This is a genomic window from Acinetobacter sp. UBA3106, assembly GCA_002365595.1.
Taxonomy (GTDB): Bacteria; Pseudomonadota; Gammaproteobacteria; order Pseudomonadales; family Moraxellaceae; genus Acinetobacter.
Map to the genome: position 1 here is coordinate 1 of DFAM01000001.1, position 41,944 is coordinate 41,944.

A 41,944-nucleotide genomic window follows, 5' to 3' on the forward strand; every position below is an offset into this window, starting at 1 on the left:
TTGAGGATCAATCTGGTTTTTTTGTTGTTCTGAAGATGAACATGCTGAAATCAGTATGCTTGAAATTAAACTCACCCAAATAAACGGCTTCATCATAAAATTATCCTCATCACTAAAATCCGCCATAGTATGCCTGAAATCTTCAGCTAAATTGATTTTTCATTCATATAACGCCAGTAACGCTTCGGCACATACTGAATGTGGAATTTCATGTTTTGCCGTGCCTGAATATTGACACTCTGGAAATAATCTTTCCACAGCTGGTCATACAGTAATTCTTGCTCATCCAGCTCAATAGTAAAAGATTGACTAAAACCGCTGGCGAGTTTGGTATCCACTTCATGAGCATTCATTTCAATTTGATGCACTTGTTGCAAATCATAATAAATACCGTATTTGCGCTTTTCGTCATAAATCAGCCAGCGTTGATCCTGATAACGGGCTTTAAAATGCCGCTCAATCAGTGGCAAGACATTAAAATCAGGTCGGACCAGACTTAAAAACAAACCATCCTGACATTTTTTAAAACGCACAAAAGCTTCCATACGATGCTTTTCACGTCCCACCTGCTTGGTCCATTGTGCTAAAGCAAGCACATCGGGATGTCCATAATTTTCATCGACTTTATATTGATGCTGGAAAATATACAGACAATAGTTAAACAGGTGCTGATCAGCAGTTTGATTTTCGGATAAAAACGTATAGTAAAAATTGCGCTGACTCTGACTTGATGTTTTTTGCTTTAATCCTTGCCAGACCCGCTGTGCATGCTCTTCATTCGAAACTACCTGAATAAAATCATCAAACAGCCCATTTTGCGCATGTTCATCACGGGTAACATTGACCTGAAACTCTTTAAATTGAAATGCACGAAACACACAGCTTAACAGGCCGGTCATGCTGCCATCAAAACAGTAAGTTGCCATTAAAAACCAAAGCCCAATTGTGGCGATAACTGCTGAGTATATTTCGACTGTCCCGACTGCAAAATCTGGTTACGAATCTGACTCGGCAACTGGTCCTTAATAAATTTTGGCGTATCGGCACAGCGGATAAAATGCTGTGCCCGGTTATATGCCACGCCAATACGTTTTAGTTGATCGATGTGGATGTTCCCAAAGCGTCGTGCCTGTACAATTTTTTTAGCAGAACGCACGCCAATGCCAGGCACGCGCAGAATCATGCGGTAATCTGCCCGGTTCAGATCTACTGGAAATTGCTCAGGATGACGTAAGGCCCAAGCTAATTTTGGATCGACCTCTAAATCTAAATTCGGATGTTTTTCATCGACCAGTTCTGCTGCATCAAAACCATAGAAACGCATCAGCCAGTCACTTTGATAGAGCCGGTTTTCTCTTAATAATGGCGGTGTGGAACCAATCGCCGGTAAGGATTTTTCCTGCTCATTAATCGGGATATAACCCGAGTAATACACCCGTTTCAGTTTAAATTCCTTGTAATGACGATCTGCCATTAAAATAATATCCTGATCGGTTTCACTATGTGCGCCCACGACCATTTGTGTGGTTTGCCCTGCTGGTACAAACTTGGGAACGGAACGAATCAGTTTGCGTTCATCTTTAAACTGAATTAAACGGTCACGCACAATACCCAAATCTTTCTGCACTTCGGCATGGGTTTTCTCGGGAGCGAATTTTTGCAAGCCTGCTTCAGTCGGCATTTCAAGATTAATACTCATCCGGTCGACATACAGACCCGCTTCGGTAATGATTTCCTGAGATGCTCCGGGAATGGTTTTTAAATGAATATAGCCATTAAAATTTTCTTCCAGACGTAATTTTTTCACCACCTGAAGCATTCGCTCCATGGTGTAATCTGCCGACTTGAAAATTCCTGAACTTAAAAACAGACCTTCAATATAATTACGGCGATAAAAATTCATGGTTAAGTCGACAACTTCCTGCACGGTAAAAGCTGCCCGTTTCACGTCATTGGAGCGCCGCGATACACAGTAAGCACAGTCGTAAATACAGACATTGGAAAATAGAATTTTAAGCAAAGATACACAGCGCCCATCTTCGGTATAGCTGTGACAAATTCCGGAACCCGTATTGCCCAAACCTTTATCTTTGTTTTTTCGGTTACTGCCACTGGACGAACACGACACATCATATTTGGCAGCATCGGCTAAAATTTGCAGTTTTTCACGGATACGATCAGACATGGGTAAACAGCGCCAGAAAAATGAATAGGTATTATAAAATTTTTAACTCAGCCAGTATGTGCAGTGGTCTTTTATGCGACATGGTTTGACGTGTTATTTATCATTTCTTTTCCATTGATTTTTAAGTTTAAAAAGCTTTTTTATTTCATAAAAAAATAACGAATATTATTTGCTTAATTTAGAGGGCTTGGGCAAAGTGATATAAATGAGGAGGAACTGAATATGACTTTATTAGAACAACTTGAGATTAAACATCCTATTTTCCTTGCACCGATGGCAGGTGTTTCTACGCCTCAATTGGCGGCTGAGGTGTCCAATCAAGGTGGTTTAGGTTCATTGGGTTTGGGTGCAAGTTCAGTTGAAGCAGCACGTCAGCAGATTTTAGAAACGCAGGCCCTTACTCATAAGCCATTTCAGGTCAATTTCTTTTGCCATCAAAGCACAGCACTCGACAAAAATGTCGCAGATCAGTGGATTGAATATTTAACCCCTCAATTTAAAAAGTATCATGCTACTCCGCCAACCGAATTAAAATGTATTTATCCCAGTTTTTTAGATAATGACGACTATTTAAACCTGGTTTTAGAAACCAAGCCTAAAGCCGTAAGTTTCCACTTCGGCATTCCGCATGCTCAGCAGATTCAAGCTTTAAAAGCGGCTGGCATTATTACCATGGTTTCAGCAACCAATCTGGCTGAAGCTCTGGAAATTGAAGCGGCTGGGATTGATGTTATTATTGCGCAAGGCATTGAAGCCGGCGGACATCGCGGTATTTTTAATGATACCTTTGATAGCGCAGTCAAAACTTCCGATCTGGTGCAATTATTAAAACAATACTGTAGCAAACCTGTGGTAGCTGCTGGCGGGATTATGAATGGCCGGCAAGCCCAGCTATTAATCGAGTTGGGAGCGGAAGCTGTGCAATTAGGAACTGCTTTTGTACAGTGCAAAAGTTCCAATGCTAATACAGCCTATCGGCAAGCCCTGTTTAGCAAACCCATCACTCAAATTACTGCCAGCATTTCCGGGCGCCCTGCCCGCGGTTTAATTAACCATTGGCATACCCAGATTGATCGTCCTGAACGACCTCAGGTCGCTACTTATCCTTATTGTTATGACCTGGGTAAACAGTTGTATGCCGCAGCATCTTCACAGGGCGACCATGGTTTTGGGGCTTTTTGGGCAGGCACAAATGTTGCCCAGATCCGGGAAATGGAAGCTGCAGATTTAATTAACCAGCTGGTTCTGGAAATTAGCCAAGCCTAATCTTCTGAAATAAATCTATAAAAAACCTCTCATCGGAGAGGTTTTTTATAGGGAACAGCTTAACGTGTAGCACGATGCCAAGCATCTTTAGCTGCATATTTGGCTTCTTCCCAGCTAAGGCGAGACTGATCCTTGGTACTTTCCCATTTGCTTCGTAATTCCGGCTCTACATGTTCAAACTCGGTATTACGATCGTATTGAGATCGATTGCCATATCCGACCTGATAAGCACCCCGGTAATCGCGGTCATAGTCTAAATCGTTATAGGTATTTCGAGTTTCATGAAAATAAGGTCTTTCACGATGCTGTTCGCGCCAGTAAGCATCTTCCTCATCGGGATCAGCTTTATCTGCAATGTCATTACCCGCTATTCCGCCAACAATGCCACCGACAAGACCGCCCACCACTGCACCTGGAGGACCACCGACCATACCTAAAGTAGCCCCTATAGCAGCACCGCCTAAAGTACCGGCACTGGTCGCAGCCAGATGATCACCTGCTTCATTCATATCTGGTACACGATGGCTGTCAGTCGCTGGTGAATTCAGCTCAGGACGCGCACTATCATCTGTATGTGGACTAGATCTTAATGATTCACTCTTTAATGCATCACTCCGTTCCGGAGACAGCTCTGTTGTGGCTGGATTAATATCTGGAACTGGCCGCTTGTTATCCACCATTTTCTTTCTCCTTATGTTATTTCTATGATCTATAGATAAATAAGCTTTATAAGTTGAATAAAATATTTTAAAAGTCGGCTTATTCAGCTGATCAAAATTAGCATAGAGCAAATGTCAGTGAGCTATGTTCGATAACTGTCACGATTAAGTGATGAGATGTTGTCGCATGTAATTCTTTGAGTATTGTTATATAAATTACGCAAAATAGTCTTGATAAAGAAAACAACACTGCTCTTTTTTAATTAAATGGCTTTGAAATAAAGAGCAGTGAGTTATTTGAAATAACGAAAATAACAAACGAATAAAAGGCTATTTGGTTTCGAGCAAGTTCACCTGTTCCACCTGCACATCACTCATAATCTGGCCTTGGGCAAGTAACTGATTGAAATAGTCTTCAACCACTTTAAATTGTTCAGCTGTGCTTTCAACTTTATACATATTTTGGCGGAATTCATTGCTTGAACGTAAGCCTTTGGTATACCAGGCAATATGTTTACGTGAAATGCGACAACCTGAATATTCACCATAGAAGTCATAAAGTTCAGATAAATGTCCTAACAAGACATCTTTCACTTCTTGAATATCCGGTGCCACTAACTGCTTACCTGTAGCTAAATAATGGGAAATTTCACGAAAAATCCAGGGACGACCTTGTGCAGCGCGTCCGATCATCACTGCATCAGCTCCGGTATAATCGAGCACATATTTGGCTTTTTCCGGACTATCGATATCCCCATTGGCGATCACGGGAATATTCAACATTTGTTTGACTTCTTTAATCAAACTATAACGTGCGGTATTCAAGTACATATCTTCACGGGTACGACCATGCAACGCTAATGCGGCGATCCCCGCTTCTTCCGCACGTTTTGCCACCCGCAGGATATTTTCATGGCCATTTAAATAACCCAATCGGGTTTTTAAAGTCACCGGTACATCCACAGCAGCCACGACGGTATCTAAAATACGCGCAACCAGATCTTCATCTTTTAATAATGCAGAACCCGCTAATTTATTACAGACTTTTTTGGCAGGGCAACCCATATTGATATCAACAATTTGCGCACCATTCGCCACCTGATAACGCGCCGCTTCTGCCAGCTCACTGGGTTCTGAACCGGCAATCTGCGCGGATATTGGGGCCAGTTCGCCATCAAAATTGGCCCGGTACAGACTTTTCTTGCTCATGCGTAAGGTCTGGTCTGAAGTCATCATTTCACTGACCGCATGCCCTGCACCAAAATATTTACATAGCGTCCGGAAGGGACGATCCGTAACACCTGCCATGGGAGCAACAATTAAATTATTTGACAGTTGATATGGACCAATATACATATAAATTCATCACTTTTTCGACTGACATAGTATACTGCATCTGCTGTATGGGCTCATCCTTTTGGAATATGTTTTCATTATTATGAAAAAAAATCTTTTTATTTCATCTCGTATTAAATCTTTGAGTATTCTTGCTTTGTCACTTAGCTTAGTGGCTTGTGGAGATAACTCCTGGTGGTCAAAAAATCATGAACCCACTTTAGAAGAAGATCAAATCAAGCGTCTTGTTCCGCCACGTGTACATGATCGAAGCTCATGGGCCAAAGATATTTTCGATATTACCGATCAGCTTGGTATTCCCCAGACCAAAGAAAATATTTGCAGTATTGTGGCTGTCGTCGACCAGGAATCTAACTTCGTTGCTGATCCCCAAGTTCCAGGCTTAGGTGAAAAAGCGGTTAAAGAAGTACAAGATCGTATGGATGAAAAATTTAAAGATAAATTAGGTGATTCTATTGGCGGAACCGTTGCAGGCTATTTCCAGCAAGTCTTAAAAAATCAGCCGAGTCCTGAAGACAACTATTTAAGCCAAATGCGCCGGGTAAAAACTGAACGTGAATTGGATGAGTTATATCGTGAAATTTTTGCTTATATGTCTAAACATTATCATGTCAGCGCACTCACAGGCGCAGCCAAACTGGTTGGACAAGACATTGGTGAAAAATTAAATCCGATTACCACTTTAGGTTCAATGCAGGTTCATATTGGCTATGCTAAAGAACATAAACGTCAAGGCGGCAATATTGCCGAATTACGTACCGACTTATACAGTCAATATGGCGGTTTGTATTATGGTATTCACCGTTTAATGATGTACCCTGCCGATTACAATAAAGCGATTTATCGTTTTGCAGATTATAACTCCGGCATGTATTCCAGTCGCAATGCGGCTTTTCAAAGCATGCTGAATGATTTAACGGTAGCAGAACTGGACCTTGATGGTGACCTATTGTTATACAGTAAAGATGGTTCAATCCGTTCTGCAGCGAGTCAGTCTGAACGCGAACTGATTAGCGTGTTTGCCAGCAATAATATTTTAGTGACTCCACGCCAAATTCGTGCAGACTTAAAAAAAGAAAAAGAAAAAGACTTTGAAGATACAGCAACTTATCGTGCTGTAGCAAAGCTTTACCAAGAGAAAACAGGTAAAGAACCCATATATGCTATCATGCCTGAAGTGGTTATTTCTGGTCCTAAGTTAAGCCGCGATTATAATACCAATTGGTTTGCAACTCGCGTCAATGGAAGATACCAATCATGTATGCAACGAGCCAAAAGAATAAAAATTTAGCTCTTTTTGACTTTGATGGAACCCTGTGCACCAAAGACAGTTTCACAGGGTTTATCTTTTACGCTTTATCCAAACGCCATATTGTCAAACAAGGCATTAAAATCCTGCCTTGGATTCAGGCTTATTACCTGAATATCTATCCTGCGCATGCGATGCGTTCCAAATTGTTTCGTGCCATGTTTAGTCATACAGACGTTTTGGAGTTACAGCACATTGCCCAGGAATATGCGACTAATTTAATTTCTCAATTAAATCCGAGCTTGCTGAAACAACTCAAACAGCATCAAGCCTTAGGTGATGATGTCGTTCTGGTATCAGCTTCGGTAGATATTTATCTCAAACCTATCTGTGATTTATTAGATATAGATTTGATTTGTACCCGAACTGAAATAATCGATAATGTCTATACCGGACAATACACCACTCCAGATTGCAGTTCGGAACAGAAAAAGCTACGAATTTTAGAAAACTATCATTTAGATGATTATGACGTGATTTATGCTTATGGAAATAGTCATGAAGATCAAGAAATGTTGGCGATGGCTAATTATGCTTATATGGTCGGTGGTAATGAAACGATTCCCATATTGCCCAAAAAGATACAAAAAATTGCTATTTAAAAGCTAAACACTCTGTTCCGGTTTGTTTTCAGACTATTCAATTAATAAGAATATTCTAATAAAAGTAAAATTAAAATAATGCTTTATAAAAATAAAATTTATATTATTAAAAAAAATCATATTGCGATATTCGCATAATGAACTTATCTAATCCTCCAAAACTGGTCAAAGGCATATATATATATTTGTTTTGGAGAAAACCATTTGTCTTATTGTCCTCATTTTCTTATTAGGCGAGCCGTCAAAGCTGGACACAACAGGAAATTTCGCAGGTCCTGAATGAGACAAAAAAAGGCAACTACATGGACTTAATCAAAATACTTAAGACACATATCCATGAGTAAAAAGCCACTTCAATAGAAGAGGCTTTTTACTGCAACAAGATTATTTCTTGAATGGAAATGCGAATTTAGCAATACGTTTAATGACACTGCCATACTGTTTAACCAAGCTGGCATTATTGTAATTTAAACCATATTTTTCACATACTGCCTGTACTTTAGGCGCCATTTTACGGTAACGGCGTGCTGGAACATCAGGGTATAAATGATGCTCAATTTGGTGGCTTAAGTGACCGGTCAAAATATGGAATGCTTCTGAACCAGTGAGGTTTGATGAACCACGGATCTGGCGCATATACCAGTGTCCGCGACTTTCATTTTCCAGCACTGATTTCGGGAATACTTCAACATCTTTAGTAAAGTGACCACAGAAAATAATACTGAATGTCCAGATGTTACGGATACCGTTCGCTACCAGGTTACCAGTAAATACAGGTAAAGCTGCTGGACCAGCAATCAATGGGAAGAAAACATAATCTTTAAACAATTGTTTGCCAATTTTCTTCTGCATCGGTTGCCATTCTTTTTTAGCCTGTTCCTTAGATTTACGGCCTTTCCATACTTTACCTATTTCCAGATTTTGAATGGCTACGCCCCACTGGAATAACAGGCAAAATGGAATCGCATAAATCGGTTGTAGAAGATAACCTGGCTTCCAGCGTTGTTCCGGGAACAGACGAAGTAAACCATAACCAATATCATCGTCCATACCTTTAATATTGGTATAGGTATGATGCTTATAATTATGAGTTTGACGCCAGTTATCTGCAGTACCCACGATGTCCCACTCATAACTTGGACCATGGAATTTAGGATCATTCATCCAGTCATATTGACCATGCATAACATTATGGCCAAGTTCCATGTTTTCCATGATTTTGGCAAAACCAAGTAAACCGGTACCTAAAACCCAAGCCGGCGGGAACCAGCCAGCAAATAAGCAGGCACGTCCAGCTATTGAAGCATAACGGATGGTTGAATAAACACGGCGGATGTATTTTGCGTCTTTTTCGCCAATATCATCCAGTACTTCTTGTTTGATGGCATCCAGCTCACGAGCCAAATCATCCAATTGAGATTGTGTGAGCTCACCATTTTTAGGATTTTTAAAATATTCTATTTTAACAGGCATATTCATGATATTTGTCTCACTTATAAATCAATGACAAGGTCAGACTGTGCTGAATTGACACAGATTTTTAATAAATTACCAGGTTCTGAATTCTGACCACCGTTCACCAAATTCTTGGTTGAACCTTCAACTTTATTACAGACACATTTATTACAGATGCCCATACGGCAACCATGAGTCGGTTTGATATTTTGCTGTTCAAGACTGGTTAAAATGGACTGCCCTTTAGGAATAGCAACGACTTTATTAGACTTACGTAAAGTGATATTCACAAAACCGATATCAGAATTTTCAACTGGAGACATACTAAAAGCTTCACTTTTGAAACTCTGCGCATGGGCAAACAGCTGCTCTGCTTGTGCTACAAATCCGGATGGACCGCAAGCGTAAACTACACTATTTTCAATATTTTCCAGCAAAGCTAAATGCTTTTGGTTTAAGCGTTCACCAGCATTTTCTTCCTGGGTATAAAAAACCTGAAATGAGAAATTCGGATACTGTTCAGCTAGTTTCTCGAAACGCGCTTTAAAGGCCACATCGGCATATTCTCGTACCCAATACAACAACCGGATGGGTGCCTGAGTCATGCGATCTGTTTTGGAGAGTGCTTTGAGTAAACTTAACATTGGAGTAATGCCACTGCCGGCAGCAAGCAATACCATCGCTTGGGCCTGCTTAGGTAACAGCATATCGCCATAAGGCTGCCCAAATTCAAGAATGTCGCCAACTTGAGCGTGTTCCACCAACCAGGAACTGACTTTACCTTGATCTACTTTTTTAACGCTTAACAATACATGTTGAGCATCAAGCTGAGTCAAGCTATAGCTACGTTCATAACGTACACCGTTCACTTCTACAAAGATTGGATGATGTTGCCCTGCTTGTCCCATTTTAAAATGACGGTTCACCTGAATGGTCAAACTCATCATATTTTGTGCAGAATTTTCTTTTTGCACAATTTTGCCTAACGCTTGATTGATTGACCAAAGCGAATTGAATTTTTGCAACCAGAAATTGGCTGCATGCTGATCAATAACAGTATCAGCAAGAGAACTTAAGGGAGATGTTTTCATTTTTTCTACAACATGCATAGTCAGTACCACGCGATTGAATTTTAATTATTATACACATGTATATATATTTGTATATATATTTGTATTGTTTCTATTCATTTCCCAAGTTGCAATGCAACCGTTATAATGTTTTTGTGTTTCTAATCCATTGAAAAATATGAACCAGTCTTCTATCAAAAAAAATGTTGATGCCCCTGTTGATAAACAGAATTTTGTTCATGAACCGGTGATCGTCCGCACTGTGGGTCGAAAAGCAACAATTACCAAAGAAGAGCTGTTTCAGGCTGCATTGAACTTAATCGGCCCACAAAAAAGTATATCTTCCTTAAGCCTGCGTGAAGTTGCCCGCGAGGCAGGTATTGCTCCCAATAGTTTTTATCGACATTTCAAAGATATAGATGAACTCGCGATTGAATTGATTGATCGTGCGGGGATTGTATTACGTCAAATTTTGCATCAGGCACGCTTAAAGGCCTCTAAGCAAAACAGCATTATTCGCAGTTCAGTTGAAATTTTTATTGAACAATTAGATGCAGATGAGGGAAATTTAAGCTTATTGCTGCGTGAAGCCTATACCGGCTCTGCATCTTATAAATCAGCAGTACAACGTCAGTTAAATTATTTTCAGCAAGAATTGCAGGACGACCTCATTCGCTTAGAACGACTCAATAACAGCAGACTTTCTCACCCGGACATTGCTGCAAAAGCCATTACCCAACTGGTATTTAACATGGGTGCAACAGTGATAGATATCTCTGCGACTGAACGCAAGGAAATTGCCGAACAAACCATGATCATGATTCGTATGATTTTAGAAGGTTCACGCCATCTAGATGAATCAAAAATCCGATAATTTATAATGTTATTGCTGGTGAAGAATCCACCTATGAATTCTTCACTGTGCATTAAATACCTTGCTGTGCTGAAATAATCTTTTTCACCCATTGGGCTGTGCTTTCCGGTTGTTCTAAAGGGAACATATGTCTGCCTTCAACCACGCTAAATTCAATTCCATAGACCTTTTTCATCCCTTGCGGCAAGCCCTGTTTATAAAAATGACTCTGTTGTGCGGTGATTAGATGTACCGGAACTTGAGGTGCTTTACGTGGTGTACGCCACCACCAGGCCGGCACAGTTCTGAAAATTTCTGCTTCTGTAGATTTAGGAATAGTTAAAGTAACTCCGCCCCGTGCTATGTCATCCTTGATCCCACTGCTAAAAAAATCATCAAAACACTCAGCATCAAATTTTTCAAACAAGCGGTTATTACGCAAAGACTGATAGGCTTCCTCCCGACTACTCCAATGATCTTTGCGTTTCAAAGTCATGCCCGCTGGAGTAATGTTATCGACCGCTTTTAACTTCAGTTTTTGCAGGCCTTCGAAAATGGCAGATTTAGGCCCGATCACAAAAGGCGGATCCATGATTATCAGTTGTGAAAATAAATCGGGGCGTTTATATGCCGCCATTAAAGTGAGCAAAGAACCAAATGAGTGACCTAATCCAATCACCTGCTGATCTGGAAATTGCTGTTTAATATCGGCAATAACTTGTGCAACCAGATAATCCCAGGACTTGGTCACTGGATATTTTTGATCCAGACCAATGATCGGGATGGCCTTTAAATTAAAATCTGCTTTGAAACAATTAAAAAATTTTTGATACGTGGCCGAAGGAATGCCATTGGCATGGGTAAAATGAATCGCATTTTTCCTGAATAATTCATCTGCCATATATCCCTGCTCTTGTTTCATTGATCTAATTAACAGGATATTAGCTTAAGGAAAAATTGGCGTAGATGACATCCATAAATGCATGATTCACTGACTTGCAAGTCAATTCAAGGGCTTTGAATAACTGGACAAAACCGGTTGCTTGGTTTGTGATTATTTTTTTGAAACCACCAGAAACTGATTACCTAAAAAGACTGCTCCGCAATTCGTTTTGTCTCCTGCAATCACCACTCCACGTCCTTTCACAATAGTAGACTGTACTGCTGCAATGGCAGATACCACTGTTTTGCATTTCGGACAATAATGTTTCATACCGTGCAAATGCACCGCTATACCATTAATGATAAAAGAAGGATCACATTCGGAGACGATACCGCCGTGTGAAGTTGTAGAACCGAGGGTGATTAAAGATTGAGTCATTGTTATTCTTTTAATACTTTATAATTTTTTTATTTTAGCATGAGTTGAATTTTAAGCTAGATGAGTTGTGGCTCGCTCCTATTTAAGATCAGGCCATAAAAAAGCACCCGTAGGTGCTTTTTTATTTGAGGAAGTAAGTTACAGTTATGGTTTAACTACCACCATCACCTGAATTGCTTCTGGTGTTACCGATAAACCATCCAGCAAGTTCAAGCCTTCTTTCTGGAATTTCTGCAAGCGTGCAATTTCATCTTCACGGATACTTGGATTGAACTGTTTCAAATAGCTCAAACGGTCAATTTCATATTGCCATTTATTACCGTAGACTTCTTTTGCCTGCTGCTTGAAGTTTGGCAATGCCGATTTAGCAATATCCAAAGCTTGCGTATAGCGCGCTTCAATCACTTCACGGCGCGCTTTCACCACCTGACGGCAGCTATTGCCATCTAGATGATGCAGATAAGGTTTCAAAATTTCTGGTGCAATCTTTTCAGATAAATCCTGACCTTTTTCACTCAGCAATACGCGAATCAACTGTTGTGGCAAGCTTGATGGCAGGTTCAATGCCTTCGGTGCAACCACATCTACCTTGAACCAGACTTCCAGCAATACCGAACCTTGTGGCAAGGCTGCTGATTTTAATACCGCAACATTGGTACTACCAAAAGATTGGGTATTAATCATTTCCATCACGCTTTCGGTGAATGGATGTTCAAGGGTCAAATACTGGGCATCTTCACGGACTTGAGCCTGATCACGATAAAAAGTCGCGGTCATGCCTTCTTCATCCAGTGACAAACCTTGTACCTGCATCTGATCGGTTGGCTTGATGATCACGGTACCATTACTTTGCTCATCAAAATCGATATTGGTCGATGCCATAAAGCGTTTCATAAACATTGGCAAGGTGGTATTGTCATCATAGTTTTCAAGTGCCTGCACAATTTCTTGCGCCACGATTGGACGGCAAGAGTTGTATTCAAGCAGACGGTCACGACCTTCCTGCAATTCAGCTTCCAAAGCTTCACGCTGCACACTGACTTCTTCAAGCAAATCTTCAAACTGCTGGCCTAAATCTGCCAATAAACAGTCTTTTAATTTCACAATAAAGTTTTCTTGCAAGGTTTGTGCAGTCGGTGAAATATTGCTGAAAATATTTAAACCTTCGTTGTACCAGCGGAACATACGTTCTTGCGCAGTGCCTAGCAAATAAGGCACATGAATCTGAATCCGGTTTTCCTGACCAATACGGTCCAGACGACCGATACGCTGTTCGAGCACATCCGGATTGGCTGGCAAATCAAACAGAATCAGGTCAGAGGCAAACTGGAAGTTACGACCTTCTGAACCAATTTCAGAACACAGTAAAATCTGCGCACCATAAGAGTCTTCTGCAAAGTAAGCCGCAGCCTGATCGCGTTCAAGCAGACTCATGCCTTCATGGAACATCGCGGTACGAATACCGGCATGTAAACGTAAGACATTTTCCAAGGCTTCAACCACTGGACCACTACGCGCAATCAGCAACACTTTTTTGTGTTTCAATTCGGTACGCAGCATTTCCATCAGCCACATCACACGTGGATCATGCTCCATCCACGCACCATCCAGCTGGGCTTCTTCAGGCCACATTTGCTCACGTAACTTACCATCTTTTGACCAGTTTGCAGGCGCTGGCAAAGGTGCTGGCTGACAGTCACGACCCGGGAAACCCTGAATCGCTTCACGGGTATTACGGAATAAGATACGGCCGGTACCATGACGGTCCAACAATTCGTGAATAGCACGGAAACGTTGTTCCGGCTCATCCTGAATGCTATGCCCCAACAAGCCTTCAATCGCTTTTAAATGCCCCTCTTCCAAAGGCATATCCGACATCAGCACTTCAGCAATTTTAGCTGTTTGGTGATATTGCTCTTCTTCATCGAGGAAGCGATCGAGTGAACTGAAACGCTGGGGATCGAGCAAACGTAAACGGGCAAAATGGCTTTCTACACCGAGTTGTTCCGGTGTTGCCGTAAGCAATAACACACCCGGCGTTTTTTCCGCCAGTTCTTCAACCAGGTCGTAACGGTCATTACCGCCTTCATCTTCACTCCACATCAAATGATGTGCTTCATCGACCACTAAAAGATCGAAACCGGCTTCCAAAGCCTGCTCACGTAAATCTTCGTGATCGACCATCAAGTCAACGCTGGCAATAATGCATTGCTCGGTCAGGAATGGGTTTAAATCTGGATCATGTTCTTTGATCGAAGCGGTACGGGTCAAATCAAACAAAGAGAACTGCAGATTGAAACGGCGACGCATCTCAATCATCCACTGATATTGCAGTGAATCTGGAACCAAAATCAGAATACGTTCTGAGCGTGCTGTTTTAAGTTGCTGGTGAATGATCAGACCCGCTTCAATGGTTTTACCCAAGCCTACTTCATCGGCAAGCAAAACACGTGGTGCAAAACGCTGACCGACTTCATGCGCGATATACAGCTGATGTGGAATCAAGCCGACACGGGCTCCGATCATGCCGCGTAAAGGACTGTTTTTCATATTGGCTTGCATCAGCAAGGCTTCAATTCGCAGGTCGTACCATTCTTTATAGTCGACCTGACTTGCCAGCAAACGGTCAAGCGGTTTAGACAGCTGAATGGTCGCACCAATACGGGTTTCGTTTAAGGATTTACGCTCTTCTGAACCATCTTCCAGACGGCGCACCACGTTGTAACGTACCACGCCATGACGGTCTTCCAGACCCTCAACGGTCCATTTGGCGCCTTCCTGGTCCTGCAACTCATCATTCACGTTGAATACAATACGCGATAAAGGTGCATTGTTACGTGCATAGACACGTGTTTCATCACTTTTTGGGAATAAGATGCTAACCGATCGTTCATCTACGTCTATTAGAACGCCTAAACCGAGTTCTGTTTCCGTATCTGATAACCAACGCTGACCAATAGCAAACTGATGCAATTTTTCCACCTTTATCTAAAAATGAGGACACTAATTTCAAGCCCAAAATCTGGTTGGTATTTGAGCAAAAAACCAGGTCTTTAAGCAATATATTTTGACATAAAGCCCACTAAAAAGTGCGCAAAATCGATGAGGATTAAAAAGTTTTTACTTTAAAAAGGAACCGGAGCATAAAACTCCAACAGTTCTTCTGTTTGTGGATGATAAAAACTTAAACTTTCAGCATGTAAACATAGCCGCGGCATCAACAGTTGCTGCTCAGGAGTCGCATATAAGGTGTCGCCAATAATGGGATGACCTAAATATTGCATATGCACACGCAGCTGATGAGAACGGCCGGTAATCGGGCTCAGTTTGACACGCGTCACCGCCTGTCCCTGAATTTCAAAATGTTCAATCGCCTGCCAATGTGTCAGTGCAGGCTTGTTGTGATTTGGGTCGGCAATATGTAAGGGTGGATGTTCCGGATCGTAAACGACAGGTACATCAACCGTGCCTTCGCCTTCAAGATGGCCTGCCACCACAGCTTGATAGGTTTTGTCGGTTTGGCGTTCCTGAAACTGGCGGGAAATAGTTTTTTGCCCCCATCGGGTCAGGCCAAAGACCAGAATGCCGGAGGTATCACGATCCAGACGATGAATCAGCAAGGTTTTTGGTTCTATTTTTAATAATCGGTTGATAACGCAATCTTGCAAATCTTCGGTTTTACCGGGAACAGTGAGCACACCTGCAGGTTTATGGATGACCATAAAATCTTGATCACGATGTATCAGATGTTCGGTTAGAAAATTACTCAATGTTCAATCCCAGGCTGATCGCGAAAACGAGCCGGCAATAATAGAAAGCTTGGCACAGAATTACAATGCACAATGACGGAATTGGCGACGGTTTTTCCGATTTTAAGTAAAAAAAATTTCAATCACACCTTATGAATGCACTGATTGCAATATAAAACTCACCAGGTCATGCAAAGAAGGATGTGCTAAAACATCTTCATATCGCACATTTGCACCATGCGCACGCCAAACACTGACCAAAGTGACAATGGCGACTGAATCCAGACCGTATTGTTTCAAATCGACATAAGGATCAATTTCAAGTGCATCCATGTTCAGTTGTTCAGCAACAGCCAGCATGATGCCCTTGCTGGAAAGCATATAACTGGACGGCGCGCTTAAATCCCATAGCCGGGTCAAGCTATAGCTATTCATATGATGAAGACCTTGTGCCGAGATATTTTCAATCCACTGGATATGCTGTTCTTGAGCGGACAAGAAAATAGCATCGTCCACTATACAGATTTGCTCAGTCACACTTTGTATATGTGGCAGTATTTGCTTGAGCATAGGTGTGACTTGTCCCGCAAAAATCAGTTGTGGATGTGTGCTTGCATATTCCCCGAGCTGTTGCATGCCCTGCATCAAATCATCGCCGCACAAATCAACAATTGGAATATCAAGTGCTTTGGCTTTATTGCTGATCTGAACCAGATGAGTCATCAGGTCGCTGTCTTGTATGCCTGCCATCATCCTTAAATTTTGTAATCCAACCAGTACTAAGACAGATTCAGCGGATGAAAGCTGCCATTTGGCTTGTGATGGTGCGAGTTGGATTTTTTTGGGCATGGGGTAAAGCATGGGAGATGATTCATCTAATACTTGCAAAGTTACGATATGCTAGCTTAGATTAACTTGCTTGATAAGTTTGAAAGTAGTTAAATTTTTTTTAAATGATGCTATTCACTAACTAAAATATCACTGAAAATATTTAGCTATTATCGATATTATAGTTACTGAAAAAATTAGCATGAACCAATACGGAATGTTTTTTGAAATAATATTTTTAGATACATCAATCGATGGATCAGATTTTGTAAAAGACTTATAGTGTTTTTTAACATATTCAGCTCTTTTTTGATTAAATTTTATAATTGCATTTTCTTCTTCAGCACTAATTTTCTGATCTAACTTACGAAAATGAAAAATAGATTCTTCATAGAATGGTTGAGATGAATAGATCTTCTCAGCAAGATCATCGAGGCTTTTTCTTCCTTTTGCCCTATATTCAAGAATCTCCTTTAAATCTAACTTTATATTCCAAGAATAACTATAATGGCGAAGATCGCATTGCACGTCCAAGAAGAATTCTTGCTGTTTTTCCAATAAATACCATACCCCTTCACGATAATCTAATACTTTCATTTCATCTGGAATATCCGAAATTATCTTAGTTGCAATTTTTAAGAATCCCAAGCAAGCCAAATACTCATTTGTAAAATATAAAGTATCTTCCCGTAAGACTCCTCTTTCAATGAAGCTCAAACACCATTGCTGACTATTTCTGGATTTTTCTAAATGAATTGTTATATCAAAATCGAGTCCATAGCTAATGACCTCATCATTACTTGGATAATATGTCACCATTGGGTAGAGGATATGGTGTAGATCGATTATTTTCATATGTATTTTTTGATTAAAAACTATTTTTTAATTTCTCTAAAACTAACATAATGCACATCACATAAAATTTTAAAATTAATTAATTTTAATTCATTGGCTTATGAATCGATTAAAAGCCCAAATTAAAAATTATTAGGCTTTTATTGATTCTTTTCAATCCACAATTAAGTTTTAATCAAAATTACACTTTAATATTTAATTTTATTAAAAAATATAACTGATTTTAGCCTTTAACCTGCGCCAAAAACTTCTCTATCGCCACTTGTGCAATTTCCGCATCCTGAAAAGACTTTACCCCAGACACACCCATCGCACCCACTAATTGCCCTTCATATATAATCGGCTCACCACCTTCAAGCATCCCAGAAAAAGTTTCCATAGTCAGAAAACCCATTTGACCGCCTTTAATAATATCTTCAAATAACTTGGAAGGACGGCGGCTGATCGCAGAACATTTGGCTTTTTCTAAACATAGATTGGCTGTCATAGGCGATGCTCCATCCATGCGCTTCATTGTCAGCAAATTTCCTGTTTCATCCACAACAGCAATGCTGACATTAAAGTTGTGCTGAATAGCATATTGATGTGCATGATTTAATAAAAACTCGGCATCACTCAGCGTCAGATAATGTTTGGTTTGCATATTCATCCTCAAAAAATTCTTTATAAAAAAGCCCGAACGAATTCGGGCCTAATATTTTGCAAAAATAAAATGCTTAAGCTTTCATTTCCGCAAAGGTTTCTTTTGCAGCTTGAATAGTAAATTCAATATCTTCATCAGAATGCGTAGCTGAAATAAATCCAGCTTCAAAAGCAGATGGCGCAAGGTTCACACCACGGTCTAACATGCCATGGAAGAATTTACGGAAAGCATTAACATCACATTTCAACATTGAATCGAAACTGGTAATGTCTTCTTGATCGGTGAAGTACAAACCAAACATACCGCCCACTTGTTGAGTCTTGAATGGAATACCAGCTTCATCCGCAGCAGCTTGTAACCCGGCAAGCAATTTTTCGAGCTGTGCAGTTAATTTTTCATAAAAACCTTCGGTACGTAAATGCTTGAACATTTCAATACCGGCACGCATCGCCAATGGATTACCTGACAATGTACCTGCTTGATAAACCTTACCTAAAGGCGCGATGCATTCCATCACTTCACGTTTACCACCGAAAGCACCTACCGGTAAGCCTGCACCAATGATTTTACCTAAAGTGGTTAAATCAGGTGTTACGCCATAATGCGCTTGCGCACCACCAAGACCGACACGGAAACCGGTCATCACTTCATCAATGATGAAGATAGAACCATGTTCGTCACATACATCACGAATTGCCTGAAGGAAACCATCAATCGGTTTCACCAGGTTCATATTGCCCGCTACAGGTTCAACAATTACGCCGGCAATTTCAGAACCGAATTTAGCAAAACATTCTTTTAAAGTCGCGATGTCATTGTATGGAAGCGTTAAAGTATGTTTAGCAAAATCAGCAGGCACGCCCGCAGAAGTCGCTTCACCTTCGCCGCTGGTCAACATGCCTGAACCGGCTTTAACTAAAAGCGAGTCTGAGTGGCCGTGGTAGCAGCCTTCAAATTTTACAATCTTGTCACGACCGGTATAACCACGTGCTAAACGAATGGCGGTCATGGTCGCTTCAGTACCTGAGTTGGTCATACGAACCAGTTCAATCGATGGCATGATTTCACAAATGATGTCTGCCAAAGTTGTTTCATGCACGGTTGGTGCACCAAAGCTTAAACCATCAACCGCTGCTTCCTGAACGGCTTTTATGATTTCCGGATGCGCATGACCCAAGATCATCGGCCCCCATGAACCGACATAGTCAACATAGCGTTTACCATCGACATCGTATAAATAGGCACCTTTGGCCTTTTCAATAAATACAGGCGTACCACCCACCCCATTAAACGCACGTACCGGTGAATTCACCCCACCCGGAATATGTTTGCTGGCTTGTTTAAACAATTGTTCTTGCTTTGGAGATAGGCTCATGAATTTACTCAACTCAAAATTAAATCAATCTAAATCTATTTTATTAACGGTTGTCTTGAAAAAGTGCAGACCATTCATCTAAACGCTCAGGAATGGCATTCATTGGACGACCTAATATATCACTAATCACGGCGCAATAATCTGCACCAGCTTCAACCACGATCTTTGAATTTTCAACGGTTAAACCACCAATGGCACAAATAGGTACATTCAGTTGGGTTTTAGCCTGTTTCAAGGTTTCCAGACCAATGTTTCCGGCTTCCGGCTTACTCTCAGTCGCATAAATTGCACCAAATGCCACATAATTTGCGCCTTCAGCAATCGCTTGTTCAGCCAGCTCAAGTGAGTTATTGCAGCTACGCCCGATTAATACATGGTTTGGCAAGCGAGCCACAGCCTCAACGATTGAACCATCATCCTGACCAAGATGAACCCCAACACCGTATTGAACCGCCATTTCAAGATCATCATTAATCACGAAAGGCACGCCATATTCAGCACACATGGCTTTCATATACTCGATTTCGTAAATTTGATCTTCTTTGGCGACTTTTTTACGACGGTATTGCAGTACCGCAACACCACCATTCGCCATTGCACCTTCTAACTTCGCCAATAAAAGTTCTAAAGGATCATCATTGGTAATCAGATATAAACCGCGCATAACAAACTGCCAAAACTAAAACTGCCCTATTATAGGCACATCAACAGCAAGTTTCAGCGCATCCAGCTTAATTGCATAAGGAATAAAACCAATAAATTTGCAAAAAACCAAAAAACATAGTAGTGGTGCATTTTTTCAAAAAAGTGAAAAAAATACCTATTTTAAGTGATAGCTCATGTAGGTATTAATCGGTTTAATAAAGCTACAGAACAACAATAAATAATAATGACAATATAATAATAAAATTTGGAAACTTGATTAGATTCTCTAATCTTTGGTGATCAAACGCGCTTGGGGAAGCGAACTAAAGATTAGAGAATCGCCCTATTTTAGTGTTTCATTACGCTCAGATTGCATCAGGTCTTTTATCCTGATAAATGATTTTCGCCGAATAATAAATCCCCATTTTAAAGTGCGTAGCTTTCAACAAAATTCTGGATATAAAAAAAGCCTAGAGAAGGTCACTCTAGGCTTGGAAAACTTTAACATTCGGACAGTCGGGAAGTAAAAAATCAACTTCTTAAGCGTCTGTGCTATTAATAGAATATTCACTCTATTATTGCAAGTCCACTCAGTGTCAATTTTCATCTTTTTTGAAGTAATTTTTTGCAACTTTGCAGATTTACTTCAATTTACTTCAAAACAGGCTTAATTTAACTAACTTTGAATTTTATCCAGCGAGCGATTTTTTAAACTTAAATCGCCACGCAGCACATCAGAAAACATGCGCCAATCTGAAATAAAACTATACAGCGGTTGTTTAAAACTTGCCGGTTTATTTTTTTCAAATAGAAAATGTCCTACCCATGCACTAGCATAACCCGCCAGCAAACCATAGACCAGATATTTGGGCTTTCTTTTTAAAATAGCGCGACTCAATAAACATACCCCGACAGTACTGCCGAATACATGCAAGCGGCGACTCATGATATTACGATGCTCAGTTAAATAAAACCGATAAAATTCATGATAGTTTTGAAGCGGTAACTGAAATTCCGGTTCTGGATGATGTTCAAATTTGAGCTGAATCGTTGTATTCATGGTCATTCCCTCCCTGTTTTTATTTAAGTTAGCGCATATTTTATCCAAATTAAAGTATCAGCCTGCATCATTTTTTTGATCATTTCCAAAGCAATTACTCAAGAATCCACTCGTCAAGTCTTACATCAAAAATCATTTTCGTTACAATCAGGAGCCTAGAATCAACAATACAATTCCGGCGCTATAAAAGAATAGATTTCATAACGCATGTGTAAGCTATAGATGAGGTGTGGCATTGCTGACATCGCATCAAAAAATTAGGATGAAAGATCATGGTTGAAGTTGAATTAAAATTTCAAATTCCTGAAGCAAGACGTAATGCTTTACTGAAAGCATTAGATCCTAAAAAATCTGAAATTATTCAACTCAAAGCCAAATATTATGACACTTCAGAACGTCTACTTTCCCAGCATGGGGTAGCTTTAAGACAACGCCTTGAAGGCACGCGCTGGATTCAAACCTTAAAAGCGGCTGGTAAAAGTCATTTACATCGTTTTGAGCATAACCATGATCTGGGGGAACATGAAGAGGCACCCCAGCTAGATTTATCTGTTTATGAGCAAGATGCCGAAGCACAGCAAATCTTAAAAAATGCCTTGGGTGATGCAGAGGATCAGCTTAAACTTCAGTTTGAAACTGACATTCAACGTACTTTCCGCGTTATGCAATTTGAAGAAACCGATATTGAAGTCAGTTTAGATGTCGGTGAAGTCCGCACTGAAGCAGCCCAAAAAGAAGTACATGAAGTTGAATTTGAGCTTAAAGCTGGATCTGTCCAGTCACTGCTGGCCTTTAGCTTTGAATGGGTGAAAAAATACCAGCTTTGGCTGGATGTGCGCAGTAAGGCTGAAATCGGTAATCTTTTGGCCATTCAACAACCGGTGAGTCCAGCAAAATCTGCCAAAGAATTTAACTTAAGTAAAAAAGATGCTGCCAATAAAAATTTACGTTTATTGATTGCCCAACAGTTACAACATTTACTGCCGAATATCGCGGCTATTGCTGCGGGCGTTGCCAAGCAAACTCATATTCAGCAGGCACAAATTGCGCTGGATCATTTGCATTTGACCCTGTCGTTATTTAAAGACTGGAATGAGGCGGTTTCAGACAAATGGGCGATGCAAATTGGAGCATTTAAACAACAATTTGATCACTTACAGCATCTGGAACACATGCAGTCAACTTTAGGGGCGTTTTTACAAAATCCGAATACGGCGTCAAATTTAGCCAAAGATATTTTGTATGCCAAAGAAAAGCTGGCCAATCTGGTCCGTTCAACGCAAAACGTGCATCATTATCTGGAATTATTGATGTTTGGCCTGGACCATGAAGAAAGGTCCCAAGCCTATGACTTAAAATGGTTTGCCCAAAATACCCTGCAGAATCAATATAAACAGCTTCAAGAACATCTCCTGGCTGCCGATATTGCCAATTTTGAGAGTCTGGATCAGTTAGCCACTAAAATTCATGAACTGAAATTCAGCTTCCCGATTTTAACTTCAATTTATGATGTCAAGAATCTGCAGAAATACAGCAAAGCCTTGAATGATGCTCAACTTGCAGCCAGTGAATATCAAATTCTGGCTTCATCTGCCGAATATATTCAGCAAACTGAACTGGAAGCCAGTGACTGGTTTGTTTTGGGCTGGTTGACAGCGAAACAGGAAGTCTATGCACAAAACCTGCTTGAAGCGACAGAACAATTCCTGGTGAGCCGTAAATTTATTAAATAACAAATAAACCAGTAAAACCAAACCAACAAAATTAAACCAGCAAAATCAAAGCGTATGCCACGATCTTTTTATGCACACCATGAATCGGTCGACATACGCTTGATCTACTTATCCGCAAAACCCTACTCTTTTTTTGACACTGGCTTACAATAAAAGTTATGACCCGATCGATGATGAAGTGTCAGGAGTTTTAACATGCTTGAAGTAGAATTAAAATTTCAGATCCCCGCCTCACAACAAGAAAAGCTCTATCAGCTCTTCTTGAACAAGAATGCTCGCCTGATTTCTTTATATGCCAAATACTATGACACTCCCGAACGGCATTTGGCTAAAAAAAATATTTCATTACGGCAACGTCTTGAAGATGATCACTGGATACAAACCTTAAAAGCCCCTAGTGATCATTCCTTACAACGTTTTGAATTAGAAAAAGATTTAGGCAAGATCAAAGATCCAACTTTGGATTTAAAAATTTATCAGTCCAATTCGCAAGCAAAACAATTGCTGCAAAATGCTTTGGGCAAACAGGCTAAAAACCTGATTGTGCAATATGAAACAGCAGTCCAACGCCTGGTACACCTGGTTCATTTTAACCGTTCAGAAATTGAAGTCAGTTTGGATCGCGGCGAGATCCATCATAACGATCAAACGGTGCCGATTTATGAAATTGAATTTGAGCTTAAACAAGGTTCCATACAAGACCTGATCAAGTTTATTCATCCTTGGGTGCAGCGCTATCATTTATGGCTAGATGTACGCAGTAAAGCTCAACGCGGAGATTTACTGGCACAGAATTTAAAAAATCCTGCCGCTCAATTTGCAAGCCCGCTTCAACTGGATCAACAGGACTCAACCGATCACGTATTAAAGCAGATCATCAATAATGCCTTGCAGCATCTGTTGCCGAATGCATCAGTCATTGCTACCGCACAGTATGATAGCGAACACGTTCACCAGACGCGTGTGGCCATTCGCCGTTTAAGAAGTGCTTTGCGTGTTTTTGATGACTGGTCAAAAGATATCGATGCTGACTGGCAGGAACAACTGACGCATCTGTTTCGCCAACTCGGTTCAACCCGTGACCGTGATGCCTTGAGTGAAGGACTTTTACCCCAGCTCGAACAGGCCGGTGCACCGTTGGTTCAGCTTCCGGATACACCTGAAGAATCCAGCATTGCCATTGATGAATCTTTACGTTCTTCAGACTTTGTTGAATTGATTCTGAATCTGCTGCGCTTTGTCCATCAGACCAGTACAAAGCAGAAAAAACCGCAATTAAAAAAAGATATCGCAAAAAAACTGCAAAAAATGCATCAACAAATTTGCCAGGATGCCGATCAGTTTCTAGAACTGGATATCCCATCCCGGCATCGCACCCGCAAACGGATGAAACGTTTACGTTATTCGGTAGAATTTGTGGCTTCACTGTATCCGAGCAAGGAAATAAAGCGTTACCTCAAAGATTTAAAACCGGCTCAAGAAAGTTTAGGACAATATAACGATTTGATGGTGGCCGAAGCACTGTTCCAGGATATGGTGAAACGCAAACAAAAACTGTGGTTTGCGCTAGGCTGGATTGCCAGTGAGAAAGAATACATTCTGCAACAGGCACAAGCCCATCTAAAAGATTATGCGAAAACCGACACTTTTTGGTAATGCAAAGCACAGATCAGATTTAAATATTTCCGTAGCTTAACGATATTTGCCAAAAATTTTCCAGGTTCCATTATCCGCCAATGGATCGCTATAACTATCATTGCGCTGTTTACGCGGTTTATCGCGGGCATCGACCAGTTCAAAATGTGGCTCTGTACTGAGTACCATTCCATTCACATAAAACCGTGTGCGTGTATATTCGCTTTGTCCATGCTGAAACACATAAGTGCGCAAGTCGATAAATTCACGATGTGCTACCAAGGCTGCGGTATCATCACTTTCCAACCAGGTACTCATGGCCTGAATCTGCTCGGGTGGATATTTCCCGCATTTTTCGAGCAGGCTGGCAATACCACGAAAAGTTTTCGACTCTTTGGCGCGGGTTTTGTTAATCCGGATGCGATCCACATGAAAATAAAACAGCGGCAAATTCAAATGGCTGGGTAAATGCACTGCATCAATGGTTTCATCCTCCATAAAAGGCTGAAACAGGTCTTGTGCCCTTTCAATTAAACCGGTCCATTGCCGGTAAAATTCATCGACTTCTTTTTTAGACCCATAATAAATGGGCAAGCCTTCTACATTGGCCAGATTTGCTGGCGGCCAAATATTTTGACGTAATAAGGCGATATCACTTTTCAGACTTTGTACGGCAATGGCATCTTGCATTGGAGTATCCATTTTCATGCTTAGGCTATTTTTAGATTAAGCCAAAGGTTTAGTTTCTGCAAGGCTTTGCCTATAATATGCCATTAGATCGTATTTGCAGGAAAAGTTCATGGTTCAAAAGATTGAAGCAACAGATGTAACCGAAGAAGAAGCGTTAAATGCTGCTTTTTTTGAACGTGCTGATGAATTTATTAAACAGGCCAATGAATTTTGTCGTGTTGAAAAAGGTTCCCAAGTAAAACCTGCTGAAATGCGCGGACAAGTCAGTGCTGCCATGTTGTTCGCCACTGCCCGTTTTAATACCTGGGTTGCGGCCAACAATTTTAAAGATGGCAATGAAATGCGTGACGCCAAAGATCAGGTGATGTCTTACATCATGCAGCAGTTCCAGATGATGCTGGAAGACAACTATGACGAATACTGCGAACAGTTTGAAAACTATCTTCGCTTCCGTCATAACGAAGAATTTCATGCCAACAAGCATGACCATGATCATCAGCACTGATCAGAAGTTAAAAAGCCCATTAGGGCCTCTGTTGTCCCCTAGTGGAATTCCAGGTGTTTGATTTGTGGGTGTGGCAAGGATGCCACACATTCCCCATCACGACAGGATGTCGTGTATAGGGAATAAAGACTTTTGCCTACTTTTGGTCTGTCAAAAGTAGGATTCAGCCTACACAAAGTGACTTAAACTTTTAAAGAAAAGATAAGACTGTGAAAAAAACAAAATACAAATAAATATCAATAACTTAAATTCAAAATATCATCATGTCGCTTTGGTGCTGAAATAAAACTCAAATTATGGGACAGCAATGCCATCAGGGCTTTTTTTATGTCCTGAATTTTTGGATAAAAGGTCATTTAAAGCCAAGGCACTTTACAGTATGGTTAAATAACAGAGATTTGCTGAACTAAGGACACACATGCAACAGCTGGATTTTGCAATTATTGACTCGCATATTCACCAATGGGATCCTTATAACACGCCCCATGCAGCGGCTTTGGCGGTTAAATTATTGGGTAAACATCCTTATTTGCTAGATAAATTTGTGCGTTTGGTGAACTCCGATGACCTGATCGAAACCATTGGCTTGACCAATCATGTGACGGCGCCTTATTTGCCGGAAAATTATCTCGAAGATATTGGCCATTATCAGGTAGAACAAGTGGTGCATGTCGAAGCCAGCTGGCATAAAAATAAAGGTAAAGGCGTGATTGGGGAAACCCGTTTTATTGAATCCCTACCTTTTAACGAAGAAACGGTCAAACTCGGTGGCATTGTGGCAACAGCAGATCCGAGGGACAGTAATTTCAAGAAGATTTTGCAATTGCATAAGAAAGCTTCACCGCGCTTTAAAGGTATTCGCAAAATGGCGGCATTGCATGAGGATAAAGAAATCCATGCCTGGACAGATGAACCACATTTATACCGCAATAAAAAGTTTTTAAAAGGTTTTGAAGCCATCGCACAAAACAATTTAACATTTGATGCCTGGGTTTATTCGACTCAACTCAGCGATGTAATTGCCCTAGCCAAACAGTTCCCGGAAACTTCAATTGTGCTTGATCATTTCGGCACACCTGCCGGATTATTTGGAAAAGTCGGCTCAATTACCGGACTGACCAAAACCGCACGTGAAAATATTCTGGTCCGCTGGCAAGACGATATGGCTGAACTTGCCCTGTGTCCAAATGTCTATACCAAAATGTCAGGTTTACTGATGCCGGTATTAGGCCATCAATTTCATAAGCAAGGTCGTCTAGCCAGCAAGCAGGAAATCTATGATCTGGTGCTACCCCTGATCAGTCATGTGCTACAGAATTTTGGCAGTTACCGGGTCATGTTTGCTTCCAATTTCCCTATGGATCGGGTCAGTAGTTCACTACTCAACATCATTGATGCCTTGAGTGATGCAGTAGTGGCGTGTGATCCTAATGCCTTGGAACGAGTGTTTCACCATAATGCGAAGCAGTTTTATCGGCTTTAATCACCTCTCCTAACCCTCTCCTAGAAGGAGAGGGAAAATGGGAAGAAGGATTAAGAATCATGACTTGGTTTGTGGTTTTCCATACTGGTCTGCCATGACTTCCACCAGCTGACCCAGTTTGACATATTTCTTGATCACGGCATCTACATCTGCCTTGGTCAATTTAGCCAAAGCCAGGTCACGTTTTTCACGGAACAGCAAGTCGCGCTGATGTTCCAGTTGCGGCATGAGCATTGCGTGGATATTGCGTTCATCTTCCAAAGCAGTCACCCGTTTTTTCAGAATATTGGCTTTGGCCGCCTCCAGCTCCTGTTCAGTTACTCCTTTAGTGAGTAAATCATTCAGCACTTTATGTACCCCTTGTGAAACTTGTGCTGACTTCGCTGCCGTGTAGTTAGCCTCAATAGTCAATGCACCTGAATCCATCCATTCATCCAGATCAAGATCACTGCCAAAACCATAGACCAGCGCATTTTTCTCACGCAGTTCTTGGGCTAAACGTGAAGAGAGTTGCGAATCACCCAAGATATAACTAAACACCATTAATGCTGGCGCATCGGCATGATTAGAACCCACCGGTAAAGTCAAAATGGCCTGATAATTACCAAATTCACGTTGTTCTGATAAAGCATGGATTTTTTGCGCCTGATAAGCCTGATAATCAGAACTTAGACGTTGATAAGGCAGTTGGGCTTTCCATCCTGAAAATTCATTTTGCAGCAATTTAAGCATGGGCTGAGCTTGATAATCACCGGTGATGGTAATCTGTGCATGATTACTCACAAAAAAGTCCTGATAGAGCTGTTTCACCTGCTCCACGGTTGTCTGTTTAATCTGCTGCTTGGCAAGATCCGGCTCAAAATGGTAACGCAAATCCCCCGGTTGATAGGTTTCAAGCAAGCGGGTCATGGTCAGCGCCGCAACCGTTTCAGGTTCGGTATATGGACGGTCCAGGCTCGACAGACTTTGCGATTTAATCAGGTCAAATTGAGATTGTTCAAATTTTGGTGTTTTCAAAACGTCGAGCATGAATTTGAAATAATCATCAAATTTGTCTTTTTTCGCCACAATCTGAATGGTAATACTATTTGCAGATGCAGTCGCCGTTGCCCCACCACCCGCTTCAATCGATTTGTCTGCAATATCCTGCAAGCTGTGTTGATCTGAGCCACGCAACAATAGATAAGCCATCAAATCCAGCACTTCACCCTTATTGAACAAAGATTTGTCCGTACCAAAGTCTACAGAAATGGTGGCATAGGTTTTATCATCACGGGTAGATGTCGGATATAAAGCATAGGCAATACCATTCTTCAGCTTGCCACGCTGAATTTTCTTTTCAGTATCCAGCAAATACTGTTTCGAGGTTTTGACATATTCCGCTACTTCCTGCTTATAGACACTGCTTTCTTTGAGCGGTTCTTCCTGGGCAGCAGTCTGATCCAGGGTTTTAGGCTGTTCAGCCGCTTGTTGTTGCTGCAAGGCTTTTTTCTGATCTTCCGGAGTCGGCTGGATGTCCCCGGAAATGCGATGTTCTGGCACTAAAAACTGGGTCAGGGTCTGATTGACATCGCCAAGCTTCAGCTGCTTCACATTATTCAGATCGTTAAAGTACTGTGACCAATTACCCTGATAAGCCACATAATAATCACTCAATCGACCACCTAATGCAGTAGCACTACTCAGAATACTGTCTGCCTGATTCTGCATCAGATTTTTCACTCTGTTCAGTTCGGTCTCATCAAAGGGCTTATTTTTTTCAACACCCGTAACCAATTCGGACTGAACTTTTTTTGCATCGTGATTTGGAGCATAAATTGCACCCATAAACACCAGATTGAAATCTTGATCCAGCCAGGTGCTGGATTGAACACCGGTACTTAAACCGGTTTCCACCACGCTCTGATATAAATGTCCACTTGGCTGCATGGTATATAAATAAGGTGCCAGCGCTAAAGCAGATTTGATCTTTTCATTTTTGCCATTCAGGTAAATATTGAATTTGGCCAGATCACTGCCTTTTTTTACCACATAGTTGCGGTTTTTAATCTTTGTAGAATCCAGTGCCGGAACCTTGTTTTGTACAGGAATCTGACGCGCAGCAATTGGGCTGAAGTTTTTATCAATCTGTTTTAACACTTCCGCTTTATCAAATTTACCTGTAATCACCATCACCGCATTATTTGGTGCATACCAGCTGCGGTAAAATTTATTTAGCTCATCCATTTTAATGGACTGTAATTCTTTTAAATCGCCAATCGGTAAACGTCCCAGATACTGGTTGCCATAAGCCGATTTCCACATCTGGTCCATCATCACTGCAAAGGGCTGATCCATACGCACTTCACGTTCACGCTTTACAATGGCAATTTCCGAAGGGACAAACTTTTCTTGCAGCACCAGTTTATCCATACGTTCTGCTTCAAGATGAATCACTTCATTAATGGCATTCTGTTCGGGACGGATCACATTGGTATATTTGGTGGAATAATAGTCGGTACTGGCATTGGTCATTAAGGTGTATTGATCTAGTCGGCGCTGAAATTCTTCACCTTTGATATTCTGTGTACCCTTAAATGCCAGATGTTCGAGCAAATGCGCCAAACCGCTTTTATCTTGCGGATCATTGAGTGAACCGGTCAGATAGACCGTATTCATAAAGACTTTATTTTCTTTGTTATTTTGCGCCAGCACCACGCGAAAACCATTGTCTAACTTATATTCTTCAATCTTCTGCTCAGATTTAACTAAAATTGGTTGTGCCCAGGCAGTTGCACTAAAACCAACAAATAATAATGAGATAGTAAGTTGTTTGAACCGCATGAGCATAATTATTCCAATTTATTCAGTTAGATGAATTTTTCAGCATCACATCTTAGAAAATGGCGATGATGTTGAGTAGTCACTTTTTGCAAGAATTGCTGCTTATTTCAACAGCTTTGTCGTTCATTTATATCTATATGTTAAAGATAGAGCTCTGCCTGCATATATAGCTTTGCATAACCGGAAATTTCAATTCTTTCGTTTTCAAGCAGTTCACAATATAACTTTCCTCCACGTGCAGATGCCTGATAAGCCAAGATGTCTTTTTTGCCCAATTTCTCTGCCCAAAGCGGCGCAATTGCGGTATGAATGGAACCGGTGACCGGATCTTCATCAATACCATTGGCTGGAGCAAAATAACGCGACACACAATCATAGGGTGCAGCAGCTGGAGCCGTGATCGTCAAATCTAGATACGAAAAACCGCCTTCTGCTTCCGACTGCCTCTGTGACCACTGTTTTAATAATGCCAAATCCGGCATTTCATCTATCACATCCTGCGAATTGCTATATTCCACAATATAAGCCTGACGGTTTAAATACACATTGTTAAATGGTTTGCTTAAAATTTGCTTTAAAATTTCAGGATAATGTTCAATTTTTTTCGCACGCTGAATTGGAAAATTCATTTTTACTTTGCCATTAGCCTCCTGGCTTACCACGAAAATACCGAAATCTTTAACATGAAACCGGATAGTGCGCGCCAAAGTATAATCTTTAAACAGCACAAAACTGCTGGCTAAAGTTGCATGCCCGCAAAAGTTCACTTCAGTGGTCGGGGTAAACCAGCGGATTTCATAATTCTCTGCATCTATAACTTTCACAAATGCGGTTTCAGCCAGATTATTTTCCAGTGCAATCTTCTGCATCAGCGCATCATCCAGCCATTGTTCGGTCACAATCACGGCCGCAGGATTACCCATAAACAGCTCTGTCGTGAAGGCATCCAGCTGATACATTTTCATATTTATTCCCCAATTTTATGACTAATCTTTGCCAATGCCTGAATTTCAAAGCAGCATCTTTATAATAGAAATATTTAGTTCATCTCATGTATCTATAAATAAAAGCTTATCGCTACGCGTGCTTTTAAATCTTTTGAAATATCATCTACTTTATGGATAGACATTGCAGCATTGTGTTGCGATCTGCCACTAGAAAAAACCTGATTTTAAGGCTAGTTTATTCATATCTCTTTTATCGCTCTGTATCTTATGAATTTTCAAATCCATATGATTGATGTCAAAAATCAATTACAAAACTATATCTGGTTATTAGAACATATCCCAACCAAGGAAGTAGTGGCAATTGATCCGACTGAAGCAGATCTGGTCGAAACCTTTTGTACTGAAAAAGGTTTAAAACTGAGTCAGATTTGGCTGACGCATTGGCATAAAGACCATACTGGCGGTGTACCTGAGCTTTTACAAAATCGTCATATCCCCGTTTATGGCCCACGGGAAGAATTGAGCAAGGTTCCTTTTATCAGTCATCCTTTGCAACATGATGCACAGATCAGTTTTCACGGTTTAAATATTGAGATTATTGCTGTACCCGGCCATACCTTGGGACATATTGTTTATTTTATTGATGCACTAGATGTGCTTTTCTGTGGCGACACACTGTTTGCCATGGGCTGCGGTCGTGTTTTTGAAGGTACCTATGAGCAAATGTACCATTCACTGAATCGCCTCGCGGCTTTACCGGCACGCACCAAAGTCTACTGTACCCATGAATACACGCTGGCCAATGCCAAGTTTGCTTTACATGTAGAACCGGATAACCTTGCGATTCAGCAGCGTTTTGAACAGGTGGAAGCACAGCGTATGCTGGGTCAATGTACCTTGCCCAGCAGCATTGAGCTGGAACTGGAAACCAATCCATTTTTAAGAGCCGATAGCGTCGAAGAATTCCAGCGCTTGCGGCAATTAAAAGATCAGTTTTAATTTATGTATCATATGAAATATTTATAGAAGCTGATGGTTCTGAGCATAAGCATCCAATTCTGCTTGGGTGACCACTTTGGTGGTATTCATTTCATCGACACGAACCAGCAGCAAACCACCCAAAGCAGGTTGATAACGGCGCGCGCTACCAAAAGGTGTATAGGACACTTTGGATTGCTCTGCGAAAATTAACCAGTCTTCATGACCCAGCATGACAGCAACAGGTTCTGCGCCTTGTTGCTGCATCTGTTGAATTTGCTTGAGTACGTTCTGTTCTATGGTATCGGTAGTCATGGCAATTTAGTCATCATCTTAATCAATATTCAACACCCGCCAGAATTTAAAAAATTCCTCGGTACAGTGCAATATATTTTATCGTTTTTTAAAATCAGAAGCACCGTTATTTTTGGGCGGCAATTGCGTTATTAATCATATGAGATTGATTTATTGCTTCAGCCGAATATTTCTTATTCATCGCAAAAAAAATCACTTATAGATAAAAAATTTAGACCACACGGGAAATTGTGTTTAAATATTTCCGTTTCAAAAGAATTGAATTATTTAGAATTAAATATTTTTAAATCAATTTGATATAAAAACATTTTATTCAATACTAGAGTAATTTTTATTCGCAGTTTAATTATTATTTATTCATTTTTTGCATAAAAAAAATACAAAAAAATTATTTTATAAAAAACCTGCTCAAGCTACCCTTTAAAAAAATAGCTGCATCCCTATTAATTATATAACAGCAGTTCGTATCCAAATATACACAAGGAGTTCTCTCGTGAAAAAAGTTGTTAAGGCAAAAAATTTAATTGCATTTCGTATCTGGTTAGAAAAATTGGGCTATTCGGTAAAATCATTGACGGATAATCGTGGCTTTACCTTTAGCTTTAAAAAAGAATATGGTTTGGTCACTTGTGATTTAGCAGGTAATGCACTTGCCATGCAGCTTGGTGAAGAATTTGAAGATCATTTAAAAGCTTAAAAGACTTTTTTCACTTGTGGATCGAGATAAAAACAATAACGGATTCAAATTTTATTAAAAGCCCAGTTTTGGGCTTTTTATTTATATTTACTTTTGTATAGGCAATAAAAAAAGCAAGGTCATATACCTTGCTTTAATATGGTGGGGACGGAGAGACTCGAACTCTCACACCTTGCGGCGCTGGAACCTAAATCCAGTGCGTCTACCAATTTCGCCACGTCCCCATTCGAGTACCAACTTCGTGCTGGATTTTTTTACAACAAAAAAGAAAGGCTATTGACCTTACTCTAATCTGATGGTGGGGATAGAGAGACTCGAACTCTCACGCCCAGAAGGCGCTGCGACCTGAACACAGTGCGTCTACCAATTCCGCCATATCCCCATCAGGGCACCAACTCAATGCTGGATTTCGTACAACAAAAAAGCAAGGTTATTTACCTTGCCTTAATATGATGGTGGGGACGGAGAGACTCGAACTCTCACACCTTGCGGCGCTGGAACCTAAATCCAGTGCGTCTACCAATTTCGCCACGTCCCCATCAGGGTACCAACTAAGTTGTTGGATTTTTTAAAACTTGGCAGAGGATCAAGGATTCGAACCTTGACGAACGGTTTTGGAGACCGTCATGCTACCATTACACCAATCCTCTGTTACTTAATTATCAAGCTAAGTTGACATTTAAGTGGTGGGGACGGAGAGACTCGAACTCTCACACCTTGCGGCGCTGGAACCTAAATCCAGTGCGTCTACCAATTTCGCCACGTCCCCAATGGCTGTGTATATTATAGAGATCGATTACTCATGACAAGACCTTTTTATGAAAAATCCACTTGTTTGTTTAAATAAAAAACAAAAACTGTTTTTCTGTATTTTTCTTAAACAATTTCAGTGATTAAGGTCTGTTTGATCGTGCAAATATCATTAAATCTCTGTTGTTTTTTCTTGGCTAACATTCCTCTTAAACAAGGCTCAAATAGCGAAAAATGTTGTGGCAGTTCAATATTTAACTGCTGGCAATGTAAATAAGCCCAATCTTGGTAATTTCTGGCACTCAAACGCTGTGCACCGAGCCATTCATACAGAACAATGCCTAAAGCATAAATATCCGTTTGTACGGTTTTATGTGCACCCTGAAAAAGTTCGGGTGCCATATAACGTGGTGTTGCAGTAAGAATTTTCAGCTTTTGCGATGAACTAATTTTTTGCGCCTGTTCAAAATCAATCAAACATGCACGGTTTTGATATTCAACCAAATGCTCCCGTTTTAAATCGCCATGAATCCAGCCCGACCGATGTAATTGATCCACAGCATCTAAAAGCTTTAATAAAGTCTGTTTGATCTGTTGCAATGACATCTCAGCACTATTACCGAGCAATACGTTTGCATCGCTTAGAATTAATGCCGCGTTGCCCGGCTCTTGTAATCCCGTCAGGTGTTTAAGATCGGAAATCACTTGAAACGGCAATAAAAATTCAGGCATGCATTTGGAAGAATTGGCTTGATCTAAAAACTGCTGATAAAAATCCAGTTCATTCAAGAATCCCGCTTCAACGCTGGGATGGATATTGAAAGTCTGGGTTTTTAACCAATAGCGTTGCTGCTGGTATTCAAAGCTATATAAACAACGCCCAAAAGTTAAACTTTTGGGCTTGGTCTTAGACATTAAACAGATGTTAGAAAAATCTACATCCCTAAACTGCAATAAATTCTGCGGTTTTTTGCTCTGGATTATGTTGATAATTTAAAAGCTCCAAACAGTGCTGGATGGTTTTACCGACACGAGCATGCGTTTCAATCGAAGATATTTTCGGCCATGTTGCGCGCTCGCCTTCTCTTTGCAATAACTTGAACAAATATGGACGTGGGTTCTGAAACATATAGCTATAATGGCGTAAGCTATAATCGCCCACGATGTTCAAATCACCATAATAGCCCTGATCAATCACCCCATAACCATGATCGAGCAAACGGCGTACAGGAGGAAGCATTCCGACTCGGCCACGCGCAAAATCCATAATTCCCTTGGTAATGACTTTGCCCTGACGGCGTACAATGCGCTCTGGCCAGCTCATCACATCTCGACGGTAGCGTTCTGCATCACTTTGCATGAAAGGAACAATATGTGGATTCACCTGACTGGCAATGGTGTAATTTAAATTATACAGTCGTGCCATTTTTTCCTGAGGGAAATCACTCCGCACACTGCCATCCACCCAGCGGGTATTGGACATATAAGGTGTCAATTTACCATCGTAACGCTTACTGGTCAGTTTAACTGGCGGAAATAAGATAGGTACAGCACAGGATGCCAGTACTGCACTCCAGACCAGTAAGTCTGGTGAAGTATAGGTATTCATGATGCGTGCTTGCTGCGAGGTATCATATGGGGCTACAGCAACATTAATATGCAGTCCGGAAGTTTTAAAAGCTTCTTCAAAAGTCACATCACCCAAATTTTCTATCAGAAATTTTTTCAGGTATTTTACGTCGGCAAAACCACCATTGCCTTTTAAAATTTCGCCAAATTTACGAAAATGAAAAGCTTCAGTAAAAAAGTTTTCCCCATTTAAAAGACCGGTAATGTCTGAAGGTTTTGAAGTGCCAAGCATGGTGGTCATAATCGCCCCTGCACTCGAACCAGATAATACTTTTGGCATTAAATCCTGTTCAAGCAGCGCTTTACATACCCCAGTATGAAACAATCCCAAGGTTGCCCCACCTGAAAACATGATCGCAGGCTGGCCATAAGCTTTTTTACACTGCTGAAAGAACTCTATTTTTTTTGCCACACACAGACAATTACAGTCGCTCGAAGCAATGTAAGCCAGGCTTTCACTGACTTCTTCCACATAATCTTCAATGATTTTTTTAGTGCCCACATAGGTGGCATTAAAAAGCATGGGATGAGCAATATTTGCAATATCGTAGCTTAAACCTTCACGTAATATGTACATGAGATCTTCGGTACGCTTCTGAAAACGGTAACGTTTTAACCTGCTTAAGCGTTCAGAAATAATTTCAGCATCAAAATAAGGTGAACAGTTATCAAATTTCCATTCTTGAGCACCGGATTCTTCATCTATTTTTAGTGCGATATTTTTCCATTCTTCATAAGTTTCCGCCGTAGCGAGCTGGCTTTTTAATTTTTTTATCCGATAGGCTTGATGTGGATTAATATTTGTCGTGAAATCATTAAATAACATATCTATCCCTCAAACACTTTCATTGTTATTTCCTATCCCTGATCGGGTATCAAATATCATCATATTTGCACAATAAACCAGTAATCCTTCAATCATAATACCCCCTATTTCATTGGCAAACTATGATTATTTGATATACAGTTCCCATGTTAAACGATCTTTATTTTCACTTTATCCGTATAAGCTGAATCATCATGGCAACAATTGATTTACCCGACAATATCTTACAAGTTCTTTCTACTGTACTCCAACAACTACAGCAAAACTTACCTGAACTGAAACACGAAACCAACTTTGAAGCCTCGGCTTATAAGTGGCAAAATCAACAATTAAAAGCCATACAGCAGCCTAAAAAAATCTATCTGGACGATTTAAAAGGGATAGAAAAGCAAAAAGAAAAAGTGATTCAAAATACCCGACAGTTTTTAAAAGGCTTGCCTGCCAACGATGTGTTATTGACTGGCTCACGGGGTACAGGAAAATCTTCAATTGTACGTGCCTTGTTAACGGAATTTGAATCTGAAGGCTTACGTTTAATTGAAATTGAACGTGATGATTTGGCAGATTTGCCGCTTATTCAGAAACTGATTGAAAATCGTCCTGAAAAATTCATTGTCTACTGTGATGATCTGGCCTTTAATGCCGAAGATGAAAACTATCGCAGTTTAAAAAGCGTCCTGGATGGTTCATTACAGTCCGGTTCAAGCAATTTTATTATTTATGCGACCAGTAACCGCCGTCATTTGTTGCCGGAATTTATGCATGAAAATACCCCGGTCACACGTATGGACGTTCCACAATATACCGAGCTGCATCCGCAAGAAGCGATTGAAGAAAAGATTTCGCTGTCTGACCGTTTCGGCATGTGGCTATCGTTCTATCCTATGGATCAAAACCTGTACCTGGAAATTGTAGAGCACTATTTAGCTAAAGCCAAAATGTCATTGGATGAATTGACCAGGGCCGAAGCTTTAAGATGGTGTCAGGCCCGTGGTCAGCGCTCAGGCCGTGCAGCCTATCAGTTCTCTAAACACTGGATTGGGTCGCAGCAGTTAAAATCGCTGTAAACTCTTTCTGATTGGGTCAATATAAATAAAGAAGCTCCGTACTAACGGAGCTTTTTTTATATGCGGTCTTATTTTTTGTCCCCAATAATCGTTGACCAGAGCAGATCGGCAATTTCAGCGCCATTAAAATAGACAGTTGCCTTGAGTGATTCAGGCTGATTTTGTTTCACTTCCACCACCTGGTTATAACTGTCGGTAATTTTTAAAGTTCCTTCAGTCGGCAAGTGTTTATAATTATCTAATACCGTTTCCTGCATCTTAAATGGAGTCGTGGTATCAAAATTAAAACTATAACGGAAATCTGCCAGATAAGGCTGACCGATAATCAGGCCTTTACTGGTTAATGTACGGGTCCCATTACTGCTACTGCCATAATCATCTACCAAGCTATAGCTATAATTTCGTACTTGAAGATACTCTTTACTGCTCGGATTAAAAGTCGTGCCACCCGCAGGTGCAGTCTGCTCTTCTGCAATACGTTGGAACTCCAGCTGGTCAATTTTATAAGTTTCCGATTCACCAGATGGAGTTTTGCTTTTGCTATATACAATGCTGCCTGAAATCAAATAGTCATCTTTTAAATTAAAATCAACATTAGAGCCATAACGCACATTGGTAAAAGTTAGAGTGGTGGTATCGCCATTTACCGACTGAGTAATCGTGGAACCTTTACGATAGGTTTTATCCAGAATCACACAGTTATCTTTATCATCTTTTAATTTTAGCGTTTTTACTACATTGGTCGTGCTTACTTCAGCGCATAACACGTTCGGATATTTGATGCTGTTTATACCCAGGTTATAAATCTGCACAATACGAGCCGTACGCCCATAAGGATAATCAGCAAAAGCTTCTCCAATCATATGACCAAGCGCACTGTTATAATCCGTGTCATTGCTGGTATTACCCGTAATGGAGTCTTTAATTTTATCCAGGATACTCGGGTCTTCAAATGGTACAAACTCATCTGACAGCTCTGGAGAAATTGTCTCGTTAGGCACATTCGGTGGCGTGCTTACCGATGGACTTCCGGAATCGGAACCACTTCCTCCACCTCCACAAGCGCTCAATAAACCCGAGATAAACGCAACTCCAAATAATGTGGTTTTCTTTTTCATGACATTGTATTCCCTAAATTTTATTTACATTTTTATTTAATAAGAAGATTGATATTTACCGTATAAAAAACAAGTCAATGAGACTCCATCACTGTGTCTAATTCTTGTATTGCCTTACCCCATGTAACATTGATTACACAATAGTAATTAAAATCAAAAATTTTTCTGTAATTTTAATGTATATTTCCAACAATTTTTAAAATTTATCAGCCTGTTAATTTTAACCTTCTCACTTTACTCAACCCTAGATTATTCAAGCTTTACGTCTATTTTTGCATTCATATGGCTTAAAATAATATTTATATGATTTGTAACTTTAAGCTTAAAATTTCACCAAAATGATCTAGGCTAGCAAAAGTAGTGCTTCATAGATTTCTGCTTTTCTAATGGAATGAGTAATGAAAAATGATCATCAAAAGAACAATATACCGAGACGAAATTCCAGAGTTTTCTCAAAAAGTTTTGATTATTCTTTAGATTTTAAAAATATAAACTTTCGAAAACGTCCTGAGTTATACCGAATTGGGCGGGGTGAACAAGGTGTGTTATTGGTCGAACCTTACAAGTCAGAAATACTGCCTTTTTGGCAATTTGCAGATCAGGAAAAAGCCAAAAAAAGTAGTGAAAAAATATATGAATTGTTTTTAAGCTATCTCGATGAAAATGATTTTGTTGGTGCAGATATGGCGAGAAAATTTCTGCAAATGGGTTATACGCGTGCGCGACGTTATGCCAATCATAAAGGAGGTAAAAAATATAAAGGGGCTGTTCCTGCAGATAAAAAAGGCTTAAGTGGTGCACATGGACGGGATGTATTACCTTATAGTCCAGAAGACCAAGTGAAGGCTGCCGCTGCGCAAATTTTTAAGCAAAAATGGAATCAAGCCAAGACGCATACCAAGTATCTTGAGTTAAAAGACCAATTTAATCAGTTTATTGAAAAAAAATTTAAACAGTATGATCAAAATTCTATAATTTAGACTTGAGCTGGCGTTTATGCTCAAACATCTTTTTATCTGCTTCGGCAGCTGCTTTAAACAGCCCTTGAGCAGGTTGTCGCATGGCCACACCAATCGCCGCGCCAATCTTTGCCTGTGTTAAAGCTTGTTTAAGCCGATTCAAAAGCACGTCTGTTCCTGTTTCATCGCTCTCTACACTCAAAATTACAAATTCATCGCCACCTAAACGTGCCACAATGTCATTGCTACGTGCAGTATTTTTGAGTATATGCGCCGCCTGCTGAATCAGCTCATCGCCCTGATCATGTCCCAGACTGTCATTTACTTTTTTTAGATCATTCAGATCAATAAAAAAAACTGCCGCAGGATGTCCATAAAGCTTACAGCGCTCTTCTTCGGCAGTAAGTAATCTTTCCCATGCGCGGCGGTTATATAAGCCTGTCAATTCATCCCTTAAAGCTTCTGCTTCCAAACGCTCATGCTGACGAACGTGTTCATTTTGACGAAGTTCAGCTTGAAGAATCGTGCTTAACAAATGACCAAATAACTCAATCAGCTCTACGTCCTGAGTAATAGTTTCAGATTTTTCTTGAGGATCAATCGCACAAAGTGTCCCGAACAAGCTGCCATCTTCATGAACCAGTGGTTGACCAATATAAGATTTAATACTGACTTGCTGGTTAATGGGCGCAGTGGAATATAAAGGAATGTCTTCTGATCGAGGAGCAATTTTAGGACCTTTACCGGCAATCATATGAAAACAAAATGAATCTGCCCACTGAAATACTTGTCCCGGTTGAATATTATAACCGTGGTCTTCACTCTGAAGTACAATCCAGTCCTTACCTTCGACCCGGGTAATCATCCATAAATTAAATCCGAAACGTTTATATAGAAACTTTAAAACAGCTTGACCAGCCTCTTGAAAGCTTCTGAAAGTTATATTATCCATTCGAATAAACCTATGCTGACCATCTAAAAAACTATTTGTTTGTCTAATTTAGAATATTTTTCTGCAATTATTAGAGCTTATCATGAATATAAAATCTAGTGATATCAACTCATTCTTTATAGACTTTTAAATTAAAAAAGAGGCAAAACGCCTCTTTTTATATTCTAATAATTTTAAGCTTGGTTTGGATTAGTCAGTTCGGTCATTGGCCATCGTGGTGTTGTGGTTACTGACAAACCATCATGCTGCCCTGCTTTTAAGCGTTGATAACCGGCAAAGGCGATCATGGCGCCATTATCGGTACATAAAGCAGGTTCTGCATAATAAACCTGTGCTTTAATCTTGGCCAAGTCTGCTTCCAGACGCTCACGCAAACGCTTGTTGGCACTTACACCACCTGCAATCACCAAACGTTTTAAGCCGGTTTGCTTCAAGGTTTTAACCGATTTTTTTACCAGTGTATCGACCAAAGCTTCCTGGAAAGATGCAGCGATATCCGCCTCGCGGTTCTGGCCTTCCACTTTTTTCAACTGGATAGAAACAGCGGTTTTTAAACCACTAAATGAAAAGTCCAGCCCTTGATGCAACATCGGACGCGGAAAATCGAAAGCTTTGACATCTCCCTGTTCAGCAAGACGTGAAATATTTGGACCGCCCGGATATGGTAGCCCCATCATTTTCGCGACTTTATCAAAGGCTTCGCCAGCGGCATCATCAATCGATTCTCCAAGCAGCTCATATTGGCCAATTCCATGTGCTGCCATGAGCTGGGTATGCCCACCAGAGACCAATAAAGCGACAAATGGAAATTCTGGCGGAGTTTTAGACAACAATGGCGCCAGCATATGCCCTTCCATATGATGCACACCAATCGCCGGTTTATTTAACGCGAACGCCAAGGTACGACCAAACAATGCACCGGTCATAAGCGCACCCATGAGACCTGGGCCACGTGTATAGGCGACTGCATCAATTTGTGATTTTTTAATATTACTTTCTTCAAGCAATTGATTGATTAAAGGAATTAACTTACGCACATGGTCGCGTGAAGCCAATTCCGGGACAACTCCACCATATTCGGCATGCAGTTTAATCTGACTATAGAGCACCTGTCCTATTAAGCCGACTTCACTGTCATAGAGTGCTAACCCAGTTTCATCACAAGAAGTTTCCAAGCCCAGAACGATCATTAAACTGCCTTTTACCCGTATCTAAATATTGCTAAAGCTATTATAGACTTGTGATATGAGATGTAAATGAGTAAAATACTGTCCTTCACTTGTGATCTAAGGCAATCGTGCCATAGATCTTATCCATAACTTAATGAGGATTCTTCATGCCACAAGTTAAATTGAAAGAAGGCGAACCAGTAGACGTAGCTATCCGTCGTTTCAAACGTTCATGCGAAAAAGCGGGTGTTTTAGCTGACGTTCGTAAACGTGAATTCTACGAAAAACCAACTCAAGAACGTAAACGTAAAAAAGCTGCTGCTGTTAAACGTTACCAAAAGAAATTGGCTCGCGAATCAGTTCGTACTACTCGCCTTTACTAAGATTAATTTGTGATTGACTGCTTGGACTAAATAAATGACTACTTTAAAAAACCA

38 protein-coding genes and 5 tRNA genes are annotated in these 41,944 nt (G+C 40.5%); 13 read left to right on the plus strand and 30 right to left on the minus strand.

Annotated elements, in window-relative coordinates; genetic code table 11:
- Nucleotides 1–146 precede the first annotated feature (146 nt).
- Both B4C48_RS00005 and B4C48_RS00010 read right to left on the minus strand, forming a co-directional pair.
- Nucleotides 147–926, minus strand: a complete 780-nt coding sequence (locus B4C48_RS00005) for a TIGR03915 family putative DNA repair protein (RefSeq protein ID WP_291352181.1) — start codon at nucleotides 924–926, stop codon at nucleotides 147–149.
- A complete protein-coding gene (locus B4C48_RS00010; protein WP_291352183.1) occupies nucleotides 926–2,185 on the minus strand; it encodes a putative DNA modification/repair radical SAM protein in 1,260 nt (419 codons plus the stop codon). Before B4C48_RS00010 ends, B4C48_RS00005 begins: the two co-directional genes overlap by 1 nt.
- Nucleotides 2,186–2,401: 216 nt before the next feature.
- Between B4C48_RS00010 and B4C48_RS00015 the strand changes: the two genes are divergently transcribed.
- A complete protein-coding gene (locus B4C48_RS00015) occupies nucleotides 2,402–3,451 on the plus strand; it encodes an NAD(P)H-dependent flavin oxidoreductase (RefSeq protein WP_291352456.1) in 1,050 nt (349 codons plus the stop codon).
- A gap of 59 nt (nucleotides 3,452–3,510) precedes the next feature.
- On the opposite strand, the gene B4C48_RS00020 is transcribed toward B4C48_RS00015, so the two are convergent.
- On the minus strand, nucleotides 3,511–4,131 hold the full coding sequence (locus B4C48_RS00020) for a glycine zipper domain-containing protein (RefSeq protein WP_291352185.1): 621 nt from the start codon (nucleotides 4,129–4,131) through the stop codon (nucleotides 3,511–3,513).
- 309 nt (nucleotides 4,132–4,440) lie between these two features.
- Entirely contained in the window at nucleotides 4,441–5,466 is a 1,026-nt protein-coding gene (dusB, locus tag B4C48_RS00025; protein ID WP_291352188.1) for a tRNA dihydrouridine synthase DusB, read from the minus strand.
- Between the two features lie 82 nt (nucleotides 5,467–5,548).
- On the opposite strand from dusB, the gene B4C48_RS00030 reads away from it, so the two are divergent.
- Together B4C48_RS00030 and B4C48_RS00035 are read left to right on the plus strand one after the other, a co-directional pair.
- Complete coding sequence (locus tag B4C48_RS00030; RefSeq protein WP_291352189.1) at nucleotides 5,549–6,757, plus strand: DUF1615 family protein; 1,209 nt, start codon at nucleotides 5,549–5,551, stop codon at nucleotides 6,755–6,757.
- A complete protein-coding gene (locus tag B4C48_RS00035; RefSeq protein WP_291352191.1) occupies nucleotides 6,724–7,377 on the plus strand; it encodes an HAD-IB family hydrolase in 654 nt (217 codons plus the stop codon). The genes B4C48_RS00030 and B4C48_RS00035 overlap by 34 nt, the downstream gene beginning before the upstream one ends.
- 384 nt (nucleotides 7,378–7,761) lie before the next feature.
- Here B4C48_RS00035 and B4C48_RS00040 read toward each other — a convergent pair whose 3' ends face one another.
- Nucleotides 7,762–8,856, minus strand: coding sequence for a fatty acid desaturase family protein (locus B4C48_RS00040; protein ID WP_291352193.1), 1,095 nt, complete (start codon nucleotides 8,854–8,856; stop codon nucleotides 7,762–7,764).
- Between the two features lie 14 nt (nucleotides 8,857–8,870).
- Nucleotides 8,871–9,941 carry a ferredoxin reductase gene (locus tag B4C48_RS00045; protein ID WP_291352195.1) on the minus strand — a complete coding sequence of 357 codons (1,071 nt, stop codon included), beginning with the start codon at nucleotides 9,939–9,941 and terminating at the stop codon, nucleotides 8,871–8,873.
- 139 nt (nucleotides 9,942–10,080) lie between these two features.
- On the opposite strand from B4C48_RS00045, the gene fabR reads away from it, so the two are divergent.
- Entirely contained in the window at nucleotides 10,081–10,776 is a 696-nt protein-coding gene (gene fabR, locus B4C48_RS00050; protein ID WP_291352197.1) for an HTH-type transcriptional repressor FabR, read from the plus strand.
- Nucleotides 10,777–10,828: 52 nt separating this feature from the next.
- Here fabR and B4C48_RS00055 read toward each other — a convergent pair whose 3' ends face one another.
- The 10 genes from B4C48_RS00055 to B4C48_RS00100 all read right to left on the minus strand — a co-directional run bounded on the left by B4C48_RS00055 (nucleotide 10,829) and on the right by B4C48_RS00100 (nucleotide 21,231).
- Entirely contained in the window at nucleotides 10,829–11,656 is an 828-nt protein-coding gene (locus B4C48_RS00055) for an alpha/beta fold hydrolase (RefSeq protein WP_291352199.1), read from the minus strand.
- A 153-nt stretch (nucleotides 11,657–11,809) separates the two neighbouring features.
- Nucleotides 11,810–12,076 (minus strand): PAAR domain-containing protein, encoded by a 267-nt coding sequence (locus tag B4C48_RS00060; RefSeq protein WP_291352201.1) that lies wholly within the window; start codon nucleotides 12,074–12,076, stop codon nucleotides 11,810–11,812.
- Between the two features lie 144 nt (nucleotides 12,077–12,220).
- Nucleotides 12,221–15,058 carry an RNA polymerase-associated protein RapA gene (gene rapA / locus B4C48_RS00065; protein WP_291352203.1) on the minus strand — a complete coding sequence of 946 codons (2,838 nt, stop codon included), beginning with the start codon at nucleotides 15,056–15,058 and terminating at the stop codon, nucleotides 12,221–12,223.
- 143 nt (nucleotides 15,059–15,201) lie between these two features.
- Nucleotides 15,202–15,846 carry an RluA family pseudouridine synthase gene (locus B4C48_RS00070; protein WP_291352205.1) on the minus strand — a complete coding sequence of 215 codons (645 nt, stop codon included), beginning with the start codon at nucleotides 15,844–15,846 and terminating at the stop codon, nucleotides 15,202–15,204.
- Nucleotides 15,847–15,975: 129 nt separating this feature from the next.
- A complete protein-coding gene (locus tag B4C48_RS00075; RefSeq protein ID WP_291352207.1) occupies nucleotides 15,976–16,686 on the minus strand; it encodes a phosphopantetheine-binding protein in 711 nt (236 codons plus the stop codon).
- A 117-nt stretch (nucleotides 16,687–16,803) separates the two neighbouring features.
- Nucleotides 16,804–17,508, minus strand: a complete 705-nt coding sequence (locus tag B4C48_RS00080; RefSeq protein ID WP_291352209.1) for a hypothetical protein — start codon at nucleotides 17,506–17,508, stop codon at nucleotides 16,804–16,806.
- 223 nt (nucleotides 17,509–17,731) lie between these two features.
- Nucleotides 17,732–18,151, minus strand: coding sequence for a GlcG/HbpS family heme-binding protein (locus tag B4C48_RS00085; RefSeq protein ID WP_291352212.1), 420 nt, complete (start codon nucleotides 18,149–18,151; stop codon nucleotides 17,732–17,734).
- Nucleotides 18,152–18,224: 73 nt separating this feature from the next.
- Nucleotides 18,225–19,526 carry a glutamate-1-semialdehyde 2,1-aminomutase gene (gene hemL / locus B4C48_RS00090; protein ID WP_291352214.1) on the minus strand — a complete coding sequence of 434 codons (1,302 nt, stop codon included), beginning with the start codon at nucleotides 19,524–19,526 and terminating at the stop codon, nucleotides 18,225–18,227.
- 43 nt (nucleotides 19,527–19,569) lie between these two features.
- Entirely contained in the window at nucleotides 19,570–20,190 is a 621-nt protein-coding gene (gene thiE, locus B4C48_RS00095; protein WP_291352216.1) for a thiamine phosphate synthase, read from the minus strand.
- Between the two features lie 657 nt (nucleotides 20,191–20,847).
- Complete coding sequence (locus B4C48_RS00100) at nucleotides 20,848–21,231, minus strand: DUF962 domain-containing protein (RefSeq protein ID WP_291352219.1); 384 nt, start codon at nucleotides 21,229–21,231, stop codon at nucleotides 20,848–20,850.
- A gap of 272 nt (nucleotides 21,232–21,503) precedes the next feature.
- Here B4C48_RS00100 and B4C48_RS00105 point away from each other — a divergent pair, with 272 nt between their 5' ends.
- Both B4C48_RS00105 and B4C48_RS00110 read left to right on the plus strand, forming a co-directional pair.
- Nucleotides 21,504–22,964, plus strand: coding sequence for an inorganic triphosphatase (locus B4C48_RS00105; RefSeq protein WP_291352221.1), 1,461 nt, complete (start codon nucleotides 21,504–21,506; stop codon nucleotides 22,962–22,964).
- Nucleotides 22,965–23,159: 195 nt separating this feature from the next.
- Nucleotides 23,160–24,620 carry a CYTH and CHAD domain-containing protein gene (locus B4C48_RS00110; protein ID WP_291352223.1) on the plus strand — a complete coding sequence of 487 codons (1,461 nt, stop codon included), beginning with the start codon at nucleotides 23,160–23,162 and terminating at the stop codon, nucleotides 24,618–24,620.
- 36 nt (nucleotides 24,621–24,656) lie between these two features.
- Here B4C48_RS00110 and B4C48_RS00115 read toward each other — a convergent pair whose 3' ends face one another.
- Complete coding sequence (locus B4C48_RS00115) at nucleotides 24,657–25,289, minus strand: hypothetical protein (protein WP_291352458.1); 633 nt, start codon at nucleotides 25,287–25,289, stop codon at nucleotides 24,657–24,659.
- Nucleotides 25,290–25,398: 109 nt separating this feature from the next.
- Here B4C48_RS00115 and B4C48_RS00120 point away from each other — a divergent pair, with 109 nt between their 5' ends.
- Both B4C48_RS00120 and B4C48_RS00125 read left to right on the plus strand, forming a co-directional pair.
- Nucleotides 25,399–25,794 carry a DUF3144 domain-containing protein gene (locus B4C48_RS00120; protein WP_291352225.1) on the plus strand — a complete coding sequence of 132 codons (396 nt, stop codon included), beginning with the start codon at nucleotides 25,399–25,401 and terminating at the stop codon, nucleotides 25,792–25,794.
- A gap of 418 nt (nucleotides 25,795–26,212) precedes the next feature.
- Nucleotides 26,213–27,277: an amidohydrolase family protein gene (locus B4C48_RS00125; RefSeq protein ID WP_291352227.1), complete on the plus strand. Its 1,065-nt coding sequence runs from the start codon at nucleotides 26,213–26,215 to the stop codon at nucleotides 27,275–27,277.
- Nucleotides 27,278–27,334: 57 nt separating this feature from the next.
- Here the strand turns inward: B4C48_RS00125 and B4C48_RS00130 are convergent, their stop codons facing one another.
- The gene (locus B4C48_RS00130; RefSeq protein WP_291352229.1) at nucleotides 27,335–30,106 is read right to left on the minus strand and encodes a M16 family metallopeptidase; all 2,772 of its coding nucleotides are present in this window, start codon (nucleotides 30,104–30,106) and stop codon (nucleotides 27,335–27,337) included.
- A 134-nt stretch (nucleotides 30,107–30,240) separates the two neighbouring features.
- Entirely contained in the window at nucleotides 30,241–31,065 is an 825-nt protein-coding gene (locus tag B4C48_RS00135; RefSeq protein WP_291352231.1) for a PhzF family phenazine biosynthesis protein, read from the minus strand.
- 249 nt (nucleotides 31,066–31,314) lie between these two features.
- Here B4C48_RS00135 and gloB point away from each other — a divergent pair, with 249 nt between their 5' ends.
- Nucleotides 31,315–32,046, plus strand: a complete 732-nt coding sequence (gloB, locus tag B4C48_RS00140; protein WP_291352233.1) for a hydroxyacylglutathione hydrolase — start codon at nucleotides 31,315–31,317, stop codon at nucleotides 32,044–32,046.
- A 21-nt stretch (nucleotides 32,047–32,067) separates the two neighbouring features.
- On the opposite strand, the gene B4C48_RS00145 is transcribed toward gloB, so the two are convergent.
- Nucleotides 32,068–32,340: a hypothetical protein gene (locus B4C48_RS00145; RefSeq protein ID WP_291352235.1), complete on the minus strand. Its 273-nt coding sequence runs from the start codon at nucleotides 32,338–32,340 to the stop codon at nucleotides 32,068–32,070.
- A 493-nt stretch (nucleotides 32,341–32,833) separates the two neighbouring features.
- Between B4C48_RS00145 and B4C48_RS00150 the strand changes: the two genes are divergently transcribed.
- Nucleotides 32,834–33,037 carry a hypothetical protein gene (locus tag B4C48_RS00150; protein ID WP_086176023.1) on the plus strand — a complete coding sequence of 68 codons (204 nt, stop codon included), beginning with the start codon at nucleotides 32,834–32,836 and terminating at the stop codon, nucleotides 33,035–33,037.
- Between the two features lie 139 nt (nucleotides 33,038–33,176).
- Here the strand turns inward: B4C48_RS00150 and B4C48_RS00155 are convergent.
- The 7 genes from B4C48_RS00155 to B4C48_RS00185 all read right to left on the minus strand — a co-directional run bounded on the left by B4C48_RS00155 (nucleotide 33,177) and on the right by B4C48_RS00185 (nucleotide 36,242).
- Nucleotides 33,177–33,261, minus strand: a tRNA-Leu gene (locus tag B4C48_RS00155).
- A 72-nt stretch (nucleotides 33,262–33,333) separates the two neighbouring features.
- Nucleotides 33,334–33,419 (minus strand) — tRNA-Leu (locus B4C48_RS00160).
- 71 nt (nucleotides 33,420–33,490) lie between these two features.
- Nucleotides 33,491–33,575 (minus strand) — tRNA-Leu (locus B4C48_RS00165).
- Between the two features lie 38 nt (nucleotides 33,576–33,613).
- A tRNA-Trp gene (locus B4C48_RS00170) sits at nucleotides 33,614–33,687 on the minus strand.
- Between the two features lie 34 nt (nucleotides 33,688–33,721).
- A tRNA-Leu gene (locus tag B4C48_RS00175) sits at nucleotides 33,722–33,806 on the minus strand.
- Between the two features lie 107 nt (nucleotides 33,807–33,913).
- On the minus strand, nucleotides 33,914–34,702 hold the full coding sequence (locus B4C48_RS00180; protein ID WP_291352239.1) for a protein kinase domain-containing protein: 789 nt from the start codon (nucleotides 34,700–34,702) through the stop codon (nucleotides 33,914–33,916).
- A 28-nt stretch (nucleotides 34,703–34,730) separates the two neighbouring features.
- On the minus strand, nucleotides 34,731–36,242 hold the full coding sequence (locus B4C48_RS00185) for a DUF3336 domain-containing protein (protein ID WP_291352240.1): 1,512 nt from the start codon (nucleotides 36,240–36,242) through the stop codon (nucleotides 34,731–34,733).
- A 194-nt stretch (nucleotides 36,243–36,436) separates the two neighbouring features.
- Here B4C48_RS00185 and B4C48_RS00190 point away from each other — a divergent pair, with 194 nt between their 5' ends.
- The gene (locus B4C48_RS00190; protein WP_291352242.1) at nucleotides 36,437–37,309 is read left to right on the plus strand and encodes an ATP-binding protein; all 873 of its coding nucleotides are present in this window, start codon (nucleotides 36,437–36,439) and stop codon (nucleotides 37,307–37,309) included.
- Nucleotides 37,310–37,377: 68 nt separating this feature from the next.
- On the opposite strand, the gene B4C48_RS00195 is transcribed toward B4C48_RS00190, so the two are convergent.
- Nucleotides 37,378–38,427 (minus strand): hypothetical protein, encoded by a 1,050-nt coding sequence (locus B4C48_RS00195; RefSeq protein ID WP_291352244.1) that lies wholly within the window; start codon nucleotides 38,425–38,427, stop codon nucleotides 37,378–37,380.
- 398 nt (nucleotides 38,428–38,825) lie between these two features.
- Between B4C48_RS00195 and B4C48_RS00200 the strand changes: the two genes are divergently transcribed.
- Nucleotides 38,826–39,407, plus strand: coding sequence for a DUF4385 domain-containing protein (locus B4C48_RS00200; protein WP_291352246.1), 582 nt, complete (start codon nucleotides 38,826–38,828; stop codon nucleotides 39,405–39,407).
- Here B4C48_RS00200 and B4C48_RS00205 read toward each other — a convergent pair.
- Both B4C48_RS00205 and tsaD read right to left on the minus strand, forming a co-directional pair.
- Entirely contained in the window at nucleotides 39,397–40,338 is a 942-nt protein-coding gene (locus B4C48_RS00205) for a sensor domain-containing diguanylate cyclase (RefSeq protein WP_291352248.1), read from the minus strand. The genes B4C48_RS00200 and B4C48_RS00205 overlap by 11 nt on opposite strands.
- Nucleotides 40,339–40,511: 173 nt before the next feature.
- Nucleotides 40,512–41,528, minus strand: a complete 1,017-nt coding sequence (gene tsaD, locus B4C48_RS00210; RefSeq protein ID WP_291352250.1) for a tRNA (adenosine(37)-N6)-threonylcarbamoyltransferase complex transferase subunit TsaD — start codon at nucleotides 41,526–41,528, stop codon at nucleotides 40,512–40,514.
- Between the two features lie 146 nt (nucleotides 41,529–41,674).
- Here tsaD and rpsU point away from each other — a divergent pair, with 146 nt between their 5' ends.
- Entirely contained in the window at nucleotides 41,675–41,890 is a 216-nt protein-coding gene (rpsU, locus tag B4C48_RS00215; protein WP_001136722.1) for a 30S ribosomal protein S21, read from the plus strand.
- The last annotated feature ends 54 nt before the right edge of the window (nucleotides 41,891–41,944 follow it).

What these genes read in the sequence shown, in the direction of transcription:
- B4C48_RS00205 (WP_291352248.1), bottom strand. Translation starts at nt 40,338, where the DNA reads ATGGATAATATAACTTTCAGAAGCTTTCAAGAGGCTGGTCAAGCTGTT.
- B4C48_RS00180 (WP_291352239.1), bottom strand. Translation starts at nt 34,702, where the DNA reads ATGTCTAAGACCAAGCCCAAAAGTTTAACTTTTGGGCGTTGTTTATAT.
- B4C48_RS00055 (WP_291352199.1), bottom strand. Translation starts at nt 11,656, where the DNA reads ATGGCAGATGAATTATTCAGGAAAAATGCGATTCATTTTACCCATGCC.
- B4C48_RS00040 (WP_291352193.1), bottom strand. Translation starts at nt 8,856, where the DNA reads ATGAATATGCCTGTTAAAATAGAATATTTTAAAAATCCTAAAAATGGT.
- thiE (WP_291352216.1), bottom strand. Translation starts at nt 20,190, where the DNA reads ATGCGCGGTTTATATCTGATTACCAATGATGATCCTTTAGAACTTTTA.
- fabR (WP_291352197.1), top strand. Translation starts at nt 10,081, where the DNA reads ATGAACCAGTCTTCTATCAAAAAAAATGTTGATGCCCCTGTTGATAAA.
- dusB (WP_291352188.1), bottom strand. Translation starts at nt 5,466, where the DNA reads ATGTATATTGGTCCATATCAACTGTCAAATAATTTAATTGTTGCTCCC.
- B4C48_RS00105 (WP_291352221.1), top strand. Translation starts at nt 21,504, where the DNA reads ATGGTTGAAGTTGAATTAAAATTTCAAATTCCTGAAGCAAGACGTAAT.
- B4C48_RS00130 (WP_291352229.1), bottom strand. Translation starts at nt 30,106, where the DNA reads ATGCTCATGCGGTTCAAACAACTTACTATCTCATTATTATTTGTTGGT.
- B4C48_RS00060 (WP_291352201.1), bottom strand. Translation starts at nt 12,076, where the DNA reads ATGACTCAATCTTTAATCACCCTCGGTTCTACAACTTCACACGGCGGT.
- B4C48_RS00005 (WP_291352181.1), bottom strand. Translation starts at nt 926, where the DNA reads ATGGCAACTTACTGTTTTGATGGCAGCATGACCGGCCTGTTAAGCTGT.
- B4C48_RS00045 (WP_291352195.1), bottom strand. Translation starts at nt 9,941, where the DNA reads ATGCATGTTGTAGAAAAAATGAAAACATCTCCCTTAAGTTCTCTTGCT.
- B4C48_RS00080 (WP_291352209.1), bottom strand. Translation starts at nt 17,508, where the DNA reads ATGAAAATAATCGATCTACACCATATCCTCTACCCAATGGTGACATAT.
- B4C48_RS00145 (WP_291352235.1), bottom strand. Translation starts at nt 32,340, where the DNA reads ATGACTACCGATACCATAGAACAGAACGTACTCAAGCAAATTCAACAG.
- B4C48_RS00200 (WP_291352246.1), top strand. Translation starts at nt 38,826, where the DNA reads ATGAAAAATGATCATCAAAAGAACAATATACCGAGACGAAATTCCAGA.
- B4C48_RS00125 (WP_291352227.1), top strand. Translation starts at nt 26,213, where the DNA reads ATGCAACAGCTGGATTTTGCAATTATTGACTCGCATATTCACCAATGG.
- B4C48_RS00030 (WP_291352189.1), top strand. Translation starts at nt 5,549, where the DNA reads ATGAAAAAAAATCTTTTTATTTCATCTCGTATTAAATCTTTGAGTATT.
- B4C48_RS00035 (WP_291352191.1), top strand. Translation starts at nt 6,724, where the DNA reads ATGTATGCAACGAGCCAAAAGAATAAAAATTTAGCTCTTTTTGACTTT.
- B4C48_RS00120 (WP_291352225.1), top strand. Translation starts at nt 25,399, where the DNA reads ATGGTTCAAAAGATTGAAGCAACAGATGTAACCGAAGAAGAAGCGTTA.
- B4C48_RS00195 (WP_291352244.1), bottom strand. Translation starts at nt 38,427, where the DNA reads ATGAAAAAGAAAACCACATTATTTGGAGTTGCGTTTATCTCGGGTTTA.
- B4C48_RS00110 (WP_291352223.1), top strand. Translation starts at nt 23,160, where the DNA reads ATGCTTGAAGTAGAATTAAAATTTCAGATCCCCGCCTCACAACAAGAA.
- B4C48_RS00010 (WP_291352183.1), bottom strand. Translation starts at nt 2,185, where the DNA reads ATGTCTGATCGTATCCGTGAAAAACTGCAAATTTTAGCCGATGCTGCC.
- B4C48_RS00135 (WP_291352231.1), bottom strand. Translation starts at nt 31,065, where the DNA reads ATGAAAATGTATCAGCTGGATGCCTTCACGACAGAGCTGTTTATGGGT.
- gloB (WP_291352233.1), top strand. Translation starts at nt 31,315, where the DNA reads ATGAATTTTCAAATCCATATGATTGATGTCAAAAATCAATTACAAAAC.
- rpsU (WP_001136722.1), top strand. Translation starts at nt 41,675, where the DNA reads ATGCCACAAGTTAAATTGAAAGAAGGCGAACCAGTAGACGTAGCTATC.
- B4C48_RS00190 (WP_291352242.1), top strand. Translation starts at nt 36,437, where the DNA reads ATGGCAACAATTGATTTACCCGACAATATCTTACAAGTTCTTTCTACT.
- tsaD (WP_291352250.1), bottom strand. Translation starts at nt 41,528, where the DNA reads ATGATCGTTCTGGGCTTGGAAACTTCTTGTGATGAAACTGGGTTAGCA.
- B4C48_RS00075 (WP_291352207.1), bottom strand. Translation starts at nt 16,686, where the DNA reads ATGCTTTACCCCATGCCCAAAAAAATCCAACTCGCACCATCACAAGCC.
- hemL (WP_291352214.1), bottom strand. Translation starts at nt 19,526, where the DNA reads ATGAGCCTATCTCCAAAGCAAGAACAATTGTTTAAACAAGCCAGCAAA.
- B4C48_RS00115 (WP_291352458.1), bottom strand. Translation starts at nt 25,289, where the DNA reads ATGCAAGATGCCATTGCCGTACAAAGTCTGAAAAGTGATATCGCCTTA.
- B4C48_RS00100 (WP_291352219.1), bottom strand. Translation starts at nt 21,231, where the DNA reads ATGAATACAACGATTCAGCTCAAATTTGAACATCATCCAGAACCGGAA.
- B4C48_RS00020 (WP_291352185.1), bottom strand. Translation starts at nt 4,131, where the DNA reads ATGGTGGATAACAAGCGGCCAGTTCCAGATATTAATCCAGCCACAACA.
- B4C48_RS00185 (WP_291352240.1), bottom strand. Translation starts at nt 36,242, where the DNA reads ATGTTATTTAATGATTTCACGACAAATATTAATCCACATCAAGCCTAT.
- B4C48_RS00085 (WP_291352212.1), bottom strand. Translation starts at nt 18,151, where the DNA reads ATGCAAACCAAACATTATCTGACGCTGAGTGATGCCGAGTTTTTATTA.